Origin of the sequence: Lysobacter sp. K5869, assembly GCF_018847975.1 — a bacterium.
Classification (GTDB): Bacteria; Pseudomonadota; Gammaproteobacteria; order Xanthomonadales; family Xanthomonadaceae; genus Lysobacter.
On sequence record NZ_CP072597.1, the window covers coordinates 2,726,421 to 2,783,937 of the forward strand.

Below are 57,517 nucleotides of genomic sequence, written 5' to 3' on the forward strand. Positions count from 1 at the left end.
ATGTCGCGTACCGTTCGCGCCTGGAGGCCGAGGCGATCTTCAACGCCTTCCCGATCTTCCGCGATCTGCGCGACGAGCTCGCGTTCAAAAGCGCGATGCCGTTCAACTCCATCGGCTACCTGCAAGGCATCGAGCTGGCGCAGTTGTATCGGCAATGGAACAACGGTGAGTTGAACCGCGAGCAGGTGGTCGAGCGGATCGCCGCGCGCGTGGCCGACACGCCGTACTCGCTGCCCAAACCGCCGCCGGACGAGAACCTCGACGGGCGCCGCACCCATCGCGACGCGTATCTGCACGACTATCGGCGCTACATCGACAAAGCGCCGCAACACGATGCGCCGACCGCGCCGACGACGCTCACCGCGCCATCGGACCCGACCGACCACGCGATGTTCGAGCGCATCCGCGACGCGGCCCGGGCGGCTGGGCACTGGCCCGAGACGCAGTGCGCGAACATCGCCGCTGCCGGCCTGCTGGCGTTCAAGAACGATCCCGCCTGCCAGCGTCTGGACCAAATCTCCTTCGGCGCCCAGGACGCGAACGGCGCGCGTCAGATGTTCCTGATCTACGCCCCGTACGCCGACCGCGAGCCGATGTTCCACGCGCGCCTGGACGCCGAAGCCGCGAGCCGGCAACCGGCGGCGGCCGCGTTGGCGCAACTGCCGCCGCCGGCGCAAGCGCCGGAAGTTCAGGAACCCGCACCGCGGCCCTTTCTGCGAGCCGGCTGAAGCCCGGTTCCGCGACCGCCATCGCATTGCGTAAGATCGCCCGACGGGCGTGGAGGCCCGCGCGCGCGGGCGCGAGTCCCGCCGCGATCACGGAACGACTTTCAGCAGGGGGAAGGACATGGAGCTTGGAGTGAAATCGGCCCGCCGCGCAGCGGCGGCCGGGGTCGCGCGCGTCGGCGCGCGGGCAAGCAAGGTCGGCGCGCCGGCGCGCTCGCCGGTGTGGGCGGCGGTCGCGGTCGCCTGGGCGATGGCGGCGGCGCCGGTCTTCGCGCAGCAAGCGCCGGCCGCCGGCACGTTCGATATCGAAGGCTTCGTCAAGCCCGACACCATCGGCGACATCAAGCTCTCGCCGACCGGCGAGTTCTACGCCGCCACGGTGCCGCTCGAGGACGAGACCGCGCTGGTGATCTTCAGCCGCGACGGACTCAAGCGCACCGGCACCTTCCGCATGGGCAAGCACAACCATGTCGACGACTTCGATTGGGTCAGCCCGACCCGCGTGCTGATGGGCATGGCGCAGAAGCTCGGTTCGCGCGATCAGCCGATCCCGACCGGCGAGATCTACGCGATCAACGCCAACGGCACCGGCGCCGACGTGCTGGTCGGCTACCGCGTCGCCAGCCGCGGCGCCGGCACCCGCATCCAGCCGAAGAAGGTCGAGGACGTGGCCGCGTTCGTGGTCGACGACCTGCCGGCCGACGAGCGCTCGGTGGTGATCTCGGTGCAGCCGTTCACCGCCGACGCGTATTCGCGCGCGGAGCGGCTGGACGTGTTCACCGGCCAGCGCAACCTGATCGCGCTCTCGCCGGTGCGCAACACCCGCTTCGTCACCGACAACACCGGCGTGGTCCGCTTCGCCTTCGGCTACGGCGGCGACCGCGTGCGCAAGCTGTTCTACCGCGACAGCGCCGACGCGCCGTGGAAGCAGATCGCCGCCGACAACGACGAGGTCGAGGGTATGGACTTGCCGATCGGCTTCTCCGCCGACGACAAGACCGCCTATCTGCGCACCGAGCATCCGAAGGGGCCCGATTCCATCGCCGCCTACGACGTCGCCAGCGGCAAGCGCAGCCAGATCCTGCGCGATCCGGTCGCCGACCCGGACCGGATCATCTACCGCAACGGCAGCCGCATCCCGGTCGGCGTGTTCTTCGCCGACGGCAAGCCGCGCACGGTGTTCTTCGACAAGAACTCGCCCGAGGCGCGTCAGTACAAGAGCCTGGAAGCCGCGTTCCCCGGCGATGCGGTGCGCATCACCTCCAGCAGTGCCGACGGCAACCTGTCGCTGGTGGAGGTGTGGAACGACCGCAGCCCTGGCGATATTTTCCTGTTCGACAACAAGAACAAGAACGCGGCCCACGTGATCAGCCGGCGCACCTGGTTCGATCCGGCGAACATGGCGCCGGTCAAGCCGGTGGAGTTGCGCGCGCGCGACGGACTGGCCTTGCACGGTTATCTGACCGTGCCCAAGGGCAGCGACGGCAAGTCGCTGCCGATGGTGGTGATGCCGCACGGCGGGCCGTTCAACATCCAGGACCGCTGGCAGTTCGACGACGACGCGCAGTTGCTGGCCGCGGCCGGTTACGCGGTGCTGCAGGTGAATTTCCGCGGGTCCGGCGGCTACGGCGACGACTTCGTCGAGGCCGGCCGGCGCCAGTGGGGGCTGAAGATGCAGGACGACGTCACCGACGCCACGCGCTGGGCGGTGCAGCAGGGCATCGCCGACGCGGGGCGCATCTGCATCTACGGCGCCAGCTACGGCGGTTACGCCGCGTTGATGGGCGTCGCGCGCGAGCCTTCGCTGTACCAGTGCGCGGCCGGCTATGTCGGCGTGTACGACCTGCCGTTGATGCACACGCGCGGCGATACCCAGGACGTGCGTTCCGGCGCGACTTATCTGCGCGAGTGGATCGGCGCGCCGGAAACGGTGGCTTCGGTGTCGCCGACGCAGCTGGCGGCGCAGATCAAGGTGCCGGTGTTCCTGGCCGCGGGCGGCGAGGATCAGCGCGCGCCGCAGCTGCACAGCGAGCGGATGGAGAAGGCCTTGCGCGCGGCGGGCGTGCCGGTGGAGTCGCTGTACTACAAGACCGAGGGGCATGGGTTTTACGAGCCGGCGCATAAGCGCGAGTTTTATTCGCGGTTGCTGGCGTTTTTGTCGCGGTCGCTCGGTGGGAAGACGGCGGCGCCGGCGGCGGCGGTCGAGAAGAAGTGATGCCGCGCGGGGCGGGGTGGTTTCGGCGTAGTTGAATTGGCGCGGTCGCGGCTCACGCCGCTCCTACATGGGCTCCCTGTAGGAGCGGCGCGAGCCGCGACCGCGAACCCACCGATCGCGCCGAAACCGCGATCCCAAAAGAAAAAGGGCGCCTATCCGGCGCCCTTTTTCGTCTTCGCGCGCTCCGCGCTCACTGCACCCCGTGCATCCACCGCTTCAACCACGGCGACAGCAACAAGAACACCACGCCCGAGCCGATGCCGAGCCAGGTCAGCATCGAGAACAGCTCGCCGTACTTCACCGACGCGACCGCCATGTCGATGGCGCCGCCTTCGGGAATCTCCACCGAGGCGATCTTGGCGAACTGCGCCGCCAGCACTTCGGAGAACGCGGTCGACAGCCAGAACGCGCCCATCATCAATCCGACCACCCGCGCCACCGACAGCTGGGTGACCGCGGACATGCCGATCGGCGACAGGCACATCTCGCCGACTTCGAGCACGAAATAGGCCAGTACCAAGTACCACACGCTGGCCAGTTCGCCGCCGCCGGAGACCTTGGTCGCGGCGACCAGCGGCAGGAACGACAGGCCGGCCAGGATCAGGCCCAGCGACATCGTCACCGGCTTGCTCGGGTTGCGTCCGCGCCGCGCCAGCCACGGCCACAGCCACGAGAACAGCGGCGCCAGCACGACGATGAAGAACGCGCCCAGATAGGTCAGCGAACCGGCGGTCTGCGGCACCAGCACCACGTCGTGCGCGGTGGCGACGGCGAGACCCAGCACCAGCAGCGCGACCAGCGCCTTGGCCAGGCCGTCGCGGCCGCGGTCGCTGGCCATCAGCGCGGCGACCATCAGCGGCGGGCTGGCGGCCATCGAGAACAGCGACCACGGCAAGGTCGGCTTGTAGTTCGCGGCGTTCGCCAAGCCGAACATGTCCTTGGTCATCAGCCGGTCGTTGAAGGTCACCCACGAGCCGTAGGTTTGCTCGTACAGGGTGAAGAAGATCAGCACCGCCAGAATCAACACCACCAGCGCCAGCATCTGTTCGCGCTGCGGCTTGGTGCACTGGCGGGCGATGAAGCCGAAGAACCAGACCAGGAACACCGCCAGGGTGGCGAGCATGATCGCCAGCGCCGCGGTGAAGCTGAGGTCGCCGAGCTTGAGCGTGACCTTGGACGCGAACTGGATCGTGCCCCACAGCACCAGCACGCCGCCGGCGCTGCCGAGATAGATCCAGGCTTCGCGCGAAAGGCCGCGCACTTTCTCGCGCAGCTTGGACGCGTCCGGCGGCTCGGCGTGGCCGCCCAGATAGCGCTGGCCCCACAGGAACATCGCCAGCCCCGCGATCATGCCGATGCCGGCGGCGCCGAAGCCGTATTTCCAGCCGTAGGTCTCGCCGAGGAAGGCGCAGATCAGCGCCGAGAACAGCGCGCCGACGTTGATGCCGGCGTAGAACAAGGTGAAGCCCGAATCGCGGCGCGGATCGTCCTGGGCGTAGAGCTTGCCGACGATGGTGGAGATGTTCGGCTTGAGGAAGCCGACGCCGGCGATGATCAGCGCCAGCGACAGATAGAACGCCTGCATGGCGGTTTCGTCGCGCACCACTTTGCCGTTCACCATCTGCGCCGCGTGGCCTTCGTAGGCCATGCCCAGATGCCCGAGCACCAGCAGCGCGCCGCCGAGCACCACCGCCTTGCGCATGCCCAGGTATCGGTCGGCGAGCAGGCCGCCGATCACCGGCACCGCGTAGACCAAGCCGCCGTACGCGCCGATCAAGTCGTAGCCGGCGTCGTCGCCGAACAAGTGGTACTTCAGCAGATACAGCAGCAGCAACGCCTTCATGCCGTAGAAGGAGAAGCGCTCCCACATCTCGGTGAAGAAGCACACGTACAGGCCCTTGGGATGGCCGAGGAAGTCGTCGTCGCGCGGCGACGGCGTGGCGGGACTGGCTGCGGGCACTAGCGGATTCCGGTCGGCGTGGAGCGGGGGAGGGCGGAGTATAGGGCGCGGCGCGCGCGGCCGGCGTCGGCGGTTTTTTCGGCGGATGGGGCCTCGGCGCGAACCCCGGCGCCTCGTTCCGCCCGGGCGCGGCCGGCGCGAAGTCGGGCCGCGGCGCACGAAAACGGCACAGGCGCCACCCGCCTCGCCGGCGCTTTTCTCGCTCTAATCCGGGAAATCCCGCCCATTCATGCAATTCCGCGGGCTTTTGCCCAATCCCGCTTTTTGCCGCACTGCACTTTTACACGCGGGCGCGGCGGATGCGATCATCGGCGGATTGCGTCGCCGCCGCGCCTTCCCGATCGGGTCGGGCCGGCGCCGCGCCCGCATACGCCGCCGCACCGCCCGACCACCCGCGATGGAGACGCCGATGGCCTCACCCGCCAAGCAGCCCCAATTGACCTTCCGCGCCGTCCTGCTCTCCGTGTTCCTCGCGGTGATCCTGGCCGCCGCCAACGCTTACCTGGGCCTGTTCGCCGGCCTGACCATCGCCACCGCGATCCCGGCCGCGGTGATCTCCATGGCCGTGCTGCGCCTGCTCGGCGGCGGCACGATCCTGGAGAACAACATCGTCCAGACCGGCGCCTCGGCCGGCTCGTCCATCGCCGCGGGCGTGATCTTCACGATCCCGGCGCTGGTGATCCTGGGCTATTGGCAAGACTTCCGTTACTCGTGGGTGCTGGCCATCGCCGGCCTCGGCGGCCTGCTCGGCGTGCTGTTCTCGGTGCCGCTGCGCCGTTCGATGATCGTCGAAGACCCGCTGCCCTTCCCCGAAGGCAAGGCCGCGGCCGAAGTGCTCAAGGCCGGCGAGAACCCGGGCCCGGGCATGAAGATCCTCGGTCTGGCCGGCGGCATCGGCGCGCTGCTCAAGCTCGCCGCCGAAAGCGGCATGAAGCTGATCCCGGACAACGCGGTGATCTCCGGCTTCATGGGCAAGTACCTGGGCTACATGGGCACCAACCTGTCGCCGGCGCTGATCGGCGTGGGCTACATCGTCGGCCTCAACGTCGGCATCGTGGTGGTGTCGGGTTCGATCCTGTCGTGGCAGTTCGCGATTCCGATCTACCACACCTTCTTCCTCGACTCCGATCCGGTGCTGGCGGCGAAGATCGCCGGCGCGGGCGCGGCCGACATCGGCGGCGCGATCTGGTCGGCCAAGGTGCGCTACCTCGGCGTCGGCACCATGCTGATCGGCGGCGTGTGGACTTTGTTCTCGCTGCGCAAGTCGTTGCTGTCGGGCGTCAAGAGCGGTCTGGCCGCGGCGCGCAAGAGCGCGGCGGTCGGCGAAGTCGCCGACACCGATCGCGACCTGCCGATGAAGTGGATGCTGGTCGCCCTGGTCGGCTTCGTGCTGCCGCTGCTGCTGCTGTACCAGGCCATCGTCGGCAACTGGTTCGTCAGCGTGCCGATGACCATCATCATGATCGTCGCCGGCTTCCTGTTCGTGTCGGTGTCGGCGTATCTGGCCGGCCTGATCGGTTCGTCCAACAACCCGGTCTCGGGCATCACCATCTCCACCATCCTGTTCGCCTCGGCGGTGCTGGTGCTGATGCTGGGCCGCGACTCGCCCATCGGCGCGGTCGCGGCGATCATGATCGGTGCGGTGGTGTGCTGCGCGGCTGCGGTCGGCGGCGACAACCTGCAAGACCTCAAGGCCGGCTACATCGTCGGCGCGACGCCGTGGAAGCAGCAGCTGATGCTCGGCATCGGCGCGTTCTCCTGCGCGCTGATCATGGCGCCGGTGCTGAACCTGCTCGCCGCCGCCTACGGCATCGGCGCGCCGACGCCGGAGCATCCGAACTCGCTGGCCGCGCCGCAGGCGACGCTGATGGCCTCGGTGGCCAAGGGCCTGTTCGGCGGCGAACTGCCGTGGACGATGATCGGCATCGGCGCCGGCATCGGCGCGATCATCATCGCCTTCGACGAGTGGCTGAAGTCGCGCAACGCCAAGTTCCGCGTGCCGGTGCTGGCCGCGGCGATCGGCATCTACCTGCCGCTGGAGCTGATGGTGCCGATCTTCCTCGGCGGCCTGCTCTCGCACATCGTCGGCCGCCGCCGCGGCCTGACCGCGAACAGCACCGAAGAGGAACACGACCGCGTGCACCGTCCGGGCACCCTGTTCGCCGCCGGCCTGATCACCGGCGAGGCGCTGATGGGCATCGCCATCGCGTTCCCGATCGTGATCACCAGCAACCGCAACGTGCTGGCGCTGCCGGAGAAGTTCCACTTCGGCCCGCTGGTCGGTCTGGCGGTGTTGGCGGCGGTGGTCTGGCTGTTCTACCGCAGCAGCAAGAACGCCGCGATGTCGCCGGCCACGGCCGACGAGAACCCGCACCAGTAAGCGTCCCGCGACGGCCCGGCAGCGATGCCGGGCCGTCGCGTTTTCCGCACCGCCCACATCCGCCGGCCGCGCGCTGCGCCGCCGCTCTCCGCATCGTTCACCGCTCACCGTTCAGAGGTTCGCCATGACGCCACGCCACGCACTCCTGCCGTTGGCCCTGTCGCTGGCCTGCGCATCCGCGCCGGCTTTCTCGCTCACGCCGCCCGCGCCGCAAGGCCTGCAGATCCGCGATCTGGCGAGCATGGACCGCTATTCCTCGCCGACGCTCTCGGCCGACGGCCGCCAGCTGGTGTTCGCCAAGCGCACGGTCGATTTCGCCGCCAACAAGTCCGCCACCTCGCTGTGGATCGAAGACCTGTTCGCGCGCGATGCCGCGCCGCCCAAGCGCCTGACGCCGGACGGCTGGAGCGTCAACTCGCCGGCGTTTTCGCCCGACGGCAAGACCGTCTACTTCCTCAGCAGCAAGGGCGGCAGCTCGCAGCTGTACTCGCTGCCGCTGAGCGGCGGCGCGCCGAAGCAGCTGACCGCGTTCGACGGCGACGTCGGCGGCTTCCAGATTTCGCCCGACGGCAAGCGCGTGGCGTTCAACGCCGAAGCCTATGCCGAGTGCGCGGCCGATCTGGCCTGCAGCAAGAAGAAGCTCGACGCGGCCGAGAAGAGCAAGGCCTCGGGCAAGGTGTTCGACCGCATGTTCATCCGTCACTGGGACGCGTGGAACGACGGCCGCTTGAACCGTTTGTTCGTGACCGACCTGCCGGCCGCGGGCAAGACCGCTTCCACCGCGAAGCTCGTCAGCGGCGAAGTGATCGGCGACGTGCCCTCGCGTCCGTTCGGCGACAGCAGCGAATACACCTGGTCGCCCGACGGCCGGTCGCTGGTGTTCAGCGCGCGCAAGGCCGACGCCAAGGAACCGTGGTCGACCAACTTCGATCTGTATCTGGTGAGCGCCGACGGCGGCGCGGCCAAGAACCTGACCGCGGCCAACCCGGCCTGGGACACCGGCGCGACCTTCAGCGCCGACGGCAAGACCCTGTACTACCGCGCGATGAAGCGTCCGGGCTTCGAGGCCGACCGCTACGCGCTGATGGAACTGGATCTGGCCAGCGGCAAGGCGCGCGAGATCGCGCCGCAGTGGGACCGTTCGGCCTCGAACATCGTGCTGTCGGCCGACGGCAAGACCATCTACACCACCACCGAAGACCTCGGCCAGCAGCCGCTGTTCGGCGTCGACATCGCCAGCGGCAAGGCCACGCGCCTGATCGGCGACGGCACGGTGAACTCGCCGACGCTCGCCGGCAAGACCTTCGCCTTCACCCGCAACTCGCTCAAGAGCGGCGACCAGATCTTCGTCGGCGGCCTCGACGGCGCGCCGGAGCGCGCGATCACTCCGAGCGCATCGGAGATCCTGGGCAACACCCGGTTCGGCGATTTCGAGCAGTTCGAGTTCAAGGGCTGGAACGGCGACAGCGTCTACGGCTACGTGGTCAAGCCGTGGAACTATCAGGAAGGCAAGAAGTATCCGGTCGCGTTCCTGATCCACGGCGGCCCGCAGGGCAGCTTCGGCAACGGCTGGAGCTACCGCTGGAATCCGCAGACCTACGCCGGCCAGGGCTACGCGGTGGTGATGATCGATTTCCACGGCTCCACCGGCTACGGCCAGGCCTTCACCGACGCGATCAGCCAGCACTGGGGCGACCGCCCGCTGGAAGACCTGCAGATGGGCTGGGCCGCGGCGCAGAAGAAGTACGCCTTCCTCGACGGCGACAAGGCCTGCGCGCTGGGCGCGTCCTACGGCGGCTTCATGGTCAACTGGATCGCCGGCAACTGGAACCAGCCGTGGAAGTGTCTGGTCAGCCACGACGGCGTGTTCGACCAGCGCATGATGGGTTACGCCACCGAAGAGCTGTGGTTCACCGAGTGGGAGCAGGGCGGCACGCCGTTCGAGAAGCCGGCGAACTACGAGAAGTACAACCCGGTCAACCACGTCAAGGATTGGAAGGTGCCGATGCTGGTGATCCACGGCCAGCAGGACTTCCGCATCCCGGTGGAGCAGGGCATCGGCGTGTTCACCGCGCTGCAGCGCCAGGGGATCGAGTCCAAGTTCCTGTACTTCCCGGACGAGAACCACTGGGTGCTCAAGCCGCAGAACAGCGTGCTGTGGCACGACACGGTCAACGGCTGGTTGAAGCAGCACATCGGTCAGTAAGCGCTTAGCGCGGATCGAACGAAGGCCGCCTCCGGGCGGCCTTCGTGTTTTTGTTTGTATCCGATCGCGGCGTCGGTCCGTATCCGGCTGTAGGAGCTGCGCGAGCTGCGACCGCGACATCGCAGCTACGACGCAAGCGCGGTTTCGCGGTCGCAGCTCGCGCAGCTCCTACAGGCAGCTTCGGCCGATATCGCCGACAGCTTGGCGACAGCCGCCACCTGAACTCGCGCCCCGGCACCACCGGCCCTTGCCCACCCGCGCCGATCCGAAGTAAAAGCGGAGTCGCCTAAGCTCAGGGGAACCCGCATGCCCGACACCGCCCGCACGGCGCTCATCAGCAACGACATCGTCGTCCTCGGCCTGATCGCCGCCACCCTCGGCGTGGTGTTCTGGACCTCCTCGCAGCAGACCGGCTTCTGGAAGAAGTTCTACACCTTCGTCCCGGCGCTGCTGCTGTGCTACTTCATCCCCGGCATCTACAACACCGTCGGCCTGGTCGACGGCGAGAACACCAAGCTCTACAACCCGGTCGCCAGCCGCGTGCTGCTGCCGGCGGCGCTGGTGCTGCTGACGCTGACCATCGACCTCAAGGGCGTGCTCAAGCTCGGCCCCAAGCTGCTGATCATGTACGCGGTGTCGTCGCTGAGCGTGGCCTTCGGCGCCATCGTCGCCTTCGTGGTCATGCGCGCGCTGCATCCGGAGACGGTGGCCGGCGACACCTGGGGCGGCATGGCCGCGCTGGCCGGCAGTTGGATCGGCGGCGGCGCCAACATGCTGGCGATGAAAGAGATCTTCAAAGTCGACGCGACCACATTCGGCCAGTTCGCCGTGGTCGATGTCGGCGTGGGCTATGTGTGGATGGCGGTGCTGATCTTCCTCGCCAGCCGCGCGCAAGCCATCGACGCGCGCAGCGGCGCCGATACCCGCGGTATCGAGGAACTCAAGCGCCGGATCGAGGATTTCCGCGCCCAGCACGAACGCGTGCCGACGCTGAGCGATCTGGCGATGATCGTCGGCATCGCCTTCGGCGTGGTCGGGCTCGCGCACGCAGTGGCCGGCCCGCTGTCGGCGTGGTTCGGCGCCAACGTGTCGTGGGCGCGCACGGTGAGCCTGCACGAGCCGTTCTTCTGGGTGGTCGCGGTATCGACCTTCGCCGGCCTGGCGCTGAGCTTCACCCGCGCGCGCGAGCTCGAAGGCGCGGGCGCGTCGAAGATCGGCAGCCTGCTGCTGTACTTCCTGATCGCCTGCATCGGCTTGCAGATGAACATTCTGGCGCTGCTCGACAAGCCGTGGCTGTTCGCGCTCGGCTTGCTGTGGATCGTGGTGCACATCGCGATCCTGTGGGGCGTCGGGCGTTTGCTGCGGGTGCCGCTGTTCTATTTCGCCATCGGCTCGCAGAGCAACATCGGCGGGCCGGCCTCGGCGCCGGTGGTGGCGTCGGCGTTCCATCCCTCGCTGGCGCCGGTGGGGGCGCTGCTCGGGACGCTCGGGTATGCGACGGGGACGGGGTTGGCGTATCTGGTCGGGATCACCTTGCGTTCGCTCGCAGGCGCGTCGCCGGCCTGAAGTGCGACTGTAGGAGCTGCGCGAGCTGCGACCGCGATATCGCAGATACGACGCAAGCGCGGTTTCGCGGTCGCGGCTCGCGCCGCTCCTACAGGTAGATCGCGCGGCAACGTCGGGTCTGGCGGCAGCGAACCCGCCTACGAAAAAGGCCGCCAACCGGCGGCCTTTTTCTTTCTCGCGCGCTCAACGCCTCAACAGCAGCCGATCCGCCCACCGCCGTAACGCGCTTCCTGGCGCTGGCGGAAGAACGTCGCGTAATCCGGAATCGGCCGCTCGGGATGCTTCTCCATCAGATGCCGGACATAGTTGTCGTAATCCGGCACCCCGCAGCACAGCCGCGCGGTCTGCACGATGCGCCGCCAGGCGCGGCGGAAGGATTGGTATTGGCCGACCGGAACCAGCGCGGTGCCCATCACACGCCCTCCATTTCGTGCGGCTTGAGCGCCACGTACGGCGACTCGCGGTCGCTGCGCTGCGGATTCGCGCGCGCCTTCACGATGGCGCCGAGCGAGTACACCAGCACGCTGAACACCACGAACAGGAACAGCGCGGTCAAGCCGGTGTTGACGTAGCTGTTGACCATGATCTGGTGCATCTGCTCCAGACTCTTGGCCGGCGCGGTCACTTCGCCCTTGGCGATGGCGGCGCTGTACTTGTGCGCCTGGGCGAGGAAGCCGACCGCCGGATTGGAATCGAAAATCTTGATCAGGCCCGCGGCCGTGGTGCAGATCAACAGCCAGATCGTCGGCACGATGGTGACCCAGGCGTAGCGGTCGCGCTTCATCTTGAACAGCGCGACCGTGCACAGCATCAGCGCGATGCCGGCGAGCATTTGGTTGGCGATGCCGAACAGCGGCCACAAGGTGTTGATGCCGCCGAGCGGATCGACCACGCCCTGATAGAGGAAATAGCCCCACAGCGCGACGCAGCCGCCGGTGGCGATCAGGTTCGGGCCCCAGGCCTCGGTGCGGCGCAGCGCCGGCACGAAGCTGCCGAGCAGGTCCTGCAGCATGAATCGGCCGGCGCGGGTGCCGGCGTCCACCGCGGTGAGGATGAACAGCGCCTCGAACAGGATCGCGAAGTGGTACCAGAACGCCATCGTGTTCTCGCCCGGCAACACGTTGTGCAGGATCTGGGCGATGCCGACCGCGAGCGTCGGCGCGCCGCCGGCGCGGGCGAGGATGGTGTGTTCGCCGATGTCTTTGGCGGTGGCTTCCAACACATCGGGCGTCACCGCGAAGCCCCAGCCGCTGATCGTCTGCGCGACCGCGTGCACGTCGGTGCCGACCAGCGCGGCCGGGCTGTTCATGGCGAAGTACACGCCCGGGTCGATCACCGAGGCGGCGACCAGCGCCATGATCGCGACGAAGGATTCCATCAGCATGCCGCCGTAGCCGATGTAGCGCATATGCGCTTCGTTGGCGAGCAGCTTGGGCGTGGTGCCCGAGGAAATCAGCGCGTGGAAGCCCGACACCGCGCCGCAGGCGATGGTGATGAACAAGAACGGGAACAGCCCGCCCTTCCACACCGGGCCGTTGCCGTCGGTGAATTGGGTCAGCGCCGGCATGCGCAGGTCGGGCATCACGATCAGGATGCCGATGGCGAGGCCGACGATGGTGCCGATCTTGAGGAAGGTGGACAGGTAATCGCGCGGCGCCAGCACCAGCCACACCGGCAGCACCGCGGCGACGAAGCCGTAGCCGATCAGCATCCAGGTGATCTGGGTCGCGGTGAAGGTGAAGGCCGGGCCGAGCACCGGATCGGCGGCGACCTTGCCGCCGTACCAGATCGCCAGCAACAGCAGCACCAGGCCGACCACGGAGATCTCGCCGATCTTGCCGGGCCGGATGTAGCGCATGTACACGCCCATCAGCACCGCGATGGGCAAGGTCGCGATCACCGTGAACATGCCCCACGGACTTTCCGCCAGCGCCTTGACCACGATCATCGCCAGCACCGCGAGGATGATGATCATGATCAAGAACGCGCCGAACAGGGCGATGGTGCCGGGAATGCGGCCCATCTCCTCGCGCACCAGATCGCCGAGCGAGCGGCCGTTGCGGCGGCTGGAGACGAACAGGACCATGAAGTCCTGCACCGCGCCGGCCAGCACCACGCCGACGATCAGCCACAGCAGGCCGGGCAGGTAGCCCATCTGCGCCGCGAGCACGGGGCCGACCAGCGGGCCGGCGCCGGCGATGGCCGCGAAGTGGTGGCCGAACAAGACGTGCTTGTTGGTCGGGACGTAGTCCAGGCCGTCGTTGTGGATGACCGCGGGCGTGGCCCGGGTCGGGTCGAGCTGCATCACCTTGTCGGCGATGAACAGCGAGTAGTAGCGATAGGCCACCAGATAGATCGACACCGCGGCGGTGACGATCCACAAGGCGTTGATGTGCTCGCCGCGCCGCAGCGCGACCACGCCGAGGCAGAACGCCCCGAGCACGGCGAGGGCCGCCCAGCCCACTTTGCCCAGACCATTTTTCATGACGACCCTCCCGGATAGGACCCCTGGAAGCGTCGCGCCTGTGCCCGGGCGGGTCAATGCGCAGCGCGGCAAAGGCGCGCGAAAGCGGCTGATACTTTGGTCTTAGGCGCCCGATGGCGGCCGTTGGTGGTGCGATGTCGGGCGGTTGGGGGACGGGATCGGGCCGGCGCGGCGCGTGGGCCGGATACCCGGCGGTAGGAGCTGCGTAAGCTGCGACCGCGAAGCCGTTCTTGCGACGTAGTTGCGATAGCGCGGTCGCGGCTCGCGCCGCTCCTACAGGGGCGGCGGCCACGACTCCGCGTTTGCCGGAAGTCCGACTGTAGGAGCTGCGCAAGCTGCGACCGCGACACTTCGCTTACGAGGAGAGCCCGAGGCCGCGATCGCGGCTCACGCCGCTCCTACAAGCACGAGATCCGCTACAACCACTTCGCCCGCTTGAACCCGATGTACAACACTAAACACGTCACCACCACCACGCTGATCAGAATCCCGTAGCTGAACTGCCCCGCCAATTCCGGCATGTGGGCGAAGTTCATCCCGTACCAACTCGCGATCAAGGTCGGCGCCGCCAGCAGCGCCGCCCAGGCGCCGAGGCGTTTGACGATTTCGCCCTGGCGCACGGTGACCAACGACAGGTTCACGCTCACCGCCGCGGTCAGCATCTCGCGCAGGGTGTCGGTGGTTTCGTTGATGCGCACGACATGGTCGAGCACGTCGCGGAAATACAGCTGGATCTCTTCGTCGATCAAGCCGCCGCGCGAGCGCGCGAGCTGGCCGAGGATGTCCTGCAACGGCGACACCGCCATGCGCAGCCGGGTTAGCTCGCGCTTGAGGTCGTACAGCTCGCGCACGGTCTCGCTGCTGAAGTCCTCGGCGAAGATGTCCTTCTCCAGTTCGTTGAGCTCCTGGGTGAAGCCCTCGACGATCGGCATGAAGTTGTCGACCACGCTGTCGAACACCGCGTACAACGCCGCGCCGGGGCCGTGTTCGAGCAGGTCGGGTTCGCGCTCCATGCGCATGCGCGCGCTCTTGTAGCTGATCGAGGCGCCGTGGCGCACGGTCACCAGGTAACGCGGGCCGACGAACAGATGGGTCTCGCCGAAGCGGATGCGGTTGTCGATCTTCTGCGCGGTGTGGATGGCGATGAACAGCGAGTTGCCGTAAGCCTCGATCTTCGGCCGTTGGTGCGCGTTGTGCGCGTCCTCCACGGCCAGATCGTGCAGGCAGAACTCTTCCTGCAACTTATCCAGGATGCCCTCGTCGGGCTCGTACAGACCGACCCAGACGAAGCTGCCGTCGTCCACGGCCAGCACGTCGCTGATCTGGTCGAGGGTGATGTCGCGGCGGCCACCTTGACGGTCGTAGGCGGCGCAGTTGATGACGCATTGGGGCAGGGAAGGATCGCTCATGCGCGCATCCTGCCCCCGCGACCGCGCAGGGGCAAGCGCCGCGCCCGCGAGCGCCTCAGCGCGGCTGCGCGCTCGCGCGGAAGCCGGCCCACAGGCCCAGATGCACCGGCAGCCACAGCGCGATCCAGTGCGCGTTGCGCTGCGGGTACACCGGCAGCCAATACACGAACAGCGAGGCCACCGCCGCCAGCAGCACGGCCAAGGTCAGCCAGCCGAACAGCGGGCCCGGATCGCGCCCGCGCAGCGCGCGCACGCCGCCGTAAAGCAGCAGCAGGCACAGCGGATCGAACAGCAGCAGATTGCGGTTGGCGTGGATGTAGGTGTGGCCGGTGCCGAGCCAGCCGTACAGCAACAGCGCGCCGACGACGCCGAGCGCGGCCCACAGCGGCAGCGCCGCGGCGGCCAGCCAGCGCGTGCTGCGCCCGCCGATCCAGGCCAGCGCCGCGCCCAGGGCGATGCCGGCCAGCGCCCACGGCCACCACGGCAGCGGCGCGGCTTCGGGTTCCGGCGCGATGCGCGAGGGCATCAGCACCCGCTCGGCCTCGACCAGCGGCCGGCCCTGGCTGTTCTTGACCTCAGCCAACGCCGCGGCCAGCCGCCCGGGCACGTAGGACTCGGCCCACACCGGCACCGGCTTGTCGGCCTCCGGGCCCATCAGCACGTCGAGCACGAACCACATCCACGGCTCCGGCCGCGACAGGCGCAAGGCCTCGCTGCGCAAGGTGTTGCCGTGCGAGCGGCCTTCGATCTGCCGGCGCAGATCGCCGCCGAGCGTGCGGTCGATGGCGTCGCGCACGCGGATCGCGCAGTTGTCGTCGAAATACTGGTAACGGTAGAACGCGTTTTCCGGCAGCGCGTTGACCCGCAGCGCTTCGGCCAGTCCGCGCGCCTGCGCCTCGCTCAGGTCCAGCCACTGCAAGGTCACCTTGCGGCCTTCGTAGTCGTACTGCGCCATGTCCTGATCGAACGGCAGCGCGACCAGGCGATAGCGCATGTCGTTGCGGATGAAGCGCTGGACGAAGTCGGGCTCGGTCGGATCGAAGTAACCGAAGTTGTAGGAGATCGCCTTGTCGCTGGCGCGGTCGTAGACCACCAGGGCGTCGTGGCCGAAGCGCGACCAGAACTCCTGGCCGGGCTGCATGGTGACGACGCCGATGCGCGGGGCCTCGCCGGAAGCGTCGGGTCGTGCGGTGGCGGGCGTGGCCGCGGCCGGCGTCGCCGCGGTGCTGGCCGGCGTTCCTGCGGTGCTGGCCGATGTTCCCGCAGCGCCCGTGGTTTCGGCGGTCGCGGTTGCGGGCGTGGCCGTGGCCGTCGCAGCGACCGGCTCGGCCGCATGCGCCAACGGCAGGATCAGCAAAACGGTGAGCAGGGCGTAGAGCCGGACGAAGCGGGAGAGAACGGTCACGGGCGGCCTGATCCGGCGGGGCGGGGTAGCGGCCATTGTAAACAGAGGCGAAGGACGGCTTGCGGGAAGGCGCCGGGCCGGATGTCCTTGGTTTTACGCGGCGTTCCAATCGTGGCGTCGTATGCGAGCCATGCTTTCTGGCTCGGGGCTCGTCTCGGTGGCGAAGCGCCGCAACACGGGCTTGAGCTCCGACGCCTACGCCCGCGCGGCCGGCGATGCGAGTCGCGAGCCTCGGGGCGCGCCCGCTGCGGTGGCGAAGCGCTCGCGGCACGGGCCTGAACTCCGACGTCCACGCCCGCGCGGCCCGCGATTGGATGAGAAAGCACCGGCTCCCGAACGCGAGCGCCCAAACGCGAACCGGCCCCAAGCGGGGCCGGTTCGACGCAGCGGATGAAGCAGCAACGCCGGCGATCAGTCGTTGCCGAGCACGCCCACATGGAAGGCGTGCACCCGGCGCGCATCGGCGCTGGCGACGCGGAACACGAAGCGGCCCAGGGTCAGCTCTTCGCCGGCCTCGGGCAGATGCCCGATCGCCGCGGTGACCAAGCCGCCGATGGTGTCGTATTCGTCGTCGTCGAAGTCGGCGCCGAAGCGCTCGTTGAAATCGTCGATCGGCGTCAGCGCATCGACCACGTACTGCCCGTCGGCCTGCGCCGCGATCAACGCGTCGGTGTTCTCGGCCTCGTCGTGCTCGTCGTCGATGTCGCCGACGATCTGCTCCAGCACGTCCTCGATGGTCAGCAAACCGGCGACGCCGCCGTGTTCGTCGATGACGATGGCCATGTGGTTGCGCGACTGGCGGAACTCGCGCAGCAGCACGTCCAGGCGCTTGGATTCGGGAATCAGCACCGCGGGACGCAGCAACTCGTGGATCGTGCCCGGACCGTTGTCGGCGACCACGCCGCGCAACAGATCCTTGGCCAGCAAGATGCCGAGGATCTCGTCCTTGTCTTCGCCGTGCACGGGGAAGCGCGAATGGCCGGATTCGACCACCAGCTTCATCAGATCGAGGAACTTGGCGCTGGCCGGCAAGACGACCATTTGCGAACGCGGAATCATCACGTCGCCGACGGTGAGGTCGGAGACCGCGATCGCGCCTTCCATCATGCGCAGGGTATCGGCGGCGATCAGGCCGTCGGCCTGGGCGTCGCGCAACAACTCGACCAGGTCTTCGCGGGAACTGGGTTCGCCCGACAGCGCGGAGCTGATGCGGTCGAGCCAGGAACGCCGTTTCTCGTGGGGCTCCGGCGAGTGGGTACTACTGTCGTCCTCGGACATTCGATTCTTGGCAGGCGCCCTGGGGGTGCGGGCGTGGCCTCCAGTCTAACCCGGAAGCCGCGTCGCGGACCCGCGCCCGCCGCCGGAGCGTCGCGCCAAGCCCGGCGGGCGTCGCGGGGTTCGTAAAAATCCAATCAATATCAAAATGTTGCGCAGGGGTTTCGCCCCGGCGGCGCGCGTTCGGCGAAACGGAACTGGCCCGCGTTCGACAGAACCAGCGTTCCCAGCCGGGCGCCCCGGCTAGCGCATACGGTGAAGCTGGCGTTGCTGCCGCCGCTGCCGCCATGCGGCTGAAATACGATGCGCGAGCGTTCCGGCGAACCGTACAGGCGGACGGCGCCCGCGAGCGGCGGCACTTGCCGCAGCAGCGTATCGCCGGCGCCGAAACGGCGGTCGCCGTCGAGATCGGCGAACGCCATCCAGCCGCCGCTCCAATCGTCGCCCTGTCCGCAGTTCGGGTCGTGGCCGCTCGGGCACACGACGGTCGCGACGCCGCCGGCGATCGCGTGACGCGCCGAGATCAGAAAGGTTTCGCCGAGTTCGGTCTGGATGCGGGCCACGCGCACTCGCTCCAGAGCCGACGCCGCGGAAGGCAGCGCGATGCAGACCGTCAGCGAAACTACGGCGAGGGCGATCGCGACTTCGAAGAGGGACCAGCCTTGTTGCCGATGGCGGGTGGAAATCATGGCGAGGCGTTCCTGTGTCCTTATGGAGGCGGCCAGTTTTTCCAATGCGCTGTGCATGCGGTATCGGATTGGTGCGCGCGGCGGGGTCGGAATTCCGCTAGAGACGGGAGCGCGGCGGCCGCGCGTGCAATGCCAGAGAAAGAAGGCGCAAATTTTGAGTTTGCGCGGCACATATCAATAAGCGTGCCAACAAGGAATTTTTCGTAAGTATTTACTGTGTAAGGTCCGCCGCTCGCCCGCGCGCTGCGACCGCTCGTCCTGCGCACGCTGGCTGAGGTCGAGAACGCGATCCTAGAGTGCGCCCTACTTCGGCGAGGCGGCACGCGATGGAATTCGGGCGCGAGAGGCAGGCGGGGGTCACGTTGATGGAGTTGCTGGTCGCGCTGGCCGTCGCCGCGACGCTCCTCGCGTTGGCCGTGCCGAGTTTCATCGCCACCATCAACCGCAGCCGTCTCGCCGGCGGCGCCAACGAATTGGTGGTTTCGCTGCAGACCGCGCGCATGGAAGCACTGCGTCGCAACGCTTCGGTCGTGCTGTGCAACAGCGCCGATCAACTCACGTGCGCGAGCGGCGGCGGACGTTGGTCGGGATGGATCGTGCTGGTTCCGGACGCCAACCGCGACGGCGTCGCGAGCGACCCGCTGGTGCTGCGGGCGACGCGGCTCGGTGCGACCGTATCGATGAGCAGTTCGCTCCCGGACGGCCGGGTGACTTATCGCCCGGACGGCTTCGCCCGAGCCGAATCGCGCGGGCGCGGCGGATTCCTCAACGCCAGCTTCGATTTGTGCATCGAGACCCGGCAGCCGGCCGAGAACGTTCATCGGGTGAGCCTGTTTTCCGGCGGCCGGCTGACGACCCAACCGATCGACGCCAACGGAGTTTGCGCGCCATGACGCTTACGAATATCGATGCGACGCCCAGGCGCGGCGTGGGCCGGACGATGCCGCGCCGCGCGCAGGGGCAGGCCGGCATGGGGCTGATCGAAGTGCTGATCGCCGTGTTGGTGCTGGGCTTGGGATTGCTGGGCGTGGCGGCGATGCAAAGCCTGGCTTTGCGCAACAGCCAGAGTTCCCTGGAGCGCAGTCAAGCGGTGATTCAGGCGTATGCGATGGCCGAGGCGATGCGCGCGAACGCAGCGGCGGCGAAGAGCGGCGCCTACGACACCGGCTCGGCCCAGTGTTTCGGAGCGACGGCTTCTGGAGGCAGCGACTTAGCCGCGGCCGACCGCGCCAACTGGGTGCAAGCGCTGGGCGAGAGCCTGGGAAAAACCGCGAGCACCTGCGGCAAGATCGCCTGCGCCGCGGATTCGTGTTCGATCGAGGTGGTTTGGGACGACACTCGCGGAGGCGGCGCGGGCGGGGAAAACGACGCGGACAAGCGCACCTTCCGCATGCAGGTGCGGCTATGAAGCGCCGCGCCGGATTCCCCGCGGCGAGCGGCGTCCGCGGCCTGAGTTTGATCGAACTGATGGTCGCCTTGGCGCTAGGCCTGTTGTTGACTGCGGGCGCGCTGTCGATCTTTCTCGCCTCGCGCGCGGCCTTCCGCACCACCGAGGATCTGTCGCGCGTCCAAGAGGCCGGCCGCATCGCGTTCGAGCTGATGGCGCGCGACGTGCGCGAGGCCGGCGGCAACCAGTGCGCGGGCGTCATCCGCTTTGCCAACGTGACCGACGAGCGCGCCACCGCATTCTGGTCGAAGTGGAGCGAGTCGTTCCGCGGATTCGGCGGCGACACCGGTTTCGCCGCCCCCGCGGCCGGTTTCGGCAGCGCCACGGGCGAGCGCGTTTCCGGCAGCGATGCGTTCGAGTTGCATTCGACCCAGGACTTGGGTCTCTACCTCGTCGAGGCGATGACCCGCCGCGACGCCGCGCTCAAGGTCAATGCCGTGCCGAGCGACATGAAAATCGGCGATACGCTGATGGTTTGCGATTTTCGTCTGGTCAGCGTCTTCAAGGTGACGTCCTTCGCCGGCGCGGCATTGGGGCACGGCACTGATGCAAACTGCGGCTCGGGGTTCACCCGGTTGTCGGCGTTGCTCTGCGACGACGGATCGGCTCCGGCGCAGACTTGGCATCTGTACGGCCGCAGTTCGGTCGTGAGCCGGCCGCAGGCCGTGCGCTGGTTCGTCGGCCGCAACAGGGCCGGCAAAAATTCGCTGTTCCGTCAGGTCTTGTACTCCGATCAAGTTCCGACGCCCGCGCCGGACGAAGTCGCCGAAGGCGTTAGCCAGATGGCGGTTTCCTATCTGTCGGAGGGTCAGCCTGGGTATCGAACGGCTGCCGCCGTGACGGATTGGGCGCGCGTCAAGGCGGCGAGGGTCGTGCTGACCATTCAAAGCGAGCGGTCCAGCGGCGTCGACGGAGATTCGATCGGCCGCACGGTGACCTCGGTGCTGACGCTGCGCAACAGGAACCTCTGAGGAGAATCTGCCCATGCGAAGCCGCCGTCGTTCTCTCGCTCCGCCGTCGACGCAGCGCGGCGTCGCGCTGATGGTGATCATGGTCATGCTGTTGGTGATGATGGTGATCGGGCTGGCCATCCTGCGCGGCACCGCGCTGGAAGAACGGATGAGCGCCGCGATGTACGACCGCAGCCTGGCCTTCGAGGCGGCCGAACGAGCGTTGCGCGAAGCCGAGAAACAGGTGGCCGACGCGGTGAAGAACAGCCGAGCGATCGGCGTGGACTGCACGCTTCCGACGATATCGTGCGCCCCGTTGCCGAGCAGCACCTATACCGGCGGATCGGTCTGCGCCGATGCCAAGGGCGACTGTTGGGTCAATGCCAGCGCGGGCGATGCCGCGCTGCCGGTGGCGGGGCGCGCGCAGTACTACGTCCAGTTCATGGGGCAGCGCACGACCGTGGACGATTTCGGCACCGCCAACGGCGGTTCCTACGAACCGCCCCCGGCGAAGGAGTTCACCGGGGCGTTCTACCGCGTCACCGCGCGCAGCCACGATCCGAGCGGAGCAGGCGAACGCGCGGTCGTGGTGCTGCAAACGACCTTGGTGAGTTATTGAAAGACGACGGGATGTCGGTTCTCCCGCGGCGAATTTTTGAGGACAGGCGCATGACTCGCGATCGAACTCTTGGCAAACGGCCCGCCGCGGCGACCTCACGACTGGGCGCATTCCTGATCGGCGCGCTCGCCGCGATCAGCGCGATGCCGGTTGCGTCGGAAGTGCAGATCCAGCAGCGTCCGTTGACGCTCGGAAGCGATGTTCCGAACAACATAGTGTTGGTTCCGTCGGTGGAGCATCCGACCCTGAATTCGGTCGCGAACTTCTTTGGAACGACCGATGCGCAGAAGAACACCTACGATTCTAAATTCGAGTCGGTCGGCTACTTCGATTCGAACAAATGCTACAAGTACGTCTATGCGGATGAGGAGCCGAAAAGGCATTTCGAGCCGGTTGGCGTGGCGGGAGCCAACTATTCGTGCAGCGGCGGCGATAAGCAGTGGAGCGGGAATTTTCTCAATTGGGTGGGCACGCAGACCATCGACCCGTTCCGCAAGGCGCTCACAGGGGGATATCGCGTCCTGGATACGCCGACGGAAACCTGGCTCGAAAAAGCGAATTTCCATTCGAGCTTCAAGCCGGTAATTGCTACCGACTATTTTCGTTTGTTGCCTGTTCCCGACAAGGGGATTCCCGCAACGGACGATAAGAAGGCATGGTTTCAGGTCGCGGGTAACGGAAATCAGGTCGTCTTCGGGTTCGATCTGGCCGATTTCTTCAGTAAGCCTTTGGCCTACAACCCTGCGGTTCATGCCCTCAACGGGACCGGCGTCAACGGAACCAAGCCGGACAGGCGGTTGTACACGGTGAGCTTGCGCGTCCAGGTCTGTGTCGATCGCGGTGTCGTCAAGCCCGAGCCCAATTGCAAGAAATACGCTAACGCCTATAAGCCGGAGGGGCTGATTCAGCAGTACAACGACCGCATGCGCTACAGCGCGTTCGCCTATCTGAACGATTCCAGCATCGGGCGCGACGGTGGCGTCATGCGAGCCAGGCAGAAGTACGTCGGCCCGTTTTCCTATGATCCGGTCGAGGGCGTCAAGAGCAATCCGGCCCGCGAATGGGACCCGGATACCGGCGTGCAGTACGCAGATCCCGACTCAACCGATTCCGCGGCCACCAACAGCAGTGCCGGGACTAAGGTGGTCGTCAATAGCGGCGTGATCAATTACATCAATAAGTTCGGCCAAACGACGGCTTACGCGCCGAAGTCCTTGGATCCCTTCAGCGAATTGTTCTACATCGCGCTGCGTTATTTGAAAAAGCAGGGGAATGTTCCGACCTACAGCGCGTTGAACGCGGCGAACGCGGATCAATGGACGGATCGCTTTCCGGTCATCACCCAATGGGACGATCCGATCCAGTACACCTGTCAGCGCAACGTGGCGATCGGGATCGGCGATGCGAACACCTGGGATGACCGTAATTTGCCGGGGTCGACCTACCGTCCTGCGGTCAATCCGCTAACGAACGTGGGCGAGCCAGCCAGACCGTCCGAGGTGAGCGCCGACAATACGGTGAACGTCGAAACCGACTACCAAAACCTGGCGCGCCTGGAACTCGCCGAGGGAATCGCTCTGCCTGCCGCGAACGCGACGTTCAGCGGAAGAGGCAATTCGGCCTTCGTTGCGGCGCTGGCCTATGCGGCGCATACGCGGGATTTGCGCGGGGATCTGGAAGGCATGCAGACGCTGTCCAGCTTCTTCGTCGATGTCGCCGAGAGCGGGATCGTTCAGGGGCGCAGCTCCAACCAGTACTACCTCGCGGCGAAGTACGGCGGGTTCGACGTGCCCCCGGGCTTCAATCCCGATCAACGCAATACCGTCTTGCAGGAAGCGTGGTGGGTCGGCACCGATGGGAGCGGCAAACCGGAACTCGTCGGGGTCGGCGGCCTAGCCAACGACAAGCGTCCGAGGAACTATTTCCTCGCCAACCAGGCTGGAGTGATGATCAACAGCCTGGATCGTGTGTTCAAGGCCGCTGCGGAACAGCCGCGGCGCGGCGCCGCCGCCGTGGTCGGCACCAACGGAGCGAGCGTCCAGGACGGGGCGATGGTGTATGTGCCGACCTACTACACCGACTGGAGCGGGGAACTGTCCGCCTACGTGGTGGACCCCATCACCAAGACTCTGATGCCGCGCTGGAGCGCCAGCGCCAAGGTGCCGGCTCCGGCGGCGCGAAAGATCTATGCCAGCAGCAACGGCTACGGCGCGTTCGTCTGGTCCGGACTGGATGCCAAGCACCGCAGGAATATCGGCAACGAGGATGTTCTGAATTACCTGCGAGGCGATCGCAGCAAAGAGGCGGCCAACGGCGGCGGTCTGCGCGATCGCGGCAATGTGCTCGGCGATTTCGTGAATTCCTCTCCCTTGCACGTCGGGGCGCCGTCTCCGGCGTTGTACGCCGATGCGGGATTCACCGGCGCGGGCAAAGCGTATGTCGCATTCGCGCAGGCGCAGGCCGCGCGCGCGGGGACCGTCTATATCGGCGGAAACGACGGCATGTTGCACGGGTTCGACGCGGGCACCGGCGCCGAAACCTACGCGTTCATACCGGCCGCGGTGCTGAACATACCCAATGGCTTGGCCGATTACGCTAAACCCGAGTACCGCGAGGCGCACCGTTACTTCGTCGACGGCGAACTGACCGCGGCCGACGTTTTCATCAATGGGCAGTGGCGGACCGTGTTGGTCGGGACGATGGGGCGCGGGGGCAAGAGCGTGTTCGCGCTGGACGTCACCGACCCTTCCGCGGTGTCCTTGCTGTGGGAAAAGAACGGCGATCAAGTGCCCGCGCTGGGCAACAATTTGAGCAAACCCACGATCGTGCAAACCTCGGACGGAGTGTGGAAGGCTCTGCTCGGCAACGGGCCGAACAGCGAATCCGGCGCTGCCTACCTGTTGGCTTTCGACTTGGCGACCGGCTCGGTCGAGACGGTCGCCACCGACGCCAGCGTCGACAACGGCCTGTCGGGAGTCCGGGCCTGGGATGCGGATCGCGACGGCTTCTTCGAGAGCGCTTACGCGGGCGATCTTCACGGCGCTATGTGGAGGTTCTCCGGTTTGGGCGGCGGCGCGACCGACTCGCAGCGCGTGTTCCAAGCGCAGGCGGGGCAGGCGATTACCGTTGTGCCGCTCGTGGGTTTCCGTCCCGACAGCGTGGAAACCTGGGTGTTCTTCGGCACCGGACGTTTCCTCGGAGGGACCGATGTCACCGACTCGGCGGTCCAGTCTTGGTACGGCATCATCGACAGCGGAAAAACCGCGAGCCGCGGCAATCTGGTTCAGCGCACGATCGAGTACGAAGGCGTGGTCAAGAACGGCCAAGGCAAGGACGTGACCGTACGCGTGATTTCCGCGGCCGCGGATGGCGATATGGCGAAGAAGGACGGTTGGTACATCGATTTGGTTTCGCCTGGCGCGAGCGCTACCGGGGAACGCATGGTGGTGCCCAATCTGTTCGACGGCAGCCGGTTGCTGGGCATCACTCGGACTCCCAACGGCAAGAACCCTTGCAGTCCCGGCGGAAGCGGCTTCACGATGGAAATCGATCCGTTCACCGGCGCGCGTTTGGATCGCGATGTGTTCGATACCAACGGCGACGGAAAGATCGATGCGGGCGACAGCGTCGCCGGCGGCAGCGGCGGCCAGCCGGGGAAGGTTCCGGCATCGGGCATCGGTTCCAATGAGGCGGAAAACGGCGCGGTCATCGTGCCCGGCATGCCCGAGAACATCATCGTCAAGACCGACGACGGCGGCGATGTCGGCGCTGCGCGAACGCCCGTCGCCGGCATCGGGGTGAAGCGCGTTTCGTGGCGCGAAGTCGTGAGGGACATCCAATGACGAGGCTTCCGGTCCCTCATCGCCGTGACGAGCGCGGGTTCACCTTGATCGAATTGATGATCGTGGTTGCGATCGTGGCGATCCTCGCTGCGCTCGCATACGCGTCCTATAACGCGCAGATCATGAAATCCCGCCGCGCCGCGGCTACGGCTTGCCTGATGGGGCAGGTGCAGTACATGGAGCGCTACTACACCACGCGATTCACTTACGTCGGGGCCTCGGTCCCGGCTACGGGCTGCGTGACCGAGTTAAAGGATTTCTATACGTTTTCGGGCGGTCCGTTCGCGGCCGGAACCTACCGTTTGACCGCCGCGCCGAAAGGCGCGCAGGCAGCCGATGCCAAATGCATGTCGCTTTCGATCAACGAAAAAGGCGTTAAAGGCCGGAGCGGAACGGCGGTGGACGTGCTCGATTGTTGGTAGTCGCCGAGTGGTCGGCGTTGCTGACCGTATCTTTGCGGCGGGGCGTTCGCGTTTTCGATCGGGCTCTGCCGGAGTAGTCCTACGCCGATCCGCGCAGTTGCCCGATTTCCTGCCAACTACGCCGGACGCAAGCTGTGGATGCCGCGATCGGAACAGCGGCGTGACCCCTCACAAGGAAGAGAGGAATTCGTGATCAGATTCTGCGCGTTGCTTTGCTGTCTCCTGCCGTTCTCGTCGTTCGCCGCTACGGACGGAAGCGCCCGGACAACTCCCGACTATGTCGAACTAGGCGAATATTTGAGCGCCCCGGCCGATATCGAGGTTTGGTACACGGCGCTCTATCGCTTGCGCGACAATTTCGACCAGATTTGCGGAGACACGTTCTGCGAAGGCGACTACAGCAACATCCAAGCGTTGCGGCTGAGCTGTTCGGTGCAACGTGTCAGCGGAATGCTCGGACGCTGCGTCTGGGCGTTCGCGGCCAGCCAAGAGGACATCGACCCGGCTACCGGCGGGGTTCGGGTCGCGCCGAAGATATGGAGATGCCGCCTGCCGTTGGCGAGGGGCGCCACGGTGTCGGCGCTGTTGAACGCCTGGTCGGGAGAGCGTCCGCTGTACGCGCCGTTGCCTGGGTCGAACAAATCCGCTTACGAAGCACTCGGCGACTGCCTGTAGTCGCGTTGCGTTGGAGTGGGCAGAGCGACGATCGTGCGCGCACGCTCATGCATCCGCGAAGCGCGGCGATTCGACGCGCTCAGTCTTCCAGATACGGATCGGCCACGCCCAAGGTCGCCAAAATCTCCCGCTCCAACTGCTCCATGCACTCGGCTTCGCGCTCGTCCTCATGATCCCAGCCGAGCAGGTGCAGCACGCCGTGCACGGTGAGGTGCGCATAGTGGTCGTTGAGCGCCTTCTTCTGCTCGCGCGACTCGCGCGCGACCACCGGGGCGCAGATGACCAGATCGCCGAGCAGCGGCAGTTTCACTCCCTCCGGCAGGCCTTCGGGCATGTCGGCGGGGAAGCTCAGCACGTTGGTGGCGTAGTCGCGGCCGCGGTAATGGCGGTTGAGCGAACGGCCTTCCTTGCTGTCGACGATGCGGATCGCCAGATCGGCCTCGCGGATGCGGCCCTTGAGCGCGGCGGCGACCCACTTGCGGAAGCTGGTCGCGGCCGGCAGGCCTTTGCGCGGCAGGGCGTAGCTGATGGCGACATCGAGTCGGACGGGACCTTGGGTCATCGCGGCACTCACTGCGGTAGTTGATTCGGATCGTGCGGCGGAACTTGGGCGGTTGCGTGCGGCTGGCGACGATCGCAGCGCGGCGGATACTGCGCCTCGCCGCGACGCGTCCGTGCCCGCGTCGCCGGCTCGGAGCCGGCGGCGCGCGCGACCGTTCCGGCGCGCCTCAGGCGGCCGGACCGGTTTGCGTGTCCTGCGCGTCGCGGGCGTCGTAGGCGGTGACGATGCGCGCGACCAGGGGGTGGCGGACCACGTCCCTGGCCTCGAAGAAGGTGAAGCTGATGCCGTCGACGTTGCGCAGCACGTCCAGCGCGTCGCGCAAGCCGGATTTGACGTGTTTGGGCAGGTCGATCTGAGTGAGGTCGCCGGTCACCACCGCCGTGCTGCCGTAGCCGATGCGGGTCAGGAACATCTTCATCTGTTCGATGGTGGTGTTCTGCGCTTCGTCCAGGATCACGTAGGCGTCGTTGAGGGTGCGCCCGCGCATGTAGGCCAGCGGCGCGATCTCGATGACGTTGCGTTCCAGCAGCTTGACCACCTTCTCCACGCCGAGCATTTCGTACAGCGCGTCGTAGAGCGGGCGCAGGTAGGGATCGACCTTCTGGGTCAGATCACCGGGCAGGAAGCCGAGCTTCTCGCCGGCCTCGACCGCCGGGCGCACCAGCACCAGACGCTGCACGCGCGATTCGTTCAGCGCCTCGACCGCGCTGGCCACGGCCAGGAAGGTCTTGCCGGTGCCGGCCGGGCCGATGCCGAAGTTGATGTCGTGGGTGGCGATCGCGTGCAGGTACTTGGCCTGATTGGCGCCGCGGCCGCGGACGGTGCCGCGCTTGACCCGGATCGCCACTTCCTGCGGTTCGTAGTCGCGCTGGGCGACCTGCTCGGCGCCGGTTTCGGTTAGCGCCAGATGGATCGCGCTGTCGTCGAGGGTTTCCTCGGCGGCGTCCTTCCACAGACGGCGCAGCAGCTTCTCGGCCTGACCGACCGAGGCCTCGGGGCCGTCGATGCGGAAGATGTTGCCGCGGTTGGCGATTTCCACGCCCAGGCGCAGTTCGATCATGCGCAGATGGCCGTCGAACGGGCCGCTGAGGTTGGCCAGACGCTCGCTGTCGGCGGGGTCCAGGGTGAATTCGGAGACGGTGCGTGCGGGCATGGGGACAGCGTAGGGGGATCGTGCACGCGATGCGTGCCGGGGTGTCACAGCTTGCGCCTGTCGGCGGGTTTTCGCAAAGCCGCGGGGCGCGTCCGGGGCCGCGGGGAAGGGCTGTGGGCGGGGGCGCCGGCTCGGATTCAGCGGCGCCCGGCGCGCAGCGCGCGCCAGATCCGCAGCGCGCCGACCACGGCCAGCAGCGCCGATCCGATCAGCCACAGCAGGGCGACGGTTTCGGTCTCGAAGCCGCCGTGGCGGGTCGCGCGCATCCACCCGCGCAGCAGGCCGAGCGCGCCCAGGCCGAGGAACCAGAAGCCGAGGGCTTCGCGCGCGAGCAGGTGGGCGCCGCCGGGGCGGGGCGGTTCGCCGTGGACGGGCGGTGTCGGCATCGCGGGACTCCTTCGGCTTGCGGCGTACGGCGGCGACAGGATCGCGGGGCGGTCCGCGGCGGGGAAGGGGCGGATCGTCGCGGCTTGCGTAGGGTGGCGGCGGGTGCGTCGTCGTTTCGTGTGCGTGGCGGCGCGTTCGAGGGTGCGGGCGGCGATCGGAGGGCGAGGCGTTGCGGCGGCGCGACGACAGACCGAGTCCGGCCAGCGGATCGCGAGCGGTCGAATCGCGGCGGATTTGCGCTTCGGATATCTACGGTGCAGCGCGCCCGCGATTCGGCCCGTCCGGGCCGTCGCGGCCGCACGATGGCAAGGTGGGGCCGTTCGCTGGATCGCGAGCGCTCGAATCGCAGCGGACGCGTGCGGATCTTCGCGGTGCAGCACGCTCGCGATCTGGATCGTTCGAGCCATCGCGGCGGCGCGACGGCAAGGCAGGAGCGGTCGCTGGAGGGCGAACGATCCAATCGCGGCGGACATGCGTCCCAGCGCTCGCGGCGCGCTCGCAGGTCATCCGCGCGACCGCGCCTTCAATTCGCCCCCGCGCCGCGCCTCGATCTCGCGAATCAGCAAGCGCCGACCGCCCTCGACACTTCAGGGCGGCTCCCGACAAGCACGGCGATATCGCCGTTGCGGCACTGCTCCGCCGGCTTCCGCGTCGCCCATCGTCTCGGCAAACCCGCCCCGCTGCCGCATACTGCCCGCGCACATGGACACCAGAACGATGCAGCACAGCGAGCCGCGCGGTTCGGCGGCCCCTGCCGCCGGCCCGCGCCGCGCATCCGCCGCGGCGCCCGATCTCGACTGGCGCGTGCGCATCGCCGGGCTCGGCCGCTATTTGCCGCGGCGGCGCGTGGACAGCGCGCAGATCGAGGATCGGGTCGGCTTGCCGCGCGGCTGGGCCCTGGAAAACAGCGGCGTCGCCTTCCGCCATTGGGCCGAGCCCGAAGCCGAGCGCGCCAGTTGGATGGGCGCGCAGGCCGCGTTGCAGGCGTGCGAGCGCGCCGGCGTCGCGCCGGGCGAGGTCGATCTGATCCTGAACGCCTCCGGCTCCGCCGAGCGCGCGATTCCCGACGGCGGGCCGCTGTTGCAGCGCGAACTCGGCCTCGGCCGCTCCGGCATTCCGGCGCTGTCGGTGCACGCGACCTGTTTGAGTTTCGTCGCCGCGCTGGAACTGGCGGCCGAACGCATCCATCACCGCCGGATCGAGCGCGCGCTGGTGGTCAGCAGCGAAATCGCCTCGGTCGGGCTGGATTTCGCCAATCCGGAAATCTGCACCTTGTTCGGCGACGGCGCGGCCGCGGCGGTGGTGGAACGCGCGCCCGACGACAGCCCCAGCCGCATCCACCGCATCGCGTGGCGGACGATGGGCGAGGGCGTGGACATCACCACCCTGCGCGGCGGCGGCAGTTGGCGCCCGCCGACCGGTCCGGCCACGCGTCCCTCCGATGCGCTGTTCTCGATGCAGGGCCACGCCGCGCTGCGCAGCGGCATCCGCCTGATCCCGCACGTGATGCGCCGCCTCGGCCTGGACGACATCGCCGCGCGCGCGGCGCTGCGTTGGGTCGCGCCGCATCAAGCCAGCCGCGCCGCGCTGGAGGTGATCGAACAAATCGGTTTCAGCGGCGCGACGATGGTACGCACGCTCGAATACACCGGCAACTGCATCGCCGCTTCGATTCCGCTGGCGCTGGAGCAGGGCGTGCGCGACGGCCTGATCCGCCGCGGCGACACCGGCGTTTTGCTCGGCACCGGCGCGGGATTGTCGGGCGTCGGTTTGAGCCTGACGTACTGAGGGCGAGGGCGATGATGCGCGAGGCAGCGGACATCGCCGGATATCGCGCTTTCGTGGGGGCGGCGTCGGTTCCGGTGCGGCTCGCTCGGGACTTGGGGATCGGGTCGGGCCACATCGGGACTGAAGTTCTTCTCGTTGCGATGCACGCTGCTGCGCCGTTCGCGCGAGCGTTTTCGGTCCCGGCCGCTCGGTTCGTCGTTGCCCGACAGAATCGTGTCGATATCGAGGCGGGTACCGGCATCGATTCAAGCGCGCTACCGCCTCGCATGCGTAGAGCTCCGATTTCGCTGCATACCGCTCGAATCGCGACGCTTCGCTCGAACATCGCCGATGCCGATGCCGATGCCGCCACCCGCACCCACGCCGAGGTCGACATCGGCACCGATATCGGCATCGACATCGACCTCCGCACCGACGCCGAATCCGAACCCCAAACCCGAGCCCGCGCCCCATGACCGCCGACCGCCGCATCGTCGTCACCGGCGCGACCGGCTTTCTCGGCGGCGCGCTCGTGCGCCATCTCGCCGCGACGCGGCCGTGGCAACAAACCATCGCGCTCGGCCGCGACGCCGAACGCGGCCGCGCCCTGCAAGCGCAGGGCATCGAATTCCACGCGCTCGACCTCACCGATGAAGGCGCCGTGCACCGCATCCTGCGCGGCGCCGACACCGTCGTGCACTGCGCCGCGTTGTCCAGCCCCTGGGGCCGGCGCGAGGACTTCGTCGCCGCCAACCTCACCGCGACCGAACACATCGTCGCCGCTTGCATCGCGCGGCAGGTACGACGGCTCGTGCACATCTCCACGCCGGGCATCTATCACGACGGCGCGCCGCACCAGGGCATCCGCGAGGATCATCCGTTGCCCGCCAAACCGGTCAACGACTACGCCGCGACCAAGCTCGCCGCCGAGCGCCTCGTGTTCGAGCGCTGCGCGGCCGGCGGCGTATCGGCGCTGGCGCTGCGGCCGCGCGCGATCTTCGGACCCGGCGACACCGCGATCCTGCCGCGTCTGGTGCAAGCGCTGCGTGCCGGCCGCCTGCGCCGCATCGGCGACGAAGGCTGTCGGGTCGATCTGACGTACATCGACAACGTCGTCGACGCCTGCGTGCTGGCGATGGACGCGTCGTGGCGCCTGAGCGGCCGCGTCTACAACATCAGCAACGGCGAGCCGGTGGCGATCTGGAGCGTGATCGATCGCCTCGCCGACGCCTTGTCGCTGCCGCGCCCGCGCAAGCGCGTGCCCAAGCCGCTGGCCCTGGCGCTGGCGAGCGCGGTCGAAGCCTTCCATCGCCGCTTTCGTCCCGACGTGGAACCGGCGCTGCTGCGCTACGGCGTCGAACTGCTCAGCGTCGACATGACCCTGGACATCTCCCGCGCCCGCGACGAGCTCGGGTATCGTCCGCGGGTGAACATGGACGAAGCCCTGACCAAGACCTTGCACGAACTGGCGCGCGCGCAGGTGCGGCGGTGAGCGGCGAAGTCGCGCTCACGCTGGCCGCGTCCGGCCACAGCTGCGCCGACCCGCGCCACCTCGGCCTCGCCGCCGGCGCGCCGATGCGCTTTCCCGCGGGCTGGGCGCTGATCGAACACCCGGTGCAAGGCGCGATCCTGTTCGACTGCGGCTACGGCCCCGCCGCGCGCGCGGCGATGCGCGCCGGCGTGCGCTGGATTTACCGACGCGCGATCCACGCCTGCTGCCCGCCGCACGCCGACGCCGCGCATCTGCTGCGCCAGCGCGGCCTCGGCCCGGACGACGTGCGCTTGCTGGTCGTCAGCCACTTCCATCCCGATCACATCGGCGGCCTGAGCGAATTCGGCCGCGCGCGCTTCGTCGCGCATGCGCACGCGTGGCGGCGGATCCAGCAGGCCGGGTGGTTCGAGCTGCTGCACGCGCAAATCTGGAAGGAACTGCTGCCGGCCGATTTCGCCGAACGCCTGCAATTGCTCGACGACGAAGGCCGGCGTCCGCTGGAAGGCGATCTGGCCGGCCTCGGCGAAGGCTGGGACTTGTTCGGCGACGGCAGCCTGCATGCGTTGTCGCTGCCCGGGCACGCGCGCGGCCAACTCGGTCTGGCCTTGCGCACCCAACACGGCGAACGCGCCGTGCTCGCCGCCGACGCGTTCTGGCGGCGCGAACAGCTCGACCGCCCGCAAGCGCTGCCGTGGCTGACCCAGCAACTGGCGATGGACGACCCCGGCGCTTATCTCGACACCTTGCGCAGGCTGGCGCGGTTTCGCGATACGCACCACGGCGCGTGGGTGATTCCTTCGCATTGCGCGCAGACGTTGGAGCAGTGGCGGCGGCGCTATCCGGATGCGGTGCTCGACGCCGCGGAGTAGGAGCGGCGTAAGCCGCGACCGCGATCCGACAACTCGCCGCGCCTGCACACCGCGCGTTTTCTCCACATCGACGCACCATCGATCGAACCACCGTGTCGGCTGGCTATCCCCCTGTAGGAGGGGCGTAAGCCGCGACCGCCATCGTTCGGATCGCCGCGCGCAACCGGTCGGGCGATGTCCGGCCTCGATGCGCCGCGCGCGTCGGCGTACGAAGCGGCGATCGCGCCCTCCGCCGCTGGTCGCGCGATCCCACGGGCGGGCGGTTTCGCGGGTTTGGGCGATCTTCGCCGTAGTTCGGTTTTCGCGGTCGCGGCTCGCGCCGCTCCTACAAGGGGCGGGCGGGGCGCCCTGACCGTTGGTCGGAACCCGCTTGCGATCTAATTAATCATTGAATTAAATATGGCGCATGGACACCCCCAAGCCCGCCCAACGCGACCGTCCGCGCAAGACCGAGGCGCCCAAGCGCGCCCCCGGCCGTCCCGCCGCCGCCGACAGCCCGGACCTGCGCGAGCGCCTGCTCGACGCCGCCATCGCCTGTTACGCCCGCCAGGGCATCGCCGCGACCTCGTTGCGCACCATCGCCGCCGAGGCTGGGGTCAATCCGGCGCTGCTGCATTACTACTTCGGCGACAAGGAGCAACTGCAGCGGGCGGTCAGCGGCGAACGCCTGCTGCCGCTGGTGCTGAGCCTGCGCGACGGGCTCGGCGACGAGAACGGCGACGTGTTCGACCTGATCGGCCGCTTCGTTGCCAACATCGGCCGTATCGTCGAAACCCACCCGTGGCTGCCGTCGCTGTGGGTGCGCGAGGTGTTGTGCGAGGGCGGGGCGCTGCGCGAGACCTTGCTGTACGACAAGATCGGTCCGCTGCTGCCGCGCATGCTCGCCGCGCGTTTCGCTCAGGCGCAGGCGCAGGGCCGCATCAACGCCGATCTCGACCCGCGCCTGCTGATGGTCAGCCTGATCGGATTGACCTTGTTCCCCGCCGCCAGCGCGCCGATCTGGCGTCATCTGTTCGGCGCCGAAGATCTCGACCTCGCGGCCCAGCGCCGCCACGCGCTGGCCTTGCTCGACCGGGGGCTGACGCCATGAACGCACAGGAGCGCGCGATGAACGCAGAACGCAGCCGTCCGCGATGTGCGGGCGCGATGGCGCCGTTGCGCGGCCGCCTGCCCGGCGCCGTGCCGTTCGCGGCGATGGTGGAAGCGGCGCGGGAGCCGGCTATGCGCGAACGTATCCGCAAACGCACCAGCCTGATCGCGTTGCTCGCGCTCGCGTTGTCCGCCTGCGCCGCCGACAAACCGCAGGCGCTCGGCACCTTGGAATGGGACCGCATCACCTTGCCCGCGCCGGTGGCGGAGAAAGTCGTGCGCATCGATGTGCGCGAAGGGCAGCGGGTCAAGGCCGGCACCCGCGTGCTGCAACTCGAACCCGACCGCGGCCGCTCGCAACTGCAAGCCGCGCAAGCGCAGGCCCAGCAGTCGGCCGAAGCGCTGGCCGAACTGGAGGCCGGCCCGCGCCGCGAAGCCATCGACCAAGCCCGCGCCAACCTCGCCGCCGCGCAGGCGCAGCAACGCGATGCCAGCGCCTACTTCGAGCGCGTGCGTCCGCTCGGCCAACGCCAATTGATCGCCGCGGCCGAAGTCGACCGCGCCCGCGCCGCCGCCGGCAACGCAGTCGCGCAGGTGCGCGCGGCCGAAGCGGCTTTGCTCGAACTCGAGCGCGGCAACCGCCGCGAAGACATCGCCCAGGGCCGCGCCGCGCTCGCCGCCGCGCAGGCCCAGGCCGCGGTGCAGCAGGTGAGCTTCGGCAAGCTCGACGTAGTGGCGCCGCGCGACGGCGTGGTCGACAGCCTGCCGTACAAGCTCGGCGATCAGGCGCCGGTGGGTTCGCCGCTGGCGGTGATGCTGGTCGGCGCGCATCCGTTCGCGCGCGTATACGTGCCCGAGACGATCCGTCAGGACGTGCGCGTCGGCCGCGCCGCCAAGGTCTACGTGGAAGGCCGCGAGCGCGCCTGGAACGGCCGCGTGCGCATGATCCGCAGCGAGTCCAGCTTCACTCCGTACTACGCGCTGACCGGCGAGGACGCCGCGCGCCTGAGCTATCTGTGCGAAGTCGAGCTGACCGACGCCGACGCCATCGATTTGCCGGCCGGTTTGCCGGTGCGGGCCGAGTTCGCGCCGTGAGCGCGGTGGCGCGCGACAGCGAGGCGCCGGCGATCCGCGCGCGCGGCATGAGCAAGCGCTTCGGCCAATTGCAGGCGGTGAACCGGGTCGATCTGACCGTGCCGCGCGCCTGCGTGTACGGTTTTCTCGGCCCCAACGGCTCGGGCAAATCGACCACCATCCGCATGCTGTGCGGCTTGCTGACCCCGAGCGAAGGCGAGATCGAAGTGTTGGGCCTGAAGATTCCCGCGCAGGCCGAGGCGCTGCGCCGCCGGATCGGCTACATGACCCAGAAGTTCTCGCTGTTCGAGGACTTGAGCGTGCGCGAGAACCTGGAATTCCTCGCCGCGGTGCAGGACATCCCCAAGGCCGCCGCGCGTACGCGCATCGACGCCTTGATCGAGCAATACCATTTCGGCGACCGCCAGAAGCAGCTCGCCGGCACCATGAGCGGCGGTCAGAAGCAGCGTCTGGCCCTGGCCGGCGCGGTCATACACGAACCCGAACTGCTGTTCCTCGACGAACCCACCAGCGCGGTCGATCCCGAGTCGCGCCGCGATTTCTGGGAAAAACTGTTCGAGCTCGCCGACGCCGGCACCACCTTGCTGGTGTCCACCCACTACATGGACGAAGCCGAGCGCTGCCATCGCCTGGCGATCCTCGACCGCGGCGTGTTGGTCGCCGACGGCACGCCGGCCGAACTCACCGGCGCGCTGCGGGGCCGCGCGGTGGAAGTGCGCGCCGCGCAGCCGCGCAAGGCGCAGCGCGCGCTGGTGGATCTCGACGGCGTGCTCAGCGTCGCCCAGATCGGCAACGACCTGCGCGTGCTGCTGGCCGACGCGGACACCGCCGAACAAGGCTTGATCGACGCCTTGCGCGCGGCCGGGCTGGAGGCCGAAGTGGCCAAGGCCAAGCCCAATCTGGAAGACGTGTTCGTCGCCGCCACGCGCGGCGAGGCGCCGGCGCCGAAGCGGGAGGAGGGTGCATGAAACTGCGGCGGCTGTGGGCCATCGTGCTCAAGGAAGTGCGGCAACTGCGCCGCGACCGCATCACTCTGGCGATGATCGTGATGATCCCGGTCGGCCAGCTGGTGCTGTTCGGCTACGCGATCAATCTCAATCCGCGCGGGCTCAACGCCGCCGTCGCCGATCAGGCCGGCACCGCCGCCTCGCGCGCGCTGGTCATGGACATGGTCGCCACCGGCGTGATCCGCCCGATGGCCGAGGCGGGCACGCCGCAAGAACTGGTCGGCATGCTCCGGCGCGGCGAAATCAGCGTCGGCATCGCGGTGCCGCCGGATTTCGAGCGCCGCCGCGTCGACGGCCGCGAAGTGCTGCAGGTGATGGTCGACGGCAGCGACACCGTGGTGCAAAGCGCCGCCGCGCAGCTGGCGCAGACGCCGGTGGACAGCTCGGTGGCCGCGCCGCGCAAGACCGCGCCCATCGGGGTGGTGTCGTTCTACAACCCGCAGCGGCGCTCGCCGGTCAACATCGTGCCGGGCCTGATCGGCGTGATCCTGACTATGACCATGGTGATGTTCACCTCGGTGGCGATCGTGCGCGAGCGCGAACGCGGCAACATGGAACTGCTGATCACCACGCCGGTGAGCCGCACCGAGCTGATGATCGGCAAGGTGCTGCCGTACGCGCTGATCGGCCTGATCCAGACCAGCGTGGTGCTGCTGCTGGGCCTGTGGCTGTTCGACGTGCCGATCAAGGGCAGCGTGCTCGACGTCTACGCCGCGGCGGTGCTGCTGATCCTGGCCAACCTCGCGCTCGGCCTGATGATCTCGACCAAGGCCGCCTCGCAATTCCAGGCGATGCAGATGACCGTTTTCATCCTGCTGCCGTCGATCCTGCTGTCCGGTTTCATGTTCCCCTACGCCGGCATGCCGGCGCTGGCGCAATGGCTGGCCGAAGTCCTGCCGATGACCCACTTCCTGCGGCTGATCCGCGGAGTGATGCTGCGCGGGGCGGGTTTGCTGGAGCTGTGGCGCGACGTCGCGTACCTGCTGGGCTTCATCGCGGTGATGATGAGCCTGGCGGTGGCGAGGTTCCGCAAGCGCTTGGATTGAGTCGGGCGAGGGACGAGTGAAGAGGAACGAGGAACGAGTAGAAGCGGTATCCCGCGACTAGTTCCTCGTTCCTCTTCACTCGTTCCTCGCTTCCCGCCGTCAGCACTTGCGCCCACGCCCCCAACCCCGCACATTCGCCACTTTCGGACATCGCAGTCCGGCCCAACGGAGAGCGGGGATGCGTGCGACGCGGCGAATGAGTCTGGCCTTGGCTTTGGCGTGTTGCGTCGCCGCATCGGCGCAGGCGGCGACCGTCGTCACCGCCGCGCGCGTGCATACGCTCGATCCCGCGCAGCCGCGCGCGCAAGCGCTGGCCTTCGACGAGACCGGCAAGATCCTCGCCGTCGGCGGACGCGAGGAATTGCTGCAGCGCTATCCCGACGCCAAGCGCCTGGACCTCGGCGCGGCGACCGTCGTGCCGGGCTTGATCGACGCGCATGCCCACGTGTTCGAGCTGGGCATCAACCAATTGCAAGCCGACCTCACCGGCGCGCGCAGCAAGGCCGAAGCCGTGCAGCGCCTGCGCGATTACGCGCGCACGCTGCCGGCGGGGCAGTGGCTGATCGGCCACGGCTGGGATCAGAACGATTGGGCCGACGCGCGCTTTCCCGACGCGGCCGATCTCGACGCCGCGTTCCCGGACCGCCCGGTGTGGCTGCAACGCGTGGACGGCCACGCCGGCTGGGCCAACAGCGCGGCGATGCGCGCGGCGCATCGCGATCTGAGCGGCGAATGGCAACCCGACGGCGGCCGCATCGTGCGCGGCGACGACGGCCGCGCCACCGGCGTGTTCGTCGACGATGCGATGTATCTGATCGAACGCGCACGGCCGCCGCTGCAAGCGGCCGCAGTCGAACAGGCGCTGACCTTGGGCATGCAGGCCGCCGCCCGCCATGGCTTGACCGGCGTGCACGACGCCGGCGTCGATTTGAATACGCTGCGCGCTTATCAGCGGCTGGCCGACCGCAAGCAAGTGCCGCTGCGCATCACCGCCTTCGCCGCCGGCGACGGCGACGCGCTCGACGCGCTGTGCCGCGACGGCCTCTACCAACATCCGTCCGGGCGCTTGAAGATGCGCACGGTCAAGCTCTACGCCGACGGCGCGCTCGGCAGCCGCGGCGCGGCGCTGTTGCAGGACTACAGCGACGACCACGGCAATCGCGGCCTGCTGCGCATGTCGCCCGAGGCGATGGCCAAGGCCATCGCCAAGGCCAAGCGCTGCGGCGTGCAAGTCGCCACCCATGCCATCGGCGATCGCGGCAATCGCGAAGTATTGGATCTGTACGCCAACGCGCTCGGCGCCGATGCGGCCAAGAGCGACCACCGCTGGCGCATCGAACACGCGCAGATCCTCGCGCCCGAGGACTTGCCGCGTTTGGCGTCGCTGCAGGTGATCGCCTCGATGCAGCCGACCCACGCCACCAGCGACATGCCCTGGGCCGAACAGCGGCTCGGCGCGCAACGCATCAACGGCGCTTACGCGTGGCGGCAGTTGCGCGACAGCGGCGCGCGGCTGGCGCTGGGTTCGGATTTTCCGGTCGAATCGCCCGACCCGCGCCTGGGCTTGTTCGCCGCGGCGACGCGCACCGACGCGGAGGGCAAGCCGCTGGGCGGCTGGCATCCCGAAGAGAAGCTGACCGCGTACGAGGCCTTGCGCGGCTTCACCCTGAATGCGGCGTACGCGGGGTTCGCCGAGAACGAAGTCGGCAGTCTGGCGGTGGGCAAGCGCGCGGATTTCGTGGTGCTCGAGCAAGATCCGTTGGCGATCGATCCGCAGCGCTTGCGCGAACTGACGTTGTTGGGGACTTACGTGGACGGCGCGCCGGTGTGGCAGCGGCCGGCCGGTAGCCGCTGAGGGGCGACGCAGGAGCAGGGCAGGGACGCATGAACGCCGAGGACAGGGATTCCTACAACCAGTGGCCGCCGCTTCGCCGTCTCAGGCTGAGATGGCATTTCGCCGCGCTGCTCGCCTTGGCGCTGGCCGTGTTCTGGCCGAGTTTTCCGCGAACGCTGAGCGGCGACGAGTTCGCGCGGGTCTTGAAGGAAACGGACGGAAACTCGTACGGCTACTGGTACTTGTATCGCAGCGATGCTCAATGGCATTGCGTCGGGACGCCGTACTATCCCTACTTTCCGGATCGTCATAGCTGCGTATCGACGCGCGAAGTGGAGATTCTGCCCGACCGGAACGGCGAAGGAGTGCCGCGCTATCTCGGCGCGTACGACGTCGTGCTCAAGGCCGGACGCTATCCCGGCGCGAAGCGCGAGGCGCTGTATCCGCCGCCTGTGGCCGACCGGGACTGACGTCTGTCACGCCTGGGTCAGGACGCGATCATCCGGCCGCGCTGACGCTTGTCATCGCCGCCGCGAATCGTGGCGGCCATCAAGCTTGTAATCTCGTCGCGCGCCTAGCATCGCGCCCCGGATCGACACCGTCGGTCGTCTGACTTCGGGGGCCTGTGATGGCTACTTCGCTTCTGCGCGCGGCGTGGTGGGGCGCTTCGCCGCGCTTGTTGCTCGCGCTCGCGGTCGTGCTCGCGTTGCGCGGGGTCGCGCCGCTGCCGGATTATTTGGGGCCGTATCCCGGCGCGGAACGGCGCGCGCCGGCGCGCGACGGCGCGGCCATCGGCGCGGCGCCGAAGGCGCTCGCGGTGTCCGACATGCCGGCCAACGACGCCGAGGCCGCGCGCTTCCTCACTCAGGCCACCTTCGGCCCGACTCTGGAAGACATCGCGCACCTGCGCCAAGTCGGCTATTCGGCCTGGATCGACGAACAATTCGGCTATCCGATGTCGTCGCAGCTGACCTTCTTGAAGAACGCCGCCGCGCGCGCCGGCACCGGCAACGACGTTGAGCGCGGCTGGCGCGTGGACGCGTGGTTCGTCAACGCGCTCGGCGGCAAGGACCCGATCAAGACCACGGTGGTCCACCGCGATCAGCTGCGCCAGCGCGTGGCGTTCGCGTTGAGCGAGATCTTCGTGATCTCCGACGCGTCCTCCGACCTGCTCGGCGGCCAGCCGCAGGGCATGACCCATTACTACGACACGCTGGCGCGCGACGCGTTCGGCAACTACCGCACGCTGCTGGAGGACGTGACCCTGCATCCGACGATGGGTCTGTACCTGTCGATGCTACAGAACCAGAAGCCCGACCCGGTGCGCAACGTCCGGCCCGACGAAAACTACGCGCGCGAAGTGCTGCAGTTGTTCAGCGTCGGATTGGTGCGGCTCAATCGCGACGGCACGCCGCTGCTCGGCCTCGACGGCAAACCGGTGCCGACCTACACGCAAGAGACGGTCAAGGGCTTCGCCCACGTCTTCACCGGCTGGACCTTCAAGGGCTGCGCGGCGCTCGGCGATTTCGAGTGCTATTTCTACGAGCCGAGCTCGCCGGCGTGGGTGTCGCCGATGGAGAATCAGGCCGCGTACCACGCCTCGGCGCAGTCCAAGCAGTTGCTCGACTACCCGGGCGCGGCGCTGCCGGGCGGCTTGCTCGCCGGCGGCGGCACCGGCCGCAGCGATCTGACCGCGGCGCTGGACAACATCCATCGCCATCCCAACGTCGGGCCGTTCATCGGGCGGCAACTGATCCAGCGCCTGATCACCAGCAACCCGAGTCCGGGTTACGTCGATCGCGTCGCCAGCGTGTTCGACGACAACGGCCAGGGCGTGCGCGGCGATCTGCGCGCGGTGGTGCGGGCGATCCTGCTCGATCCCGAGGCGCGCGATCCGGCCGCGCAGCCGGCGAATTTCGGCAAGGTGCGCGAGCCGCTGCTGCGTCTGACCCATCTGTGGCGCGCGCTCGGCGGCCGCTCCAAGACCGGATTCGTCGACGAGTTCTGGACCTTGGACAGCAATCTCGGCCAGCAGCCGATGTTCGCGCCCTCGGTGTTCAACTTCTTCAGCCCGAACTACAGCCCGATGGGCGAGCCCTCGCAGAACGGCATGGCCGCGCCGGAGCTGCAGCTGGCGACCGACTACATGCTGCCGGCGACCGAAAGCTATCTGATGCGCAAGATCTACGATTCCTACGTCGGCAATCCCAACGGGATCGAGGACGACGAGGTCGCGATCAGCCTGACCCGCGATGTCGCCTTGGCGACGCAGCCGGCGCAGCTGATCGAGCGCTACAACACCTTGTTCCTGTCCGGACAGATGTCGGCGGCGATGAAGCAAGTGCTGTTGGAGCGCTTGAACGGCATGCCCGCCAACACCGCCGCGGCCAAACGCGAACGGGTGCAGGAAGCGCTGTACCTGATCATCAACTCGCCCGAATACCTCGTGCAGCAGTGAGGCGGAGACCGCAGCCATGAAACGTCGCGACTTTCTGCGCAATTCCATCGTCACCGCGCTCGGCGGGGCCGGGCTGTATTCGGCGCTGGGCAATCTGCGGCTGGTCGAAGCCGCCACGCGCGCCTACGGGCCGGCCAGCTTCGACGACTACAAGGCCTTGGTGTGCGTGTTCCTGTTCGGCGGCAACGATTCGCTGAACATGCTGGTGCCGCGCGACGACGCGCATTACCGGCAATACGCCCAGGCCCGCGCCACCTTGGCGGTGCCGCAGGCTTCGCTGCTGCCGTTGAACGCGTTGGCCGGCGGCGGCGCCTCCGACGGCGCCGACTACGGCTTGCAGGTGTCCACCAGCGAGGGCGACGCGATCGGCATGGCCGGTCTGCAAGGCTTGTTCAACGGCGGCCACGCGGCGGTGCTGGGCAACGTCGGCACGTTGGTGCGGCCGGTCAGCAAGGCCGATTACGGCAATCACGCGGTGGAACTGCCGCCGCAGCTGTTCTCGCACAACGACCAGCAGCAGTACTGGCAGGTCTCGCGCAGCGACGACGGCCGCAACCTGGGCTGGGCGGGGCGCATTTCAGACTTGCTCCACGACGCCAATCCCGATTCGTTCATTCCGATGTCGGTGTCGCTGAATTTCGAGAGCATCCTGCAGCGCGCCGCGAATGGCGGCCAGTACGTGATCGGCAACGACGGCCCGCGCCACTTCAGCCGCTTCGAGTGGGACGAGGACAGCCGCCGCGCCTTCCTCGCGCTGATGGCGCCGAACCAGCAGGCGCACATGTTCGGGCGCAGCTACGCCAACGCGTTCCGGCGCGCGCGCGAGAACGCCGACGCGGTCGGCACAGCGCTGGATTCCTCCAGCGACTTGCAGACGGTGTTTCCCGACAGCGATCTGGCCGCGCAGCTGCGCATGGTCGCGCGGATGATCAAGGTTCGGCAGGTGCTCGGGCTCAAGCGCCAGGTGTTTTTCGTGTCGATGGGCGGGTTCGACCATCACGACCGCTTGCTCACCGAACAGCCGGCGCTGCTGGCGCGGTTGTCGCAGGCGCTGGCCGCGTTCCATGCGGCGACCGTGGAGCTGGGCGTGGCGGACAAGGTGACCGCGTTCACCGCCTCGGACTTCGGCCGCACGCTGTCGTCCAACGGCGACGGCTCCGACCACGGCTGGGGCGGGCATCACTTCATCGTCGGCGACGCGGTGCGCGGCGGACGCTTCTTCGGGCGCATGCCGGCGCTGGTCAACGGCGGCGACGACGATGCCGGCTGGGGGCAGATCATTCCGACCACGGCGGTGGATCAGTACGCGGCGACGCTGGCGCGGTGGTTCGGGGTCGCGGATGCGGATCTGGATTTGATCTTTCCGAACCTGCGGAATTTCGCGGCGCGGGATTTGGGGTTCATGGCGTAGGGGGGCGTCGGCGCGTTCGCGGAGGCGCGCTTGCGCAACGCGCCGGCTGCAGCCAGCCTCCACCTTCTCAGTCATTCGCCTTCTCCGTCATTCACCTTCTCCGTCATTCACCTTCTCCGTCATTCCGGCGAAAGCCGGAATCCATTTTGACTTTGCTTTTTCGGCCTGTCGCTCCGGCATCGGCACCGACGCCCGCAACAGCGAAAATCAAAATGGGTTCCGGCTTTCGCCGGAATGACGGATAGGTGGGTGTCGTCGTCGTTGCGTCGGCGCGGTCGCGGCTTGCGCCGCTCCTACAGGGGCATAGGCAACGGCGTGGCGATTGGAAACGCCCAGTAGCCGCACGCCTACCTACCCGTCATTCCGGCATAAGCCGGAATCCATTTTGACTTTGCTTTTGCCGCCGTTATCGCCGGCGCTTGCAATGGCGAAAATCAAAATGGGTTCCGGCTTTCGCCGGAATGACGGGTAGGTGGGTGTCGTCGTCGTTGGGTCGGCGCGGTCGCGGCTTGCGCCGCTCCTACAGGGGGCCGTCGGGACGACGCGGCGATCGGGGACAGCGCGGCGTTCGCGGCGCTCGAAGTTCCCGGCGGATTCGGATCGAGCGCGCTTGACGCGCTCACAACATCCGATGCATCACGTAGATATCCACCAACCCCAGCGTCGGATGCCGGAACGCCTCCGGCACGCGGCCGACGATGGCGAAGCCGTGCTTGCTCCACAGGTGCACGGCGGCGGCGTTGGTGCTGACCACGTAGTTGAACTGCATCGCCAGGAAGCCGGCCTTGCGCGCCTGGGTCAGCGAGTGTTCGCACAGCGCGGTGCCCACGCCTTGCCCCCAGGCCGCCTCGGCGACCATGTAGCTGGCGTTGGCGACGTGGTCGCCGCGGCCGCGCTGGTTGGGGCCGAGCTTGTAGCAGCCCAGCGCCTCGCCGCCGTCGGCTTCGGCCAGGAACATGCGGTAGGGCGGGCTGGTCCACATCGCCCGCGCGCCGTCCAGGTTGAGGTCGGCGGCGTAGTTGTAGCTTTCCCCGCGCGCCAGCACTTCGCGGAAGATCGGCCAGGCGCGTTCGAATTCGTCCGGGCCGATTTCGCGGATGCTGAAGTCGCGGTCCATGCGGGGGCTCCGTGGCGGGTCAGGCGGCGGGTTCGTCGTCGCTCAACTGTACCCGGCCGCGCAGCGAATTGGACAGCGCCTGCGTGATGACCACATCGACGAAGCGGCCGATCAGCCGCGCCGGCGCCGGGAAATTCACCGAGCGCATGTTCTCGGTCTTGCCGGTGAGTTCGTTCGGGTCCTTGCGCGAGGGGCCTTCCACCAGCACCCGCTGCACGCTGCCGACCATCGCTTGCGAGATCTTCGCCGCGTTGGCGTTGATCGCCGCTTGCAGGCGCGACAGGCGCGCGTGCTTCTCTTCGCTGGTGACCGTGTCTTCCAGATCGGCGGCCGGGGTGCCCGGGCGGCGCGAATAGATGAAGGAGAACGACTGGTCGAAGCCGACGTCCTCGATCAGCTTCATGGTCTTGTCGAAATCGGCCTCGGTCTCGCCGGGGAAGCCGACGATGAAGTCGGAGGAGATCGAGATGTCCGGGCGCACCGCGCGCAGCTTGCGGATCTTCTGCTTGAACTCCAGCGCGGTGTAGCCGCGCTTCATCGCCGAGAGGATGCGGTCGCTGCCGGCCTGCACCGGCAGGTGCAGGTAGTTGGCCAGCTGCGGCACGTCGCGGTAGGCCTCGACCAGCGAGTCGGAGAACTCCAGCGGGTGCGAGGTGGTGAAGCGGATGCGGTCGACGCCGTCGATTTCGGCGATGGTGCGGATCAGCAGGCCGAGGTCGGCATAGTGCTGTTCACTCGGGCCAAGGCCCTCGCCCGCGCCTTCGCCGTACGGGCCGCGATACGCGTTGACGTTCTGGCCGAGCAGATTGATCTCGCGCACGCCCTGTTCGGCCAGCTGCGCGACTTCCACCAGCACGTCCTCGAACGGACGGCTGACTTCTTCGCCGCGGGTGTAGGGCACCACGCAGAACGAGCAGTACTTCGAGCAGCCCTCCATGATCGAGACGAACGCGCTCGGGCCTTCGGCGCGCGGCTCGGGCAGGCGGTCGAACTTTTCGATCTCGGGGAAGCTGATGTCGACCTGCGGCAGCCCGGTTTCGCGCTTGGCGCGGATCAGCTCGGGCAGACGGTGCAGGGTCTGCGGGCCGAACACCAGGTCCACGTGCGGGGCGCGCTTGACGATGGCGGCGCCTTCCTGCGAAGCGACGCAGCCGCCGACGCCGATGATGACCTGGCGCTCGCCCTGCTTGTGCTGCTTCCAGCGCCCGAGCTGGCTGAACACCTTCTCCTGCGCCTTCTCGCGGATCGAGCAGGTGTTGATGAGGATGACGTCGGCCTCGGCCGCATCAAGGGTCAGTTCGAGGCCGTCGCTGGCGGCGAGCACGTCGGCCATCTTGGCCGAGTCGTACTCGTTCATCTGGCAACCGTGGGTCTCGATGAAGAGCTTCTTGGCGCCCGGCCGGGACGGCTGGGCGGCGCCCGGCAGAGCGGGCAGGGGATGCAGGTCGGTCATAGTCGGGTCCGGGGAGGGCGGCGGTTAGTCCGCGCCGGAGGGATGGACCGCGCATTATCCCCGGAACCGGCGGGGGAAACGAGCGCGGCGCGGCGGGCGGTTTGCGCGGGCGACGGTCGGGCGCCCGCGTGGCCGCCGCGGGCCTCTCCACTCCTCCGCTCCGCGCAGGCGCGGCCGCGCGATGAGCCGGCGGCGGCCCCGAGCCGCGCGCGCGGTCACGTTTTGCGATCAACCACTTGGCAGTCCCGCCGTGGCGGGGGACACTGCGCCGGATGAGGGGGAGCGCGCTGCTGATGGGGGTGTTGGGGTTGCTGGCGTTCGCGCCGGCGGCGGCCGGCACGCTTTGGCGCTGCGACGGCCCCGGCGGCGAGCGCAGCTACGTCAGCAAGAAGGTCAAGGGCGCGACCTGCACGGTCGTCAGCCAGTACACCAGCCGCGACAGCCGCCCGCGCAACCCGACCCCGGTGTCCTACGCCCCGCCCAAGCCGGCGATGGGCGCGGTGACCACCCCGGGCGACGGCTCGATCCCGGTTTCGGCCCACAGCAATCCGCCGGCCACCTACAACGGCGCCGCTGCGGCGATGGCCGCCGGCGGCCTCAACGCGGGAGCGGCCGCGGCCGCAACGCCCGCCGCGGCCGCCGTCGCGGCGCCCGCGCCGGTCGTCGTCCCCGTGGTCCCGGCGAAGCCGCCGACCCGGCTGGTGCAGGGCCAGATCTATTCCTACGTCCAGGACGGCGTGCGCCACTACGTCAGCAAGCGGCCCAAGGGCATGGCCAATGCGACCGAAGTGCGCACCATCCGCTACAGCTTCATCGAGACCTGCTTCGCCTGCGCGGTCCAGCCGGGGGTCAACTTCGGCACCTTGCGCCTCAACACCGTGGCCTACGCCGGCGAGATCGCCGCGGCCGCGCGCCAGCACGGGGTCGAAGAGGCGATCGTGCGCGCGATCATCCACGCCGAATCGGCCTACAACCCCAATGCGATGTCGCGGGTCGGCGCGCAGGGGCTGATGCAGCTGATGCCGGCGACGGCGCGCCGGTTCGGGGTCGGCAACGCCTTCGACGCCGGGCAGAACATCCAGGGCGGGGTGCAGTACCTGGCCTGGCTGCTCAAGCGCTTCAACGGCGATCTGACCCTGGCCGCGGCCGGCTACAACGCCGGCGAGGGCGCGGTCGACAAGTACCGCGGCGTGCCGCCGTACGCCGAGACCCAGCGCTACGTCCAGCGCGTCGCGGTCCTGGCCCAGCGTTACCGCGCCGCCACCGTGGTGCAGCGCTGAGCGCGGCGCCCGGGCCCGCGCGCGGCCGTTTCCGCCGCCGCCGGAGCTCGCCCGTCCGCCTGAACGCCCTTGTGCGAACGGCCGCAAGCGGCAACGCCCGCGCGCCGATCCGAACAGGGCCGAGCGCCGCGCGGGCAAAGCCGCGTTCGCGCGCCGCGGGCGATCGGTTCCGCGCCGGCCCCGCGCCGGCGTCCTTCGCGCGCAGCGAATGCCTTGCGAATCCGGGGCTTGTGCGCGCGGTCGCGTCCGGGCGAGGCCCGTCGCGGATTTGCAAGAGCGCGGATTGTCGCGCCCTTAACGGTTCCGCTACACTTCCCCGTCTTTTGAGCCGCCAGCCTTACGCCAGTGGTTGTGTTTGGTTTCTAGCCATCGGTTCCGGGTTGTGCGGCGTTACCCTCGAATTGCAGATTTCGCGGAGTGCCGGATGGCCAACCAAGGGGTCAACGATCCTATCAACACGGGCCGACGTCGGTTCCTCACCGCGACCACCGCGGTGGTCGGAGCGGTCGGAGCCGGTTTTGCGGCGGTTCCTTTCATCAAGTCGTGGAATCCCAGCGCCCGCGCCAAGCTCGCCGGCGCGCCGATCACCGCGGACATCACCGGCTTGGCCGAAGGCCAGCGCCTGATCCTGGAGTGGCGCGGTCAGCCGATCTGGATCGTCAAGCGCTCCAAGGCGATCCTCGACGCGCTGCCGACCCTCGACGGCCGCCTGCGCGATCCCAAGTCCGGGAACAAGGACCAGCAGCCCGACTACGTGCTCAAGGCGAGCCCGGAGTTGCGCTCGCTCAAGCCCGACATCTCGGTCCTGGTCGGCCTGTGCACCCACCTGGGCTGCTCGCCGGAAATGAAGGCCGAGATCCGGCCCGAGCCGTTCGACACCGAATGGAAGGGCGGCTACTTCTGCCCCTGCCACAAGTCGCGCTTCGACATGGCCGGCCGCGTGTTCCAGGGCGTGCCCGCGCCGATCAACCTGCTGGTGCCTCCGCACCACTACGAGAACGACAACACGATCGTGATCGGCGTCGATCCGGCGAAGGGGGCATAAGCCATGGCCAACATCCTTACGCGTACCGCGAACAACGTCTTCGGCTGGGTCACCGACCGCGCGCCGGGCATGATGCCGATGTACCGCAAGCACATGACCGAGTACTACGCGCCGAAGAACTTCAATCTTTGGTACTACTTCGGTTCGCTCGCGCTGCTGGTGCTGGTCAACCAGATCGTCACCGGCATCTTCCTGACGATGCACTTCAAGCCGTCCGCGGCCGACGCGTTCTCGTCGGTCGAGTACATCATGCGCGACGTGGAGTGGGGCTGGCTGATCCGCTACATGCACAGCACCGGCGCCTCGCTGTTCTTCATCGTCGTGTACCTGCACATGTTCCGCGGCCTGCTGTACGGCTCGTACCAGAAGCCGCGCGAGCTGGTGTGGATCCTGGGCATGCTGATCTATCTGGTGCTGATGGCCGAAGCCTTCATGGGCTACGTGCTGCCGTGGGGCCAGATGTCGTTCTGGGGCGCCAAGGTCATCATCTCGCTGTTCGGCGCCATTCCGGTGATCGGCAACGGCCTGACCGAGTGGATCATGGGCGACTACCTGCCCGGCGACGCCACTCTCAACCGCTTCTTCGCCTTGCACGTGATCGCGCTGCCGCTGGTGCTGTTGTTGCTGGTCGTGCTGCACCTGGGCGCGTTGCACGAAGTCGGTTCCAACAACCCCGAAGGCGTCGACACCAAGCACGGCCCGAAGGGCAACCGCTGGGACGCCAGCAAGCCGATCGACACCATTCCGTTCCACCCGTACTACACGGTCAAGGATCTGTTCGGGGTCGGTTTCTTCCTGATCCTGGCCGCCTTCATCATCTTCTTCGCCCCGGCGATGGGCGGCTGGTTCCTGGAACACGACAACTTCACCGAGGCCAACCGCCTGGTGACGCCGGAGCACATCAAGCCGGTGTGGTACTACACCCCGTACTACGCGATGCTGCGCGTGATCCCGGACAAGCTCGGCGGCGTGATCGTGATGTTCCTGGCGATCGCGATCCTGTTCCTGGTGCCGTGGCTGGACCGCTGCAAGGTCAAGTCGGTGCGTTACCGCGGCTTCCTCAGCAAGTTCATGCTGATGCTGCTGGCGGTGTGCTTCGTGTGGCTGGGCAAGATCGGCGCCGGCCCCGGCACCGATCCGGTCGAGACCATCATCGGCCGCGTGCTGACCTTCCTGTACTTCGCCTTCTTCATCACCATGCCTTTGTGGACGAAGCTGGACAAAACAAAGCCGGTGCCGGAACGGGTGACGATGCATGACTAACCACAGCCAGCCGTCCTTCAAGAAGACCCGCATCGTGAAGAAGCTCGCCACCTTCGTCGCCGGCCTGCTCGTGTCGGCCACCGCCTTCGCGTCCGAAGGCGGCAACCTGATGCAGTCGGGCACCGACCTGAACGACCGCGCCTCGCTGCAGCGCGGCGCCCAGTTGTTCATGAACTACTGCTCGGGCTGCCACTCGCTCAAGTACCTGCGCTACTCGCGCATGGCCGAGGATCTGGGCCTGACCGAAGACGAGGTGATGAACAACCTCAACTTCACCGGCGCCAAGTTCGGCGAGCAGATCCAGGTCAGCCTGACCCCGGAACACGCCAACCAGTGGTTCGGCAAGATGCCGCCGGACCTGAGCCTGATCACCCGCGTGCGCGGCAGCGACTGGGTCTACACCTACCTCAACCAGTTCTATCTGGACGAGTCGCGGCCGCTGGGCTGGAACAACAAGCTGTTCCCGAACGCGTCCATGCCCAACCCGCTGTGGGAGCTGCAGGGCCTGCAGCACGCCGAATACGGCGAGGCGGACAAGGCCACCGGCGACCGTCCGGTGCACGGCCTGACGCTCGCGCAACCCGGCAAGCTCGACGAAGCCGGCTTCCGCACCGCCACCCGCGACATCACCGCTTTCCTCGAGTACGCCGGCGAACCGGCGGCGCTCAAGCGCCAGAGCCTCGGCGTTTGGGTGATCTTGTTCCTCGCGTTGTTCACCTTCCTCGCGTATTTGTTGAAGACCGAGTACTGGCGCGACGTGGAACATTGACGGAGTTCGCCTGGAAAACCCGCGCCACAAGCGCGGGTTTTCCGTTAGGGTTGACGGTCTGGCGAGCCGACAACCTGCGCAAAGCCGGTGACGGACTCGAGGCCGTGACGACCTTCCACGCAGGGTGGAGGGCGTCTTGCGACTGGCGGATTCCGGTCGCTGGAGAGGTCGATGATGGCGGCTAGCCCCCGTATGCGTAATGCGTTGACTCTGTTCTCGTCCACCGATTGCGTGCTGTGCCATCGCGTCCGCCTGGTGCTGGCGGCGAAGGGCGTCAGCTACGACCTGATCCCGGTGGATCCGCAGAACCCGCCCGAAGACCTCGTCGACCTCAACCCCTATCACTCGGTGCCGACCCTGGTCGAGCGCGACCTGGTCCTGTACGCGGCCAGCGTGGTCAGCGAGTACCTCGACGAGCGCTATCCGCATCCGCCGCTGATGCCGGTCGATCCGCTCTCCCGCGCGCGCCTGCGCCTGGCGATGCTGCGCCTGGAACACGACTGGGTGCCGCAGGTGCAGGCCATCCAGATGGGCAACAAGGTCCAGGCCGAGGCCGCGCGCAAGCGGCTCAAGGAACTGCTGACCGCCTCGGTGCCGCTGTTCAAGGCCAGCAAGTTCTTCCTGAACCCGGAAATGAGCCTGGCCGACTGCGCGATGGCGCCGATCATCTGGCGCCTGCCGTCGCTGGACGTGCCGCTGCCGAAGGACGGCAAGGCGATCGAGGACTACGGCAACCGCATCTTCCGCAACCCGGGGTTCTCGCGCAGCCTGACCGACCAGGAGCGCAAGCTGCGCGATATGCCGATGTGAGCGCGGCGCGGCGGCGGCGCGGGCGAATGCCCGGCTTCGCCGCGTGCGCGCCGGGCGGGGGAGCGCCGGGGAAGCGCGCCCGCACGACCGCTCGGTTCGGCGGCGGTTGCGCCGCACGCTCCGACCGGCCCGCGGCGGCTCCTCTCCGCGCCGCTCGAGCATGCCGAATTCGGCCCCAGCGCCGCGATCCGCCGTCGATGCGTCGTGGAACTCTCTGCCCGGCCGCGGCAGGCGTTAAACTGCGGGCATGAGCGATAGCAGCACCCCGATGACCAGCCACCGCCCCTACCTGTTGCGGGCGTTGTACGAATGGATCGCCGACAACGGCATGACCCCGCACTTGCTGGTCGACGCGACGCGTCCGGCCGTGCAGGTGCCGGCGCACGCGGTCAAGGACGGCAAGATCGTGCTCAACGTCGCCGCGCGCGCGGTCTCGCACCTGGAAATGGGCAACGACTTCATCCGCTTCAGCGCCCGCTTCGGCGGCGTCAGCCATCCGGTCTCAGTGCCGGTCGGCGCGGTGCTGGCGATCTACGCGCGCGAAACCGGGCAGGGCATGGCCTTGCCGGAAGACGTGAGCCTGGAAGACGCCGGACTCGACGAAGCGCCCGACGCGCCCGAATCGGCCGCGCCGCCGCAGCTCAGCGCGGTGCCGAGCGATCCCGTGCCGGAAGGCGACGACGACGGCCCGCATACGCCGACGCCGCGTCGCGGCGGGCATTTGCGCATCGTCAAATAAGCGTCCGCGCTTGTTGGGTGATGTAGGAGCGGCGTGAGCCGCGATCCAACCGAAGCGACGCCATACCGCGTCGCTTTCCGAAGCCGAACTTCCCCAAGCGCTCGCTTTAACGATCGCAGCGTTGCCGCGATTGCTCCCTGTAGGAGCGGCGCAAGCCGCGACCGCGAAAACGCAACTACGCCGAATCCCACTTACCGTCATTCCGGCGAACGCCGAAATCCACTAGCCGTTGTCGTTGCCTTTCGCTTGGACGCATCCCCGTCCGAGGCCCACGTCCCAAAGCCCCGGAGGGCGCGCGCATGGATGCGCGCGTGCGCCGTAGGGGCATGGATGCCCCTTACGGCGCAGCCCCGCGCGCGGTGCTGGACCTAGTGGCTCTTGATTCGAAAACAGGGAAAGCGCCTTTCTTTGGTTACTTTCTTTGGCAAGACAAAGAAAGTAACTCGGCCGCTTGCGGACGAAAGCTTTAAGCGTTTGATCTTCGCTTGTCGTCGCGCGCTCTTGCGATAAGAAGCGAAAGCAACATCAAAATGGGTTCCGGCTTTCGCCGGAATGACGGTGGGTGGGGTGTTCCGCCACGTGCGAGAAACGCAGCTCGCACGCCGTCATTCCGGCGAAAGCCGGAACCCATTTTGACTTTGCCGTCGGTTTTGCCTTCAACGCAGCAACGAGTGACGACAAGCCACAATCCAAAGCGTTCCGTCCGCAAGCGGCCGGGTCACTTTCTTTGTCTTGCCAAAGAAAGTAACCAAAGAAAGGCGCTTTCCTTGTTTTCGAATCAAGAGCCACTAGGTCCAGCACCGGGCGCGGGGCCGCGCCATAAGGGTCATCCTGACCCATGGCGCGCGTGCGCATCCATGCGCACGCCCTCCGGGGCTGCGGGGCGTGGGCCTCGGACGGGGATGCGTCCAAGCGAAAGGCACCGGCAACGGCAACAGCAACGGCAACGGCAACGGCAAAGTGGATTCCGGCTTTCGCCGGAATGACGGGTAGGTGGGGGCGTCGCCATTGCGGTGGCGCGGTCGCGGCTTGCGCCGCTCCTACATGGGGTGAATCGCGGCGACGCTGGGGGCGGGCGCGATTCTAGAGCGAGCGCTTGGGGAACTCGGCTTCGGCAAACGATGCGGTAGGGCGTCGCTTCGGTTGGATCGCGGCTCGCGCCGCTCCTACAGCCGGGCACGCAGGCGCGTTCGGCTTACGCGTCGAACCCACACCGTCCTCAATGCAACTGCGCCGGCTCCCGCGTCACCGGACCGCTGAACGCCACCAGCTTGTCGCCGCGCAGGACCAGCCGGCCGATGTGGCGGTCTTCGCCGTCGATGGAGTAGTCGAAGCGGAAGGTGCGCTCGAAGCCGAGCCAGCCGCTTTCGTGGCGGATCACCCGCAAACCGATCGCGTGCACGCTCTGGTCGAGCCATTGCACGCCGGCGGCGCGGCAGGCGTCGCGCCCGACGACTTCGGCGCGTTCGGCGGCGGCGCGGCCGGCGCTCCAGAACGAGAACGCGGCGGCGCCGAAGATCATCAGCAGGATCAAGGTAGGCATGACGGGTTCTTGGCGGCGAAGGCGGCGCTACGCAAGGGGCGGGACGCCGGATCAGGCCGGCGGCGGGCCGAGTTTCAGCGAAAGATCGATGGCGCGCACATGTTTGGTGAGCCCGCCGATGGAAATGCAGTCCACGCCGTCCTCGGCGATCGCGCGCAGGCCGTCGAAGTCGACGCCGCCGGAGACTTCCAGCGGAATGCGTCCGTCGAACGGCGCGGCGCGCGCGATCCGCACCGCCTCGCGGCGGGCGGCGGCGTCGAAGTCGTCGATGAGGATGCGGTCGCAGCCCTCGGTCAGCGCCTCGCGCAGTTGCTCCAGGGTTTCGACCTCGACGATCAGCGGCAACCCGGGATGGCGCTCGCGCGCGTGGCGGATCGCCGCGACCAGCGAGCCGGCGGCGCGGATGTGGTTTTCCTTGAGCATCACCGCGTCGTACAAACCGATGCGGTGGTTGACCCCGCCGCCGCAGCGCACCGCGTACTTCTGCGCCAGGCGCAGGCCGGGCAGGGTCTTGCGGGTGTCGAGGATCTTGGTGCCGGTGCCGTCCACCGCGGTCACGTACTGCGCGGTGACGGTGGCGGTGCCCGACAGGGTCTGCAGGAAGTTGAGCGAGGCGCGTTCGGCGCTGACCAAGGCGCGCGAGCGGCCGCGCAGGGTCGCCAGCACCGTGCCCTTGGCGACGCGGTCGCCCTCGGCGACCTTCCAGTCGATCTCGACGTGCGGGTCGAGCGCGCGGTGGCAGGCGTCGAACCACGGCCGGCCGCAGATCACCGCGTCTTCCTTGCACAGCAGGTAGGCGATGTCGGCGCTGTCGGGCAGCAGGTCGGCGGTGACGTCGCCGCCGCCGAGGTCTTCGGCCAGGGCGTCGGCGACGTCCGCCTCGATCTCGGCCGCCGGCGGCGGGGTCAGGTCGCGGGCGGCGGCGTTCATGCGGCGGGGAAACCCTCGACCTGGGCGGTGCCCAGGGCGTTCTCGGCGTCCAGCAGCGGGATGCCGTCCTCGACGATGTAGACGGTCTTGCGGTCGCGGGTGATCAGGCCTTCGCGCAGCGCCTGGGCCTGGGCGTCGCCGCTGCCGCGGACCACGCCGCCGCGGGCGATGGCGGCGTTCAGCGCCTGCAGGCCGCGGCCGTCGAGCGGGAGCAGCGGTTGCCGGGTGGTGGGGCAGACGAGCAGGTCGAGCAGTTTGCGATCCATACGGTTTGGTGCCGGTACGACGGGACAGGGCGTTAGAATACGTCTTTGCGCCAAGGCACGTCCCATGTCCCCAGCCCAGAGTTCCGCCTCCGCCTCTCCCGCCCCGCTCGTGGGCATCGTCATGGGCTCGCGCTCGGACTGGGAGACCATGCAGCACGCCGCCGCCAAGCTCGAAGCCCTGGGCGTGCCGCACGAGGTGCGGGTGGTGTCCGCGCACCGCACCCCGGACGTGCTGTTCCAGTACGCCGAAAGCGCCGCGCAGCGCGGCCTGCGCGCGATCGTCGCCGGCGCCGGCGGCGCCGCGCACCTGCCGGGCATGCTGGCGTCGAAGACCGCGGTGCCGGTGCTCGGCGTGCCGGTGCAGTCCAAGGCGCTCAACGGCATGGATTCGCTGCTGTCGATCGTGCAGATGCCGGCCGGCATTCCGGTGGCGACCTTCGCCATCGGCAACGCCGGCGCCGCCAACGCCGCGCTGTTCGCGGCCGCGCTGCTGGCGCCGGAATACCCGGCCATCGGTGCGGCGCTGAGCGCGTTCCGCGCGCGCCAGACCGACGACGTCCTGGCCCACGACGACCCGCGCCAATGACCACCGTCGGCATCCTCGGAGGCGGGCAGTTGGCCCGCATGCTGGCGCTGTCGGGCGCCCCGCTGGGCCTGCGCTTCCTGGTCCTGGACAACACCGCCGACGCCTGCGCCGGCCAGTTCGCGCCGATGGTCGTGGGCGATTACACCGATCAGGCCGCGCTCGACGAGTTCGCCTCGAAGATCGACGTGGCCACCTTCGATTTCGAGAACGTGCCGGCCGAATCGGCGCGCTGGCTGGCCGAGCGCCGGCCGGTGTTCCCGAGCCCGCGCGCGCTCGCCGTCGCCCAGGACCGCCTCGCCGAGAAGACCTTGTTCCGCGAGTTGGACATCCCGGTGCCCGACTTCGCCCCGATCGATTCGCGCGCCGGGCTCGACGCCGCGCTGGCGGCGATCGGCACGCCGTGCATCCTCAAGACCCGTCGCCTGGGTTACGACGGGAAAGGCCAGTTCCGGATCAAGAGTCCGGCCGACGCCGACGCCGCCTGGGCCGCGCTCGGCGCGCAGGCCGGCACGGTCGGCCTGATTTTGGAAGGCTTCGTGCGTTTCGAGCGCGAGCTGTCGGTGGTCGCCGTGCGCGGCCGCGACGGCGAGTTCCGCGCTTGGCCGCTCACCGAGAACTGGCACGTCGACGGCGTGCTCTCGGCCAGCCTTGCCCCGGCCGTTGCCGACGACGCTTTGGCCGCGACGGCGTTCGCGCACGCGCGCAAGCTCGCCGACGCGCTCGACTACGTCGGCGTGTTCGCGCTGGAACTGTTCTGCCGCGACGGCGTGCTGCTGGCCAACGAACTGGCCCCGCGCGTGCACAACTCCGGCCACTGGACCATCGAAGGCGCCGAGACCTCGCAGTTCCAGAACCACCTGCGCGCCGTGCTCGGCCTGCCGCTGGGCGATACGCGCATGCTCGGCCACGCCTGCATGCTCAACTGGATCGGCGCGATGCCCGACGCCGGGCCGGTGCTGGCCGAGGCTGGCGGGCATTGGCACGACTACGGCAAGTCGTCGCGCGAAGGGCGCAAGGTCGGGCATGCGACCCTGCGCGCCGACAGCGGCGCCGAATTGGCCGCTTCGCTGCAGCGCGTCGGCGACGCGCTCGGCCGCGCCGAACAGGTCGCGCCGGTGGTGGCGCGGCTCGCCGCTACGCGCTGAATCGGTTCGCCGCGTCGCCGGATCGGCGGCGCGGTCGCTTCAGCGGCGGGGGCGAACGCGTCGGCTCGGGCGGCCTCTAGCCGTCGGTGTCGATGTCGGGCGGAAAGCGTTGGCTAGCGGGGTTTTCGCTCACCCCATCCGCGCTCACTCGGTCGAGGTGGACGACGGTGCGTCGTTGAGTTGCGACTGCGCTTGCTGCAACGCCAGCTTGCGCATCTGCAGCATCAAGCCGATCACGTAGACCAGCGAATACGCGATCAACATCGCCGCCATGCCCAGCGTCAGCGCGCTCGGCGTCTGCGCCGCGGCCATACCGTCGTGGGTCCAGCGCCAGGCCAGACGGCCGAGCAGCAGCGCGGTGAGCGCGCCGCCGATCCACGGATTCGGCGTGTAGGTGCGTTGGCCGTCGCGCCACGCGACATGGGTGTGCTTGAGCGCGAGCAAGCCCAGCGGCACGCCGATGACTGCGCCGATCGCCAAGCCCATGGCCAATTGCGGCATCACTGCGGCGAGGAAACACAGCATCGCCGCGACCAGAACCAGGATGCCCAGGCGGATGCCGCTGCGCACCGGCCGCCACGGCTGCACGCCGAAGTTGCGGCGGACGCGGCGGTAGATCATCAGCATCGACAGCGCGGGAACCCAGTACGGCGCGGTGGCGGCGATCGGCGAAGCCATGGGGCGGATCCGGTGCGCCGCGGCGCGCGGCGAGCCGAGAGTGCGCTCGCGTGGCGCGATGCGCAAATGCCGCTCGTCGTGCGGTCGGCGGCGGAAGGCGGGCGCGGGTGGCTTCGATGCGGGGCGAATGCGGGTTCGACCGGCCGGTTGCCGGCGAGATTCGGCTGTGTCGGTCCGCTATGGCCGCGCGTTGCGGATGCTTCGCCCGGACCGATGGATGCGTTCGCGTCCGACTCCGGCGCGCTATCGGCCGATAGCGGCGTGGGGCCGGCGCGTTTTCAGCGATCCTGCGCGCGCGCGGCTTCCAACTCGACGCGCTTGAGCTTGCTCGCGTCCTGCAACGGCGTGGCCTGCAGCGGCTTGGCCAGCGCCGGCGTCCGCGCCGTCGCGGCCGGCGTCGCCAAGGTCTTGGCGGGCGATGCGGTTTCGGCCTGCGGTATCGCGGACAATTCGCGCAGTTGCAACTGCGCCGGAGACAACGTCGCCACCGGCTTGGCCGGTTCGAGCGCGGCCGGCTCGAGCGCAGCCGGCTCAAGAACGGCGGGCGCGATCGTCGTCGGCTTGATCGCGACCGCATCGACGGACACGCGCTTCACCGCCGCATCGCGCAATACCTGCTCGCGCTGCAACGGCGCGATGTCGACCTTCGCCGCCTCCGCGCGCGGCTTCGCCGACTCGGGGCGGATCCGCTCGGACGGCAATCGGGTCGCGAGCGGCGACACCCGCGTCGTCGGCAGCGACGCCTGCGGCGGCTTCACCTGCGTGGACGGCGCGACGGGTTGATAGAACGCCTGCGGCACCGCCTTGGGCCGATAGCGCTCCGGCCCTTCTAGCGCGGCTTTCTTCTTGACCTGCACGGTCACCTGCTTGTCCAGCTCCAGCACCGCCGGCACCCGCGCCGCTTGCGGGAACTCCTGCGCCACGGTGCGCAGCGCGACCTTGGACGAATCGGCCAAGCCCAGCGCCGACAGCGCTTCGGCCGCCGCGGCCCAACGCGCGCCGGCCGGCAGTTCCGGCGCGTTGACGGCGATGGCGTCCTGCGCGACCTGCGCCATCTGCTGCCACTTTTCGCTGTCGGGAAGTTTCGCGAACTCGATTTCGCCGCCGGCGTCGATGTGCGCGTTGATCGCCTGCGCGGTTTGTTCCAGCGTATGCGCGCGCGCGGCCTGGGCCGCGGCCAGATCGGGAATCCGCACCACCACCGTGCGCTCGGGCAGCGAAGCCAGTTGCAAGGCGAAACGGTACTCGGCCTGCGGCGCGCCGAACACGTGCAGCTTGAGGTCCTCGCGCGCGCCCGCGGCGACGCGCTGCGGCGTGACCTCGGGCGAGATCCACAACTTCGATCCCTGCGGCAAGACGATGCGGAAGTTCTGCGCGGTGTCGCTGTGGTTGATCAAGCCGGCGTGGTTGATCTCGTCGGCGTTGATCAGCGCATAGCTCCACACCGCGCCGT

The 57,517-nt window shown here is 68.2% G+C and carries 48 protein-coding genes and 1 pseudogene (2 of these 49 only partly in view); 32 read left to right on the forward strand and 17 right to left on the reverse strand.

Annotated elements, in window-relative coordinates:
• Together J5226_RS11695 and J5226_RS11700 are read left to right on the forward strand one after the other, a co-directional pair.
• A protein-coding gene (locus tag J5226_RS11695; RefSeq protein WP_215840047.1) for a hypothetical protein crosses the window boundary here: on the forward strand, window positions 1–728 show its 3' portion. The gene continues 181 nt to the left of window position 1, outside the view; only the last 728 of its 909 coding nucleotides appear in the window; its start codon lies off the left edge, out of view; the stop codon is at window positions 726–728.
• A gap of 130 nt (window positions 729–858) precedes the next feature.
• On the forward strand, window positions 859–2,940 hold the full coding sequence (locus J5226_RS11700) for a S9 family peptidase (protein ID WP_345778202.1): 2,082 nt from the start codon (window positions 859–861) through the stop codon (window positions 2,938–2,940).
• Between the two features lie 190 nt (window positions 2,941–3,130).
• Here the strand turns inward: J5226_RS11700 and J5226_RS11705 are convergent, their stop codons facing one another.
• Window positions 3,131–4,900 (reverse strand): oligopeptide:H+ symporter, encoded by a 1,770-nt coding sequence (locus tag J5226_RS11705; RefSeq protein ID WP_255323061.1) that lies wholly within the window; start codon window positions 4,898–4,900, stop codon window positions 3,131–3,133.
• 409 nt (window positions 4,901–5,309) lie between these two features.
• On the opposite strand from J5226_RS11705, the gene J5226_RS11710 reads away from it, so the two are divergent.
• From J5226_RS11710 to J5226_RS11720, 3 genes are all read left to right on the forward strand, one after another.
• Window positions 5,310–7,280, forward strand: coding sequence for an oligopeptide transporter, OPT family (locus J5226_RS11710; protein WP_215840048.1), 1,971 nt, complete (start codon window positions 5,310–5,312; stop codon window positions 7,278–7,280).
• Between the two features lie 124 nt (window positions 7,281–7,404).
• Window positions 7,405–9,486, forward strand: coding sequence for a S9 family peptidase (locus J5226_RS11715; protein ID WP_215840049.1), 2,082 nt, complete (start codon window positions 7,405–7,407; stop codon window positions 9,484–9,486).
• A 306-nt stretch (window positions 9,487–9,792) separates the two neighbouring features.
• Window positions 9,793–11,052 carry a DUF819 family protein gene (locus J5226_RS11720; protein WP_215840050.1) on the forward strand — a complete coding sequence of 420 codons (1,260 nt, stop codon included), beginning with the start codon at window positions 9,793–9,795 and terminating at the stop codon, window positions 11,050–11,052.
• A 191-nt stretch (window positions 11,053–11,243) separates the two neighbouring features.
• Here J5226_RS11720 and J5226_RS11725 read toward each other — a convergent pair whose 3' ends face one another.
• The 6 genes from J5226_RS11725 to J5226_RS11750 form a co-directional block, all read right to left on the reverse strand.
• Entirely contained in the window at window positions 11,244–11,465 is a 222-nt protein-coding gene (locus tag J5226_RS11725; RefSeq protein ID WP_215840051.1) for a YbdD/YjiX family protein, read from the reverse strand.
• Window positions 11,465–13,537, reverse strand: a complete 2,073-nt coding sequence (locus J5226_RS11730) for a carbon starvation CstA family protein (RefSeq protein ID WP_215840052.1) — start codon at window positions 13,535–13,537, stop codon at window positions 11,465–11,467. The genes J5226_RS11725 and J5226_RS11730 overlap by 1 nt, the downstream gene beginning before the upstream one ends.
• Before the next feature lie 416 nt (window positions 13,538–13,953).
• A complete protein-coding gene (corA, locus tag J5226_RS11735; RefSeq protein ID WP_215840053.1) occupies window positions 13,954–14,946 on the reverse strand; it encodes a magnesium/cobalt transporter CorA in 993 nt (330 codons plus the stop codon).
• Window positions 14,947–15,001: 55 nt separating this feature from the next.
• Window positions 15,002–16,351 (reverse strand): DUF4105 domain-containing protein, encoded by a 1,350-nt coding sequence (locus J5226_RS11740; protein ID WP_255323062.1) that lies wholly within the window; start codon window positions 16,349–16,351, stop codon window positions 15,002–15,004.
• A 411-nt stretch (window positions 16,352–16,762) separates the two neighbouring features.
• A complete protein-coding gene (locus tag J5226_RS11745; protein WP_215840054.1) occupies window positions 16,763–17,629 on the reverse strand; it encodes a transporter associated domain-containing protein in 867 nt (288 codons plus the stop codon).
• Window positions 17,630–17,769: 140 nt separating this feature from the next.
• Window positions 17,770–18,372 (reverse strand): GspH/FimT family pseudopilin, encoded by a 603-nt coding sequence (locus J5226_RS11750; protein WP_215840055.1) that lies wholly within the window; start codon window positions 18,370–18,372, stop codon window positions 17,770–17,772.
• A gap of 269 nt (window positions 18,373–18,641) precedes the next feature.
• Between J5226_RS11750 and J5226_RS11755 the strand changes: the two genes are divergently transcribed.
• From J5226_RS11755 to J5226_RS11785, 7 genes are all read left to right on the forward strand, one after another.
• Window positions 18,642–19,208, forward strand: coding sequence for a GspH/FimT family pseudopilin (locus J5226_RS11755; RefSeq protein WP_215840056.1), 567 nt, complete (start codon window positions 18,642–18,644; stop codon window positions 19,206–19,208).
• The gene (pilV, locus tag J5226_RS11760; RefSeq protein ID WP_215840403.1) at window positions 19,205–19,723 is read left to right on the forward strand and encodes a type IV pilus modification protein PilV; all 519 of its coding nucleotides are present in this window, start codon (window positions 19,205–19,207) and stop codon (window positions 19,721–19,723) included. The genes J5226_RS11755 and pilV overlap by 4 nt, the downstream gene beginning before the upstream one ends.
• Window positions 19,720–20,733, forward strand: coding sequence for a prepilin-type N-terminal cleavage/methylation domain-containing protein (locus J5226_RS11765; protein ID WP_215840057.1), 1,014 nt, complete (start codon window positions 19,720–19,722; stop codon window positions 20,731–20,733). The genes pilV and J5226_RS11765 overlap by 4 nt, the downstream gene beginning before the upstream one ends.
• A gap of 13 nt (window positions 20,734–20,746) precedes the next feature.
• Window positions 20,747–21,331: a PilX N-terminal domain-containing pilus assembly protein gene (locus J5226_RS11770; protein WP_215840058.1), complete on the forward strand. Its 585-nt coding sequence runs from the start codon at window positions 20,747–20,749 to the stop codon at window positions 21,329–21,331.
• 50 nt (window positions 21,332–21,381) lie between these two features.
• Window positions 21,382–25,173 (forward strand): PilC/PilY family type IV pilus protein, encoded by a 3,792-nt coding sequence (locus tag J5226_RS11775; RefSeq protein ID WP_215840059.1) that lies wholly within the window; start codon window positions 21,382–21,384, stop codon window positions 25,171–25,173.
• Window positions 25,170–25,595 (forward strand): type IV pilin protein, encoded by a 426-nt coding sequence (locus J5226_RS11780; protein WP_215840060.1) that lies wholly within the window; start codon window positions 25,170–25,172, stop codon window positions 25,593–25,595. Before J5226_RS11775 ends, J5226_RS11780 begins: the two co-directional genes overlap by 4 nt.
• 189 nt (window positions 25,596–25,784) lie before the next feature.
• Complete coding sequence (locus J5226_RS11785) at window positions 25,785–26,270, forward strand: hypothetical protein (protein WP_215840061.1); 486 nt, start codon at window positions 25,785–25,787, stop codon at window positions 26,268–26,270.
• Window positions 26,271–26,349: 79 nt separating this feature from the next.
• Here J5226_RS11785 and ybeY read toward each other — a convergent pair whose 3' ends face one another.
• The 3 genes from ybeY to J5226_RS11800 form a co-directional block, all read right to left on the reverse strand.
• Window positions 26,350–26,832 carry an rRNA maturation RNase YbeY gene (gene ybeY / locus J5226_RS11790; protein ID WP_215840062.1) on the reverse strand — a complete coding sequence of 161 codons (483 nt, stop codon included), beginning with the start codon at window positions 26,830–26,832 and terminating at the stop codon, window positions 26,350–26,352.
• Window positions 26,833–26,998: 166 nt separating this feature from the next.
• The gene (locus J5226_RS11795; RefSeq protein ID WP_215840063.1) at window positions 26,999–27,985 is read right to left on the reverse strand and encodes a PhoH family protein; all 987 of its coding nucleotides are present in this window, start codon (window positions 27,983–27,985) and stop codon (window positions 26,999–27,001) included.
• A gap of 137 nt (window positions 27,986–28,122) precedes the next feature.
• Entirely contained in the window at window positions 28,123–28,371 is a 249-nt protein-coding gene (locus J5226_RS11800) for a hypothetical protein (RefSeq protein ID WP_215840064.1), read from the reverse strand.
• Window positions 28,372–29,074: 703 nt separating this feature from the next.
• On the opposite strand from J5226_RS11800, the gene J5226_RS11805 reads away from it, so the two are divergent.
• The 12 genes from J5226_RS11805 to J5226_RS11860 all read left to right on the forward strand — a co-directional run bounded on the left by J5226_RS11805 (window position 29,075) and on the right by J5226_RS11860 (window position 42,440).
• A complete protein-coding gene (locus J5226_RS11805) occupies window positions 29,075–30,160 on the forward strand; it encodes a 3-oxoacyl-[acyl-carrier-protein] synthase III C-terminal domain-containing protein (protein ID WP_215840065.1) in 1,086 nt (361 codons plus the stop codon).
• 11 nt (window positions 30,161–30,171) lie between these two features.
• Window positions 30,172–30,615, forward strand: coding sequence for a hypothetical protein (locus tag J5226_RS11810; protein WP_215840066.1), 444 nt, complete (start codon window positions 30,172–30,174; stop codon window positions 30,613–30,615).
• Complete coding sequence (locus J5226_RS11815) at window positions 30,612–31,631, forward strand: NAD-dependent epimerase/dehydratase family protein (RefSeq protein WP_215840067.1); 1,020 nt, start codon at window positions 30,612–30,614, stop codon at window positions 31,629–31,631. The genes J5226_RS11810 and J5226_RS11815 overlap by 4 nt, the downstream gene beginning before the upstream one ends.
• The gene (locus tag J5226_RS11820; RefSeq protein WP_215840068.1) at window positions 31,628–32,500 is read left to right on the forward strand and encodes an MBL fold metallo-hydrolase; all 873 of its coding nucleotides are present in this window, start codon (window positions 31,628–31,630) and stop codon (window positions 32,498–32,500) included. Before J5226_RS11815 ends, J5226_RS11820 begins: the two co-directional genes overlap by 4 nt.
• 406 nt (window positions 32,501–32,906) lie before the next feature.
• Window positions 32,907–33,590 carry a TetR/AcrR family transcriptional regulator gene (locus J5226_RS11825; RefSeq protein WP_215840069.1) on the forward strand — a complete coding sequence of 228 codons (684 nt, stop codon included), beginning with the start codon at window positions 32,907–32,909 and terminating at the stop codon, window positions 33,588–33,590.
• Between the two features lie 131 nt (window positions 33,591–33,721).
• Entirely contained in the window at window positions 33,722–34,684 is a 963-nt protein-coding gene (locus J5226_RS11830) for an HlyD family efflux transporter periplasmic adaptor subunit (RefSeq protein ID WP_215840404.1), read from the forward strand.
• 32 nt (window positions 34,685–34,716) lie between these two features.
• Window positions 34,717–35,652 carry an ABC transporter ATP-binding protein gene (locus J5226_RS11835; protein WP_215840405.1) on the forward strand — a complete coding sequence of 312 codons (936 nt, stop codon included), beginning with the start codon at window positions 34,717–34,719 and terminating at the stop codon, window positions 35,650–35,652.
• Window positions 35,649–36,737, forward strand: a complete 1,089-nt coding sequence (locus tag J5226_RS11840) for an ABC transporter permease (protein ID WP_215840070.1) — start codon at window positions 35,649–35,651, stop codon at window positions 36,735–36,737. Before J5226_RS11835 ends, J5226_RS11840 begins: the two co-directional genes overlap by 4 nt.
• A gap of 196 nt (window positions 36,738–36,933) precedes the next feature.
• Window positions 36,934–38,592: an amidohydrolase gene (locus J5226_RS11845; protein WP_255323063.1), complete on the forward strand. Its 1,659-nt coding sequence runs from the start codon at window positions 36,934–36,936 to the stop codon at window positions 38,590–38,592.
• Window positions 38,593–38,621: 29 nt separating this feature from the next.
• On the forward strand, window positions 38,622–39,041 hold the full coding sequence (locus J5226_RS11850) for a hypothetical protein (protein ID WP_215840072.1): 420 nt from the start codon (window positions 38,622–38,624) through the stop codon (window positions 39,039–39,041).
• Between the two features lie 158 nt (window positions 39,042–39,199).
• Window positions 39,200–41,029 (forward strand): DUF1800 domain-containing protein, encoded by a 1,830-nt coding sequence (locus tag J5226_RS11855; protein ID WP_215840073.1) that lies wholly within the window; start codon window positions 39,200–39,202, stop codon window positions 41,027–41,029.
• 16 nt (window positions 41,030–41,045) lie between these two features.
• Complete coding sequence (locus J5226_RS11860) at window positions 41,046–42,440, forward strand: DUF1501 domain-containing protein (protein WP_215840074.1); 1,395 nt, start codon at window positions 41,046–41,048, stop codon at window positions 42,438–42,440.
• A gap of 619 nt (window positions 42,441–43,059) precedes the next feature.
• Here the strand turns inward: J5226_RS11860 and J5226_RS11865 are convergent.
• Both J5226_RS11865 and miaB read right to left on the reverse strand, forming a co-directional pair.
• Entirely contained in the window at window positions 43,060–43,557 is a 498-nt protein-coding gene (locus tag J5226_RS11865) for a GNAT family N-acetyltransferase (protein WP_215840075.1), read from the reverse strand.
• A gap of 19 nt (window positions 43,558–43,576) precedes the next feature.
• Window positions 43,577–44,944 (reverse strand): annotated as a pseudogene (gene miaB, locus J5226_RS11870) (tRNA (N6-isopentenyl adenosine(37)-C2)-methylthiotransferase MiaB); the annotation flags it as partial.
• A 338-nt stretch (window positions 44,945–45,282) separates the two neighbouring features.
• Between miaB and J5226_RS11875 the strand changes: the two are divergent.
• From J5226_RS11875 to J5226_RS11900, 6 genes are all read left to right on the forward strand, one after another.
• Entirely contained in the window at window positions 45,283–46,290 is a 1,008-nt protein-coding gene (locus J5226_RS11875) for a lytic transglycosylase domain-containing protein (RefSeq protein WP_215840077.1), read from the forward strand.
• Window positions 46,291–46,714: 424 nt separating this feature from the next.
• Window positions 46,715–47,335: a ubiquinol-cytochrome c reductase iron-sulfur subunit gene (gene petA, locus J5226_RS11880; protein ID WP_215840078.1), complete on the forward strand. Its 621-nt coding sequence runs from the start codon at window positions 46,715–46,717 to the stop codon at window positions 47,333–47,335.
• Between the two features lie 3 nt (window positions 47,336–47,338).
• Window positions 47,339–48,598 (forward strand): cytochrome bc complex cytochrome b subunit, encoded by a 1,260-nt coding sequence (locus tag J5226_RS11885; RefSeq protein ID WP_215840079.1) that lies wholly within the window; start codon window positions 47,339–47,341, stop codon window positions 48,596–48,598.
• Entirely contained in the window at window positions 48,591–49,367 is a 777-nt protein-coding gene (locus J5226_RS11890) for a cytochrome c1 (protein WP_215840080.1), read from the forward strand. The genes J5226_RS11885 and J5226_RS11890 overlap by 8 nt, the downstream gene beginning before the upstream one ends.
• Before the next feature lie 174 nt (window positions 49,368–49,541).
• A complete protein-coding gene (locus J5226_RS11895) occupies window positions 49,542–50,177 on the forward strand; it encodes a glutathione S-transferase N-terminal domain-containing protein (protein WP_215840081.1) in 636 nt (211 codons plus the stop codon).
• Window positions 50,178–50,445: 268 nt separating this feature from the next.
• A complete protein-coding gene (locus J5226_RS11900) occupies window positions 50,446–50,916 on the forward strand; it encodes a ClpXP protease specificity-enhancing factor (protein WP_255323110.1) in 471 nt (156 codons plus the stop codon).
• Window positions 50,917–52,135: 1,219 nt separating this feature from the next.
• Here J5226_RS11900 and J5226_RS11905 read toward each other — a convergent pair.
• From J5226_RS11905 to J5226_RS11915, 3 genes are read right to left on the reverse strand one after another with little or no spacing between them, the layout of a single operon-like run.
• On the reverse strand, window positions 52,136–52,459 hold the full coding sequence (locus J5226_RS11905; protein ID WP_215840083.1) for a DUF3301 domain-containing protein: 324 nt from the start codon (window positions 52,457–52,459) through the stop codon (window positions 52,136–52,138).
• Between the two features lie 51 nt (window positions 52,460–52,510).
• On the reverse strand, window positions 52,511–53,389 hold the full coding sequence (nadC, locus tag J5226_RS11910; RefSeq protein ID WP_215840084.1) for a carboxylating nicotinate-nucleotide diphosphorylase: 879 nt from the start codon (window positions 53,387–53,389) through the stop codon (window positions 52,511–52,513).
• Complete coding sequence (locus J5226_RS11915; RefSeq protein ID WP_215840085.1) at window positions 53,386–53,655, reverse strand: Trm112 family protein; 270 nt, start codon at window positions 53,653–53,655, stop codon at window positions 53,386–53,388. The genes nadC and J5226_RS11915 overlap by 4 nt, the downstream gene beginning before the upstream one ends.
• Window positions 53,656–53,719: 64 nt before the next feature.
• Here J5226_RS11915 and purE point away from each other — a divergent pair, with 64 nt between their 5' ends.
• Window positions 53,720–54,241 carry a 5-(carboxyamino)imidazole ribonucleotide mutase gene (purE, locus tag J5226_RS11920; RefSeq protein WP_215840086.1) on the forward strand — a complete coding sequence of 174 codons (522 nt, stop codon included), beginning with the start codon at window positions 53,720–53,722 and terminating at the stop codon, window positions 54,239–54,241.
• Window positions 54,238–55,386, forward strand: a complete 1,149-nt coding sequence (locus J5226_RS11925) for a 5-(carboxyamino)imidazole ribonucleotide synthase (protein ID WP_215840087.1) — start codon at window positions 54,238–54,240, stop codon at window positions 55,384–55,386. Before purE ends, J5226_RS11925 begins: the two co-directional genes overlap by 4 nt.
• 144 nt (window positions 55,387–55,530) lie before the next feature.
• On the opposite strand, the gene J5226_RS11930 is transcribed toward J5226_RS11925, so the two are convergent.
• Both J5226_RS11930 and J5226_RS11935 read right to left on the reverse strand, forming a co-directional pair.
• Entirely contained in the window at window positions 55,531–56,064 is a 534-nt protein-coding gene (locus tag J5226_RS11930; RefSeq protein ID WP_215840088.1) for a hypothetical protein, read from the reverse strand.
• Window positions 56,065–56,342: 278 nt separating this feature from the next.
• A protein-coding gene (locus J5226_RS11935) for an alpha/beta fold hydrolase (RefSeq protein WP_215840089.1) crosses the window boundary here: on the reverse strand, window positions 56,343–57,517 show its 3' portion. Its footprint extends 961 nt past the window's final position; 1,175 of the gene's 2,136 nt are visible here — the last part of the coding sequence; the start codon falls outside the window, past its right edge; it ends in the stop codon at window positions 56,343–56,345.

What these genes read in the sequence shown, in the direction of transcription:
- petA (WP_215840078.1), top strand. Translation starts at nt 46,715, where the DNA reads ATGGCCAACCAAGGGGTCAACGATCCTATCAACACGGGCCGACGTCGG.
- J5226_RS11855 (WP_215840073.1), top strand. Translation starts at nt 39,200, where the DNA reads ATGGCTACTTCGCTTCTGCGCGCGGCGTGGTGGGGCGCTTCGCCGCGC.
- J5226_RS11890 (WP_215840080.1), top strand. Translation starts at nt 48,591, where the DNA reads ATGACTAACCACAGCCAGCCGTCCTTCAAGAAGACCCGCATCGTGAAG.
- ybeY (WP_215840062.1), bottom strand. Translation starts at nt 26,832, where the DNA reads ATGACCCAAGGTCCCGTCCGACTCGATGTCGCCATCAGCTACGCCCTG.
- J5226_RS11810 (WP_215840066.1), top strand. Translation starts at nt 30,172, where the DNA reads ATGATGCGCGAGGCAGCGGACATCGCCGGATATCGCGCTTTCGTGGGG.
- J5226_RS11730 (WP_215840052.1), bottom strand. Translation starts at nt 13,537, where the DNA reads ATGAAAAATGGTCTGGGCAAAGTGGGCTGGGCGGCCCTCGCCGTGCTC.
- J5226_RS11765 (WP_215840057.1), top strand. Translation starts at nt 19,720, where the DNA reads ATGAAGCGCCGCGCCGGATTCCCCGCGGCGAGCGGCGTCCGCGGCCTG.
- J5226_RS11900 (WP_255323110.1), top strand. Translation starts at nt 50,446, where the DNA reads ATGACCAGCCACCGCCCCTACCTGTTGCGGGCGTTGTACGAATGGATC.
- J5226_RS11850 (WP_215840072.1), top strand. Translation starts at nt 38,622, where the DNA reads ATGAACGCCGAGGACAGGGATTCCTACAACCAGTGGCCGCCGCTTCGC.
- J5226_RS11815 (WP_215840067.1), top strand. Translation starts at nt 30,612, where the DNA reads ATGACCGCCGACCGCCGCATCGTCGTCACCGGCGCGACCGGCTTTCTC.
- J5226_RS11710 (WP_215840048.1), top strand. Translation starts at nt 5,310, where the DNA reads ATGGCCTCACCCGCCAAGCAGCCCCAATTGACCTTCCGCGCCGTCCTG.
- J5226_RS11795 (WP_215840063.1), bottom strand. Translation starts at nt 27,985, where the DNA reads ATGCCCGCACGCACCGTCTCCGAATTCACCCTGGACCCCGCCGACAGC.
- J5226_RS11825 (WP_215840069.1), top strand. Translation starts at nt 32,907, where the DNA reads ATGGACACCCCCAAGCCCGCCCAACGCGACCGTCCGCGCAAGACCGAG.
- corA (WP_215840053.1), bottom strand. Translation starts at nt 14,946, where the DNA reads ATGAGCGATCCTTCCCTGCCCCAATGCGTCATCAACTGCGCCGCCTAC.
- J5226_RS11885 (WP_215840079.1), top strand. Translation starts at nt 47,339, where the DNA reads ATGGCCAACATCCTTACGCGTACCGCGAACAACGTCTTCGGCTGGGTC.
- J5226_RS11715 (WP_215840049.1), top strand. Translation starts at nt 7,405, where the DNA reads ATGACGCCACGCCACGCACTCCTGCCGTTGGCCCTGTCGCTGGCCTGC.
- J5226_RS11860 (WP_215840074.1), top strand. Translation starts at nt 41,046, where the DNA reads ATGAAACGTCGCGACTTTCTGCGCAATTCCATCGTCACCGCGCTCGGC.
- nadC (WP_215840084.1), bottom strand. Translation starts at nt 53,389, where the DNA reads ATGAACGCCGCCGCCCGCGACCTGACCCCGCCGCCGGCGGCCGAGATC.
- J5226_RS11915 (WP_215840085.1), bottom strand. Translation starts at nt 53,655, where the DNA reads ATGGATCGCAAACTGCTCGACCTGCTCGTCTGCCCCACCACCCGGCAA.
- J5226_RS11925 (WP_215840087.1), top strand. Translation starts at nt 54,238, where the DNA reads ATGACCACCGTCGGCATCCTCGGAGGCGGGCAGTTGGCCCGCATGCTG.
- J5226_RS11845 (WP_255323063.1), top strand. Translation starts at nt 36,934, where the DNA reads ATGAGTCTGGCCTTGGCTTTGGCGTGTTGCGTCGCCGCATCGGCGCAG.
- J5226_RS11725 (WP_215840051.1), bottom strand. Translation starts at nt 11,465, where the DNA reads ATGGGCACCGCGCTGGTTCCGGTCGGCCAATACCAATCCTTCCGCCGC.
- J5226_RS11865 (WP_215840075.1), bottom strand. Translation starts at nt 43,557, where the DNA reads ATGGACCGCGACTTCAGCATCCGCGAAATCGGCCCGGACGAATTCGAA.
- J5226_RS11750 (WP_215840055.1), bottom strand. Translation starts at nt 18,372, where the DNA reads ATGCACAGCGCATTGGAAAAACTGGCCGCCTCCATAAGGACACAGGAA.
- J5226_RS11840 (WP_215840070.1), top strand. Translation starts at nt 35,649, where the DNA reads ATGAAACTGCGGCGGCTGTGGGCCATCGTGCTCAAGGAAGTGCGGCAA.
- J5226_RS11875 (WP_215840077.1), top strand. Translation starts at nt 45,283, where the DNA reads ATGAGGGGGAGCGCGCTGCTGATGGGGGTGTTGGGGTTGCTGGCGTTC.
- purE (WP_215840086.1), top strand. Translation starts at nt 53,720, where the DNA reads ATGTCCCCAGCCCAGAGTTCCGCCTCCGCCTCTCCCGCCCCGCTCGTG.
- J5226_RS11780 (WP_215840060.1), top strand. Translation starts at nt 25,170, where the DNA reads ATGACGAGGCTTCCGGTCCCTCATCGCCGTGACGAGCGCGGGTTCACC.
- J5226_RS11805 (WP_215840065.1), top strand. Translation starts at nt 29,075, where the DNA reads ATGGACACCAGAACGATGCAGCACAGCGAGCCGCGCGGTTCGGCGGCC.
- J5226_RS11830 (WP_215840404.1), top strand. Translation starts at nt 33,722, where the DNA reads ATGCGCGAACGTATCCGCAAACGCACCAGCCTGATCGCGTTGCTCGCG.
- J5226_RS11895 (WP_215840081.1), top strand. Translation starts at nt 49,542, where the DNA reads ATGGCGGCTAGCCCCCGTATGCGTAATGCGTTGACTCTGTTCTCGTCC.
- J5226_RS11930 (WP_215840088.1), bottom strand. Translation starts at nt 56,064, where the DNA reads ATGGCTTCGCCGATCGCCGCCACCGCGCCGTACTGGGTTCCCGCGCTG.
- J5226_RS11755 (WP_215840056.1), top strand. Translation starts at nt 18,642, where the DNA reads ATGGAATTCGGGCGCGAGAGGCAGGCGGGGGTCACGTTGATGGAGTTG.
- J5226_RS11770 (WP_215840058.1), top strand. Translation starts at nt 20,747, where the DNA reads ATGCGAAGCCGCCGTCGTTCTCTCGCTCCGCCGTCGACGCAGCGCGGC.
- J5226_RS11800 (WP_215840064.1), bottom strand. Translation starts at nt 28,371, where the DNA reads ATGCCGACACCGCCCGTCCACGGCGAACCGCCCCGCCCCGGCGGCGCC.
- J5226_RS11775 (WP_215840059.1), top strand. Translation starts at nt 21,382, where the DNA reads ATGACTCGCGATCGAACTCTTGGCAAACGGCCCGCCGCGGCGACCTCA.
- J5226_RS11720 (WP_215840050.1), top strand. Translation starts at nt 9,793, where the DNA reads ATGCCCGACACCGCCCGCACGGCGCTCATCAGCAACGACATCGTCGTC.
- pilV (WP_215840403.1), top strand. Translation starts at nt 19,205, where the DNA reads ATGACGCTTACGAATATCGATGCGACGCCCAGGCGCGGCGTGGGCCGG.
- J5226_RS11745 (WP_215840054.1), bottom strand. Translation starts at nt 17,629, where the DNA reads ATGTCCGAGGACGACAGTAGTACCCACTCGCCGGAGCCCCACGAGAAA.
- J5226_RS11905 (WP_215840083.1), bottom strand. Translation starts at nt 52,459, where the DNA reads ATGCCTACCTTGATCCTGCTGATGATCTTCGGCGCCGCCGCGTTCTCG.